Genomic DNA, 45948 nt, shown 5'->3' with positions numbered 1-45948 from the left:
GCCGCCAGGAGCGGCGACCGCATGTGAGGTGGATGAGGCCCGGCGACCGGGCCGCGTCACGTGATCGGGCTCAGACCTTGGACCGAAACTGCGAAGGAGGAAAAATCACACTTGACCATGTAATCCCCATGTGAAGCATATTTGAACCGCACATTCTGCAGGACCTTCGCCTTCACCTCGATATGAAGTTGCTCGGTAACGGCCTCGCCCATGCGATGCATCTGGTGACGGCAGCAAGGACAAGCCTTCTGATCGTCGGGAAGGTCATACTCGACGCGCTCGCGCGGCAGGTTTTCCGGCAAGGCCTTGCGGCCGCGCTTCTTTCCCGTCGCCCCTTCGCTGGCCGGCAAGCCCGTGTCCGGCAGGACAACGACGCCGCCATCTTCGTTGTCGGCGGCGTCCTCATCCGCGGCCTGTTCGGCTTCATGGAAGAGGCGGTCAATGTGCTTTTCACTGCGCGGCGCAAAACGATGCAGTCGTGCAAGCGCCAGCTCTTCCTCGAGTTTGACGACGCGTTCGGTGAGTTGACGGTTCTGCGCCTGCAGCGCAGCAATACGCGCCATCAACGCTTCAACAGTCGGTTCGCCGGGTCGATTCATCAGATTCTTGAATCGAAAGCATGCCGCCGCGTCAACCGCTCAATTCGAGAGCCCTCAACCCGCAACCTGATATTGCCGCACCGGATGGCGGACCATCGCATCGATGTCGATGCCATCGAGGATCCATATGTGGACGGCCCCTCCTTGCAAGAACTCTTTTGATGATTTTGATCGGATCGCTTGCGTTCATATGTCCGGCCTGTTGGTGCGCTCCCACATGAACGCTGGCCAAGATGGGTTCCGCGACGTGGGTTCCAAACAGTGCATCGACCACGTTGGGCCATTGGATCCTACGGAGTGCCCCGCGTCTCGGATCGATCGATCACACCATCTGCTCGTTTCCTGCAAGTTCACGCATCAGTTCAGCACGGTAGCGTCTGTATCCTGCTCACCGTTACCGACTGATTTCGTTATGCCGCGCAGGCCAGAGCCGGTCGCGCAGCATTGCCCTTATAGGCTTCGCCGGTCACCATCATTTTCCAGGCGGTCCTGGCGATCTTGTTGGCCAGTGCGACAGCCGCGAGTTTTGGCGGCTTGCGCTTGAGCAACTCGATGAGCCAGAGCGAAGCGTTCCTGCCTCTTCCCGCTCTCACCTGTCGAAGCAACGAGGTTGCACCCACGACCAATGTTTTGCGCAATGCCTCATCGCCGGCCCTCGTAATGATACCGAGCCTGACTTTGCCAGCAGTCGAATGATCCTTGGGCGTCAGGCCCATCCACGCGGCAAACTGCCTTCCGGATGTGAACTGTTCCGGTGCGGGCGCTTTCATCACCAGCAAGACCGCGCCGATCGGTCCGACAGCAGGGATCTTTGCAAGACGGCGACAACATTCATTGTTGGGATACCAGGCCATCAGCTTTGCCTCCACGTCTTTCAGGCGCTCACCCAACTGCGCAAATTCCTCAGCGAGGGACGCAAACAGCTCACGTGCCGCAGCTGGAATGCTTTCATCAATCATGATGCGTTCCAGAAGGAGCGGAATATGAGACATGCCTTTGGCCGCGGTCAGTCCGAACTCAGCTGCATAGCCACGAATCGTATTGGCAAGCTGCGTCTGTGCGACGACAGCGCGCTCGCGCATGCCCACTAACATCAGCGCGGCTTGCTGATCCGCACTCTTCACCGGAACGAACCGCATCGTCGGGCGGCTCATCGCCTCGCATAGCGCTTCGGCATCGGCCGCATCATTCTTGCCGCGCTTGACGTAGGGCTTCGCCAGTTGTGGCGCGATCAGTTTTACCTCATGTCCGAGCTCCCTCAGCAACCGCGCCCAGTGATGCGAAGCACCGCAGGCTTCGATCGCAATCACGGTCGGTGGGCATTTCGCAAAGAAATCCACCATCTCCTTGCGGCGCATCTTCTTGTGCAGGATCGGTTGCTCTGCGGCGTTGACGCCATGCAATTGAAAGACGTGCTTTGACGTATCCATGCCAATACGGATAATCTGATCCACGGGCGGCTCCTTCGTTTGAGACCGTTAACGACTCACTCTGGCACATTTCGATGCCCCGTTCGGGGCCGTCCACCCCAACAGTGCAATTGCTCGGTCGTAAGCGTGACCACCGCTGCCTCCCGGCGCGGCCACCGGAACTTGTCCTCGGTCAGCCGCTTCATTACCAGCACAAAGCCCGACCGATCGAAGAACAGGAGCTTCATCCGGTCGCGACGGCGATTGCAGAACGCAAAAACCGCCGGAGCAAACGGATCGAGCGCCATCGTCTCTTGGACCAGAACCGCAAGGCTGTTGATGCCGGCCCGGAAGTCGATCGGCTCGCGGTGCAGGTAGACTTTCAGGTCAGCGCCCAGTCTGAACATGACCCAGTGCTCCGATGGTCGCCGTCAATGCATCCACATCACCGCATTCCAGCGTCAACTTCACGCCGTTCGGCAGCGACGCGCTCACCTTGCGTCCTCGTTCAGTATCGAACGGCTGATCAGCCCGAACACGGTGCTCCCGAGTATTCCCGATGGAATGAGCCAGTCCTCGGCCGACGCCGCAAGCCACGCCCGGCCACAGGGGTCAGACAGAACCACCAGCTTTGGCGGCTGCGCAGAAAACGAATGGAAGCTCCGTTCCAGCTCGGTGGAGATGGCGCAGGAAAAAGGCGTGTCCTTTTCGATGCCGACCTAGTTGTCGACAGCACCGGCTTGAAGGTCTTCGGCGAGGGCGAGTGGCTGGAAAACAAGCACAAACCAAGGCCAAACGCAAAGATGGCGCAAACTGCACTGGTCTCAATCTTGTCAGTGGTGAGATTGTTTGTTCCGATCTGACCGTGGATGATGTCGGCGATCCGACAGCGTTACCAGGACTTCTGGACGGATCGGTGGCCCCGTCGAGAAGTTCATTGCCGACGGCGCCTATGATGGAACGCCCACCCGAGATCTTCTGGCGACACGCCTTGGTGAGATCGTGGAGGTCATTATCCCACCTCCCAAGACTGCCGTTGCCAGCCCTCAATCGGTGCTGGTTCCATCTGTCCGCGATCGCCATATTGCAGAAATCCAGACCAAAGGGCGGATGGAATGGCAGAAATCACCGGCTACAACAAGCGCAGTCGAGTAGAAACACAGACGGGTCGATGGAAGACCGTCATCGGGCCGAAACTCAAAGCGAGGAACTTCGACAATCAGAAGACTGAAGCAAAGATTGGCGTCCGTGTTCTTAACCGGATGACAGAACTTGGCCGGCCCAAGTTCGAGCGCGTTGCATGAAAAATGCAGTGGATAGGGTTGCCTCGTCCAAAGTCTGATCCATGCAACAGTGCTCCGTGACCCAGCCAAAAGTCCCGTTGTTTCAGGCTGCTGGCGAAGATGGCGTGGGCCACCTTATCGATCTCCTCGCGCAGCTGGCATCTGCGGCTTCTTTGACGCCGGATGTTCCATCGGCATTTCCTGAAACCGCGATGAGAATATTCTCCCCCGCCCATTCTATGCTGCGATGGGTATCGATGAGATTGTCGAGCGAGACCTTGAACTGGGTGCAGCCATGCCGAAGCGCATCCTCGTCGTTGGTCTTGGTCGGATCAGAGCGGCGGCCGCGGCGGATAAGATCGAGGGCGTGCAGGCGAATTTGTCGCTGAACGCTCCAAAAACGAGTTGGGCGAGGAACCGGTTGAGCTCAGTGATGTGGTTCGGATCGTCGGGACATGCCAGGAGGTGGATATTGACGAAGTTACCTTTCACCGTTCCGGTGTTCAGCCGCAGCTCGATGTTCGGGAAAAGGAGGTCGCAGTCTGGCAGGCGGCCGCTCTGCTTATGCGCTCGAACGCGCTCGTAGGACCGGGTGACGCAATAGTCGGTCACGCCGATGGCGCGCAGTTTCGGCACAGCCGATTCCAGAACTGTCAGGTACTGTTCCCACCCGCCGGCCGGAAACCTGTCCTCGAGGACGGTACCCGGCGCATGAGTGTGCGGCTCCCACCTGTGCCATTCCGATCCTCGCGACACGTCCACCATTTGCCCCCCGTTCAGCCCAGTTGCTCTGTACTCTCGCTGCGAAGTCGCCGGAAGATTGAGTGTGGACGCCCGTGCTTCCGCCTTGCGCTTGTCGTAATGCATCCCTATCTTGGGGATGAATTATAAATATGGAGGTGCACATGTCCACTGCGGACGCACTGACACTGACTGAAGCTGGTTATGTGCTGAATCGCTCTCCGACGTCACTCAACAAGGCCGTCGACAAGGGCGTCATCCGCGCTCGACAGCGGCGCGTCGGCCGTGGCGTTCAGCGTCTGCTCGGCCGGGCGGAGATACGGTTTCTGCTCGTCGTCGATCGCCTTCAAAAGGATCTGACGCCTTCGGGTCGAAGGCGGCTCTATGAGGCGATCCGGCAGCTTTCGGTCGATGCGCATCGCATTACTCTTGGCGAGATCGAGCTTGATCTCGGCCGCGTCGATCAGGACCTGAAGAAGCGGCTTAATCGTCTTCAAGCGCTTCACCGGTCGGTGGAGTCGGGCGGCGAGCGATCGGATCCCCTCATCAAGGGCACCAGCATTCCGGTCCATATGGTTGCAGCGCTCGCGCGCGCGCAATCCATCGACGAGATCATCGAAGATTTTCCGTCGCTGGGCCGCGAACAGGTAGAGGCGGCAATTGAGTATGCGAAGGCTTATCCGAAGCGCGGCCGTCCCTATCCTGCGCGAAGCCTGAAGCGGGCCCTCGCAGATCTGGCCGGCCTCGGCGCGTTCGATGAGGACGTCGAGTCGGCCGAGGGCACGCCGCGCAGGATTCCGTGACCAGATATCTGCTCGACGAAAACGTGCTCCGCGAGTTCACCTCGCGCGGCAATACCAATGCGCGCAAGTGGCTCGCGACCGTCGACGACGCGGACCTCCGGTTGAGTGTCGCGACACTCTTCGAAAAGCGCCGCGGCGCCGAGATGTTGAAGCGGCGGGACCCCGAAAGGGCAGCGACGCTGCTCAGTGCGATTGCCGCTCTCGAAAAAGCCTACGCCGATCGGATTGTCCCCGTCGACGCTGCCGTCGTCGAAGAATGGACGCGCATGCTCGGCGGCAAGAACAAGGACCGCTGGGACTTGGCGCTGGCTGCCACCGCGCGAGTGCACGGGCTCATACTTGTCACCCGCAATATCAAGGATTTTGCGGGACGCGGCGTGCACTTGCTCAATCCCTTCGAAGATCCACCACTCCGATTCGATCCGTAGGCTATACGCGCACTTCCATTCACACGCCCCACGATCCCGCAGCGAACGAGCTTCTGGCGCGGGAATTGAACACACACGCGGCAATTAACCGGATTGTGCTGAGATTGGGCCTCGAGGCGGAGCTTCCGACCGACAAGTCGCTCACGATCGAGCGGAAATGTGACGTCCTTGGGCGGATCGTGCTCGCACTCCTCGCCAGCGACGAGATCGAGTTTCTTTCCGTTAAGCGGAACGAATGGACGCCCGGCGGTAAGATGCTCCACACGGAGGCTCCCATCCCGGCTTATCCGACGAGGATCACTGTACCTTCCGACTGCACATCGTGCTGGTCACGGCTCGGATGTTTCTCCGCCGCCTGCAACAAGGCCGCCTCAGTTGAGCACCGGCGTCGATCTCCGCCTTTTCGAGGTAAGGAACGACCGCCTGATCGGTCTTCTTGAACGGGATCGAACGGATCTGGCCCGACCATTCGATGTGAACGGGGCTAGACTTACTTTGAACCCTAGCAGATTCGTTCGGGGGATGCCTTACGTTTGGGACATCGAACATCTCGCTTGAGCGGCATGATGGGCGTCGAGGTTCACGACAAGCATCGACGACGCCCCCCAGAGCCCGCGGCGTGTTGGGGTCGTGATGCGCCTTGCTCGCCGCTCCAGATCGGCGGACGGAGCAGGGTCGGCGCGACTACGCCCTGCTGCTGTTCCTCAACACTGGTGCGAGAGCGTCAGAGGCGTTCGGCGTCAAGATGGCGGACCTGGACCTGAGCGCCCCAGCGTCAAAATCCATGGCAAGGGCGGCAAGCAGCGATACTGCCCATTGTGGACCGCCACAGTCGTCGAGTTACGGGCACTCGTCGCTGACGGGTCCCTTCTCGATCCGTCTTCCTCAATCGCTGCGGCCAACCCATCACTCGCTTCGGGATCCATACCGCCGTCGAGCGTTATGGCCTCAAGGTAGTCGCCAAAATGCCGTCCTTGGCCATAAAGCGCATAAGCCTCACTCCGTCCCCCACACCACGGCGACCCATCTCCTGCGCGCCGGCGGTGTAGGCGCTGCATGGACTTTTCTGGCCTTTGGCAGAACTACAAGTGTAAAGCGAAATCGGTAGAGCTTCTCGTCGTCGGATGTTAGGCTTAGAAACTCCCAGAGTGGAAAGGCTATTCAATGCCCACAGGATTTACAGATCTGCCGCCTGGCGTCATGGACGAAGTGGCAAGAGGCTTAACCACTGACGACCCGGCTGCGACCGCAAATAACCTTACGTCCTTTAAACTCATTAGCCGCTTAGTACGAGATGCGGTTCAGGGAGGTCCCGTTGGGGCATTTCATGAGCGGCTCAATCGGCTAGGCAGTTCAGCCCGAGCACTGTATAGCGCCGCAGACCCAAGAGGCGCCTGGCCGGAACCTGATCACCCCCGCTTTTTGCTTTGGACTGCAAGTCGTCGCCTCGACGCGGTTGGACCGATACTTAAATTCCAATCTGCATGGCAGAAATCTGCCACGGTCGATCACATCTTGGACCTGTCACGTACAGCTTTAGAGTCTGATCCGATCCATTCGATCGCGCGCTACATGGATGACTTGGACCACGTAGATAGACGGCGCCTTATTGATCAAACGATTGAATTGTTCAAACGGAACGAACCAGCCTGGTATCCAAACTCTTTCGAGCACCAGGTCGCAGCCATGACCCTTATATCGATGCATCATCACCTGGATGCCGCCCATAAGGTGCGAATTTATGATGCAATGATAGATCGCCCAGAATTGGCTAACCTTTTAGCAGGATATGCTGAGCATATACGGCCCTTCCGGAGTGACGCCACATTGAGGAGTACAGAGGCGCCCCAAAGCTCAGATCTGGACGGAGGCATTGGCGCGATTGAGCGATCATCCCGTGAACTGCTCGCAAACAGGACAGTCGACGAGCCTGAGCGGCTGAAGGCGATATGCGGAACCGGGAAGTCCATTAATCAAGCCTACAATCACGCGCGCGCAGAATTAATGGGTAGAAGCAGAGAACGCGGAAACCTCGGTCGGTGAACTCATCCAAGAGTTGGTTGTTTGTGCCGTCTCTGTTTGGAATTGATGAGGTCAAGCTTCTCCTGCATCATTTCCGGATCATGTCGCCCGCGGGTCCCGTCGAGTGCCGCATGATGTCATAAGGAGAGCGAGGCGCTTCAATTACTGACCTTGCGAGAGTCTGTCCCCGGGTCTAGCCCCGCATTATCATTCTCCATAATCCGTCTTCCATGGGTTGGGGCGCGGCCCAATAGTTCACGTTTGCTTTAAGCCTGCATAGACTCAGGGCGAGCCCGCCACATATGTCGCTTTGCACTTAACCAGGGTCTTCCTCACTTTGTGTGGTTCATCTGGTGTTAGTGGCGCTGTCGCTATGGACGGGCATGCGAACGAAAACGAAATGGTCGCCCGGCCCAGGGGTCAGGGTTCTGGGTGTCGCGCTCACTGTTGATGACGGGTGGGTTGTTTCCGCTGCCGGATCGGCATTTGCCCCGATTGTGGTCGGCGAAGCCGAAGTCGGCATGGCAGGTCCAACCGTCACCTCCAAGATCTAGCAGTCCAGGGTAACTGATGCGACGCCCCCACCTTGCGCCCTTCTCAATTGCTGGATGATGGATTCCAAGCGCTCAACGGCGCGATGAAGCGGGCCGGGGCTTGTCATGCCAGACGGTGTGATAGTGCCGACGCAGGCCGGCGACACACATGGGGATGGCGGTGTGCGACAGCGCAAGGACAGGGATTTCCGGCGCGCGCCTCGGCAGGCCGGGTAGCGGCTGACCTTGCGGGGACGGACCTGGCCACGGCAGACCGGGCAATGGCAGGCCCATGCCGTTCTTGCAGTGGCTCATAATGGGCCGCAGTAGGCGGCTGAGGCTGTTGCCGGGATCAAGTGCGTCGCGCCAACCCGCCGGGTTGAGATTGACCGCCGCCATGAAGCCCTCGCACCAGTCCGTGACGTCGCCATTGGCCTTGCGGCGATAGCGCGGCGAGAAGCGTCCCTCCCGCAGATCGGTGCCAAGGACGTTGAAGCGGTCGGCCGCAGCCTTAATGGCCGCAAACTCGGGCGTGCCGCCGGTCTCGAAGGCGCTGTGCGGTACCGCCAGCAAGGCGGTGATCCAGCGGAACGGATCGGCGCCCGTGGGACCGGCGGCGATGGCGGTGACGAAGCCATCGAACATGGACGCGTTTGTGGCCAGCGGCTTCTTCGCGCGGCGGGCCTGCAGCCAGGCGTCGAGTTCCGCCTCCTCCATGGCCCGCTCGGGTGGCGGTGTCTTGCCGGCTCGTCTCATGCGGCGGTGGCCTGCTTCTGCGCGGCGCGGGCCGCTTTCCAGTTCCATGGCAGGAACTGGTCGAGGTCGTTCGCCTTCACCGCACCGCTGACCATGCGTTCCAGCACATCGTCGAGCCAGGTGAACGGGTCGACTTCGTTCAGCCGACAGGTGTTGAGCAGCGACGCCAGGACCGCCCAGCTCTCCGCCCCGCCGTCATCGCCGGCGAAGAGACTGTTGCGCCGACCAAGAGCAATCTCGGGGTCATTCTGCCCATGTTGGGCAGGAGGTCGAGGTCCATTACCGTTGGCACCCGTATTTCGGACGTCGGCTTCGCTGCGAGAACAGCGAAGAGCGCGCCAACGGCCGGATCATTCATCTCGTCGTCCGCCCGGGCATGTCATTACCGCTCCGGCCTGGATGATCGATCGCGTGGCTTGCGCGGCGATGGACCTGGGCCCCCCGCGCGTATCGCTTGCCGCGCTGCTTGAGCTGCACAAGCTCTTGATCGAACGCCGTTTCCGGCGAGGCTCTCCGGATGATTTCACCATCGCGGAGGCGCAACATGAGAAACCCTGCCACCCCCGAGACGATCTCTCGTGGTCGTTCGCCAACTCAGCTTGCCGCTCGACTCGGAGAAGCTGAACGGGCTGAGTTCAGCGCAACGGACCATGGTGATCGCCCGGCTCGCCAACGTACTGATGGCCGCCGCCGGCGTGGCAACGGAGGAGGAGAGCTGCGATGACGAGCGGTAATCTGATTCCGACTGCCGTCCTCAAGCGCAAGGCCGTCGTCTATGTGCGTCAATCCACTCAGGCGCAGGTCCAGCTCAACCTTGAGAGCCAGCGTCGGCAGTATGAGCTTGTCGACGTCGCGCGGCGTTGGGGATTCCGCAAAGTAGAGGTGATCGACGAGGATCTGGGACGAACCGCAAGCGGGGCTGTGGAGCGTCCCGGTTTCGAGCGCCTGGTCGACGATCTGTGCACCGGCCATGTGGGCGCCGTGCTTTGCCTGGAGGCGTCCCGCCTGTCGCGCAACGGGCCGGATTGGCATCGGCTGCTCGAGTTGTGCGGCGAATTCGATGCACGGGTGATCGGTCTGGACGGAGTCTACGATCCGGGGCTGCCGAACGATCGCCTGCTGCTCGGCATGAAGGGCAGCATCAGCGAGTTCGAGCTCGGCGTGCTGCGTGCCCGCATGTACGAGGCCGCCCGCGCCAAGGCGCAGCGCGGCGAACTGCGCATCTCCGTGCCCTTCGGCTATGTCTGGCACCGCGATTACGGTCTCGGGTTCGATCCCGACATGCGCCTGCAGGAGACTATTCGCCTGATCTTCGCGCGTTCCGCGAACTCGGCAGTGCGCGGCAAGTGTTGATCTCGATGATCGACGACGGCGTGCATTTTCCCAGACCCTCGGACGGCAAGAAGATGGTGTCCTTCGACTGGGTGCCTATCCGTTATCGCAACGTGATCTCGATCCTGAAGAACCCTTTCTACGCCGGCGCCTATGTCTATGGTAAGAGCGAGAAGCGCACTGAGATCGTCGATGGCCGCGTTCGCAAGAGCTATGGCCATTATAAGCCGGCCAGCGAGTGGGCGGTGGTGCTCAACGACCATCACGAAGGCTATATCGGATGGAGCGAGTACGAACGGAACCAGGAACTGCTCGCGGCCAACGCTTATGGCAAAGCCGGCGGCGTCAAGTCGGGCCGCGGCGGTCGCGCGCTGCTCCCGGGTCTCATCTCCTGTGGTCGATGCGGGCGAAGACTGGTTGTCATGTATGCCGGACGCGGCCAAGGTTATCCGGTATATCGCTGCGAGCGCGGCAACCTCATGATGGCCCAGGCGCGATGCATGTCGTTCAACGGCTTTCGCACCGACGCGGCGGTGACCCGCGAAGCGCTGGAGGCGGTTGCGCCGATGGCGATCGAAGCGGCGTTGGAGGCTGAACGCATGCAGCTGGAGAGCGAAGCCAAGCGGCGGCAGATGATCGAGATGGACCTGCAGCAGGCGCGCTATGAGGCATCGCTCGCCGAGCGCCGCTATGCCGCTTGCGACCCGGAGAACCGGCTTATTGCGGCCCAGCTCGAGAGGAGTTGGGAAGCCACGCTCAGGCGCGTGGAGACCTGCGAGGCCCGGCTGAGCGGAGTCCAGCGTGTGGACCCTGTCGACGCGGTTCCGGACTTCACGGGCCTCGCCCAGGATCTCGAGGCGGCTTGGAATGCGCCGGGTGTCGACATGCGCTGTCGTCAGCAACTGCTGGGCGCACTCATCAAGGACATCGTGGCGGACGTCGATGACGATGCGCGCGACGTGATCTTGACCATCCACTGGCATGGAGGCCAGCACTCGCAGGTACGGGTTCGCAAGCCCAAATCCGGAGAGCATGGCCAGCGTACGCCTGAAGAAGCCCTGGCGATCATGCGATCCATGGCAACGCGGTGGTCGGATGCCGAAATCGCGGCCACGCTTAACCGCATGGGCATGCAGACCGAAGACCTGGACTGCTCGGCGCGTCCAATCGCTGCGCACGGTGCACAAGATCAGCGGCTATTCGCTCGTCCGACAAGAATGGCGAGTGGCTCACTATGTCGAATGCGGCCGCGAAGCTCGGCGTGTCGCACGTCAAAATCCGCCGGTTCATCAGGGATGGCCTCTTACCCGCCGAGCAGGTCATGCGCGGCGCGCCCTACCAGATCCGCGCCAGCGACCTTGAAGATGAACGGATCAAAGCCGATTTGGCGCGTAAAACTCCGTGTCGCATCAACCACGACAATCAGGAATCGCTGTTTTCCGCCATTTGAAGAGGGGGTGCATAATGAATCAGTCTTCGCTATGGTGCGCATGGATCTTTCGACCGTGTTGGTGTCCGTCTCCAGACGCCCATCCGCAAGGAACAGCGTCAGGCCCGCCCAGTGGCCCAGCACATAGCGGATCGCCTCGGCGGTCTTGGATTTCGTCGACAGGCCGGACAGCTCCTCTTGCAGGACGGTCTTCAGGGCGGCCATCACAGGCGCGCTGCGGGCCTGGCGAACAGCCCGGCGTTCGGCGGCGCTCGTGCCGCGGATCTCCGCCTCGATGGCGTAGATCCTGCTGAAGCGTTCGATGATATCGGCGGTGAAGGCCGATCCGGTCTTCTTGTGCAGGTCGATGAACTTGCGCCGCGCATGGGCCAGGCAGAAGGCGAGCGTGATCGGACCTGGCTTGCGCCCCTTCGAGGTCAGGCCGTTGTAGCCGGCATAGCCGTCGACCTGCACTAGGCCCTGGAAGGCGGCCAGCTGCCCGCGGATCTCCTTGTGCGCGCGTCCTTCGGCATAGACATAGACGACCGCCGGCGGCGCCGGCCCGTTCCAGGGACGGTCGTCGGTCGCATGGGCCCAGAACTGGCCGATGTGGACGGTCTTCTTGTCCTCCCGGCGCACCGGCATGCGGGTCTCGTCGCAGAAGATCCGGGGAAAGCCGTGCATCACAGTTGGCGGGCTTGCGCGGGCGCTGCCCACCGGCCTGGGACGGGTCGTCGTCATTGGCGGCGGGCGGCGGTGCGGCATCGGCAAGGTCATCGAGCGCCAGGTCCATCTGGCTGCCGAGGAGAACGCATTGTTGGCCTGCTTGGCCACAGCACTGGCGGCCGTCCTGGCGAGCGCTTGATGGAACGGCTCGGCATGCCGGTCAGCGACGACACCATCCTGCGGCAGTTGAAGCGGGATGCCACGGTCGCTCACCGCGATACCGAGATCCGGGTGGTTGGCATCGATGACTGGAGTTGGCGGCGGGCGACAAGCTATGGGACCGTCGTGGTCGATCTCGAGCGCCGCTCGGTTGTTGATATTCTCGATAATCGGAGTGTCGATAGTGCAGCCAGGTGGCTGCGGAGTCATCCTTCCGTCGAGGTCGTCAGCCGGGACCGCTGTGGCCTCTATGCGCAGGCTGTTCGCGAGGGTGCACCGCAGGCACGACAGGTCGCCGATCGGTTTCACCTGGTCCCAGAATCTTCGCTCGGCGATCGAAGAACAGATGAGCCTTTCCGGCCGTGTCACCGGCAGGGCGATCCTATCGGAGGACGCAATCGTTGACGCTGCGACACACCGCCGTCGCGCCCGCCTCGCGCATAGGCAATCTCGCCCAGCAGCGCGGCTACACCGGCAGCTTCGCAAATCTGGAGCGTCTGCTGGGAGCTTGGCGGCGGTCAGAAAAGGAGCACGCCGATGATGTGCTTACGGCACTTTCAAAAGCCGCGGGCCGGTATGGTGATCTGCGGAAGGGGTCCAAATCTGATGGGGTTGTCTAATCGCGGTTGTCTAATCGCGGTGGGGACGTCAAGTATCTTCGCGCTTGGAGATGCGTTGGCCGGGTACACGTTGTCTTCGCGGTCAACATCGGTCGCCGCATGATGGAGCTTCGCGGGGACGAGCCTTCAATGTGGACGACGCACTTTGCTGAGTCAGCGGTGCAACCCCATCAGCGGAATGGCTCGGCTCACGTCCCGGCAGGGACGCCTCAGGCGTTCAGATTCTGAACGCTATCCGGATTTACTTTGTGGCTCCTGCATTCGGATTAAAGAGCTCGCCGGTTTTAAGCATCGTATGCATTATCACCGCCAGTTTGCGCGCCACAGCCACGGCGGCTCGTTTGAAGCCGATCCTCTCCCGGAGCTGGAGACCCCATGTCCGCAGGGCGCTCTCGGTTGAGCTACGCGTCAGAATAACCGACGCCTTCGTAGAGAAGCCCTCGCAAATGGCGGTCGCCGCGTCGGGATATATGGCCGTCATAATCGACTTCTCCGGATTGGTAGCGGCGCGTCGTTAGGCCTATCCAGGCGCCAACAGATCGGGACGTCTTGAAGTTGCCCGGATCTTCAATGGCAGTGGCGAATGAGGTTGCGGTGATGGCGCCGATGCCAGGGATCGACATGAGCATGCGGCATGCCTGGCTCTGACGTGCATCTGCGACGAGCTGGCGCCCAAGGTCGGCGGCACGGATGCGAATGCCGCGCCAGGCCTCCAACATCGGCAGCACGATGAGAGCAAGTTCCTCGTGATCGCTAAGAAGGCGCCGAACGTTCTTCTCGAACGTGGTTCCCTTACCTGCAGGAACGAGCAGCCCGAACGTTTTCATGATTCCACGAATCTGGTTGGAAAGTTCGGTGGTGATCCGGACCAGCCGGGTGCGTGCCGCCACAAGCGTGCGGGTCAGCATGCTGTCAAATCCTTTCACCCGCACCTCACGGAAGAATCCCACCTCTGCAAGATGCCCCAAACCGTCGGCGTCGTTCGCGTCGGTCTTATTCGCCGCCATATCGAGCGCAGCTTTGGCATAGCGAGCATCGATGCAGATCGCTGGCACCCTTTCCGCGCGTAGCGCGTGATAGAACCAGACGGAAAGGGGTCCAGTCTCGAACACCACGCGTTTGGCGGCTGGCGCCCGCTTGCGGATAAGCTCGGCAATGATCTTTGGATCAGAGGCGCACTTCCCGCGCCAGACGCGCTTGCCTTCACGTCGGATCGACACCGCTGTCTCTTTCATCGACACGTCGAGACCGATATATTCTTCCATGGCTGTTCTCCATCAGATGCTTGGGCCCGGCGTCAGGTCGTGAGCCCGTATCTCCATCTTATCGGGGAACAGCCACCTTCCAAGGATATGATTGGTTTCAGCGCGACTCGCTCCCGCGATTACCCCATGTGGCCGCACCAGTTACTGCCGATCGTGCCGCCGCGTTCGTGTTCGGCGTGCTTCAGGAACGCGGCAACCTCGTTGGCGGTCAGATCAGCCAGCGTGACCGCCGCCACCGTCGGCAGGCGGCGGCGGCAGGATATATCCTGATGTAAATGTCATGCCAGGCTCGCGCTTCGGAAGTTGCCATTTTCTGTCTCGCACGACATATGACGTCGCTTTCAGTCTACGTCAGAGAGGTCATTTTCTGCCGGCCGCAGAGAGTTATTGACCGCGGATACAATAGTGCTTTCAAAAAAATATGTACTAGTATTTTACGATATCTAGGGTGATAAAATTTGTTCGTTTATACAGTATAGCATATCGCCATTTGCGTTTATAATCATACCGACGTGGATAAGAAGTTATCTGTTCGTCCGTAGAAGTACCAAAGAAAATATAAAAGTATATAGACGCAAGTGTGCCCGGACGTTATTGGAATCACTGAACAGCACAACAACATAACGCCCATGGTGGCGAAAGCATAACTAACAAAACCAGAACAACAACAATGGCAACGCTTATAAGGCAATGGAAACTAGAACAACTGGTCAACAAATGCGCAACATTACAAGATCCATAGAAAATAGACGTGAAACGTGTCGGGCATTATTGAATTGAGTGAACAGTACAACAACATGTACGCCATAGGCGCAAAAGCATAACGAAAAGAAGAAAAACAACAATGGAAAAAGCTAACAAACCATTGGAAATAAAACGCTCACTGAACAAAACCCAAATACGCGCCAGGCCGGTCTGTGGCGGCTTTGATCACGGCCTTGGTAACACGGGCCCCCATGCGACCACCGGAAAATCAAGGGCGTTGCTGAGGGTCTGGTGGTTTGTGGTGTTAGCAGCGCACCAATCCTGCGGGACAGCTAGGAACCAGTTCCACGGGCCTATCGGACCGTTGACCGGAATCTTCGCCGCACAATGCCATCGAATTCCATTGAGGCCAAGAAAATTTTCGTTATGAACACAGATAACAGCATCCGCGTCGGACATGTAGAGGTACGAGAGCTTAAAATTATTGACATCAGCAATATCGTTTGCGGCTGCGTACGCCAACCTTTGGGCCCGAGGTGCGCCTCCAGCTGGCACTATCATGAACCATGAATGCGGCTGGAACGTTCCACACAGGCATCGTGAGAGGGAGGGGGAGAACGCTTGTGGTGTTCGGCGAGAGTAAAGATGGAGGCAGAGGAGGTTTGATTGTCCGTGGTGAAATGTGAGGACGAGATGAGGCTCATATAGAGAGGGGTGCTCTTCCTTATTGGACCGCAATTTTTACAACTCCGAGTGGCACATTTGTTGCCCTTTCGGCGCAATAAAAGATATCTTTTGGATGTGTCCCTGAGGTCGCGTAGAGTCGCTGCTTCCGTGCAGGCTTTGCTCTCGCTGCAGTTCAAAGGGCACAACTTTAGCGTTCTGCAAAGGGCGGCCGGATTGCTAAGTCAACAACCCGTCACATCAAACGTTGGCTTGGCTTGGCTTGGCTTGGCAGGATATATCGCTTTGTAGCCTTTCTTTGTTGTGCATTTATGCACTCGTTTGTTGGTGCATTGATGCACTCGTGACGTAAGCGGCGGGCTGATACCAAGGGTCATGGGGCCGGACCGACGTGCGCCCACTCTCGCCTACCGATTGATGGGATTGTCGAGACCGGTAATAAAATGACTCAACGCAAAAAGGGAAGAAGATAGTGTGCAAACGTGCCTAGGCTTTATTGAATTTCAAAGAACAGTACAACGACGTGACGTCGGCGCAAAAGAATGACTAACGAAAACAAGAACAATAGCAAACCCGTAACAAACGAAAGGAAAATAAAAAACTGACTGAACACAACATCACAAATACGCGCCAGGCCGATCTGTGGCGGACGCGGTCACATCAGTGTCGCGAGTATCGCGCGCCCCCATACTACCACCTCGATCTGGCCAGTCAGGTCTGCGGTGCTGTCAACGGCGATGAACCAGTCCCCTGATTCGCCCGACGCAGCATGCGGACACTCGCTCACTTCTTTAAAGTGTCCCTGCAACTGGCGATCCCTCACAGAATGTTCTGCATCAGACTCGTTCATATAGAAGTATTTGAGATGAATTTCAGTTACCCCCTTATATCTACCGTAGTTATTCTTGGCGGTTTGGAGTGCATTATACAGGGTAATAGGATCAGTATATACGAGTTTGGTATCGTTAGCATTCCACGTAGCCATCGGAGGAGAGGTGCTTTGTAATGGAAGAAAGAATGTTTTGTTCAGCGTAAATGAGGATGCGAGCAGAGGAGAGTTGATGTTCCGTGGTAAAATGTGAGGACGAAATGAGGCTTATATAGAGAATGGTGCTCTTCCTTATTGGACCGCAATTTTTTCCAATTTCCAAGCGACACATTTGTTGCCGTTTCGGCGAAACAAAAGGTATCTTTTGGATGTGTCCCTAGGGTCGCGTAGAGTCGCGCCTCCTGTGCAGCCGCTGGCTCTCGCCACAGTTCAAAGGGCACAACTTTAGCGTTTTGCAAAGGGCTGCCGGATTGCTAAGTCAACAACGCGTCACATCGAACTCTGGCTTGGCTTGGCTTGGCTTGGCTTGGCCGGATTGCTAAGTCAACAACGCGTCACATCGAACTCTGGCTTGGCTTGGCTTGGCTTGGCTTGGCAGGATATATGGTTTTGTAGTCTTTCTTTGTTTGTGCATTTGTACGGTCGTGACGTAAGCCGAAAGTTGAAGACTATAATTCAGTCCAGACGTCGGGCTCTGCATACATTGCATGGCGCACCGCTCCAAACATTCATAGTTGTGGCCAATCTTACTTCCTGTGGAAGTTGCAGCGCGTCTACCCCGTTGGGTCACCGTCGCGCTTTGCGGCGCGGCGATCTTACTCGGTGGTCGCGCGGCAGTACACCCTCGTCGCTTGGCACTTAACCGGGTTCTTCCTCACTTTGTGTGGCGCGGAGGGAGCATGCGTGCCCTCAGCAGTAACGCCGCCATGCAAATCTGGAACAAAATCGCGTGTCTCGCCGCAGCGTGACAGCCGTCCCGGCCAGCTATCGCTGCATCAATCCGCTGATAACTTTACAGTGCCCTTCGGAGATCCCATGCTTGGGAGCCAGGTCCAGCATGTCCGATCTATCCACATTACAAATGCAACCCGTTTCGACGTTGACGCTTCAAAATTTTGGATCTTCATTAAAGGACGCGCTCCAATCGGCGCATCCGATATTGAACGGAGGTCCATTTGCCGCTCGGAAAACTTACATCATCTCACTCGGGGCTCAGTCAAACTGGAAACAGCGTTCGCCTATCTCGTGAACTGAGTGCGCTTCTGGGCATTATGCAGACGACTATGCACCGATGGATGATCCGATTCTGTTTCTGGAATCTCGTGAACGTCGGCTATAGCATTGCTAAGAGCTGTTAAGTCCCGAGATGAAAAACAAACGAAAAAATTGCAGCTGAGTATCCAGGTTTATTGAAGGATCGCTTACATGGCCGATGATGATATGTCCGACGTCGAGAATCCGGAGGTTTCTGCTGACGAAGTCGATGGTTCCGCGAGACGATTGTCAGCGCTTCGACTCAACGCAAATTGACGCTCCGACGCCGCCACGTATCAAGAACAACTACATAGTGTCGTTGGAGTTGAAAGGTTCATTCACGTCACTTGCTCAAACTCTGCAGAGGGCTGACTAACAAAGGAAGATAAGGATAAAGCGCAGGATCTCCCAGCGAGCGTAACGGAAAGGCTTCTGTCGCGTCGGGGGGCGAGTCCGGCAGCACCAGCGAGCCGCAGCGGCCGCGAAGCAGTAGAGCTGGCCTCGACACGCGAACTGTGGCGAGCCTAGGTAGATGTTGATGTTGATCCTACCCTATCACAGGATTTCGAGTCACTTCTTCGGTCAAAGGAGCAGCCATGGCTACTGTGAAAGTCGATATCAATAACTTCCAGTCGGAAGTTCTGGAATCCGCGGCACCCGTCGTCGTCGATTTCTGGGCCGAATGGTGCGATCCCTGCAAGATGATTGCTCCGAGCCTCGAGGAAATCTCCGTCGAGATGGAAGGCAAGATCAAGGTCGCCAAGCTCAACATCGATGAAAACCTGGAACTCGCCGCCCGATTGGGCGTGCGCTCCATTCCGACGCTCGCGATCTTCAAGGGCGGCGAAGTGGCCGATTTCTCGGTCGGCGCCAAACCGAAGACAGCTCTTTTGAACTGGATTTCGAGCCTGATCGATATCGCTCAATCTGTACCCCAATGAAAAGACCGTAGATTCGCCCCGTAAAGCGGTAGGGCTCACAGTGATTTATGGGCGTTTTGTACAGGGCTCAGCCCTTTGAGCTTCAGCCTGATGTCGGAGCGATCGAGTGGCGAAGAAGCTTTTCCTTGCGGCGTTGTCGAGGCAGTTGCCGTTGCTGAATGCTGCGGCTTTCAAGCATGCCGTTGCAGGCTCGCGTGACCGCACTCAAACCAATGATGCCCTGTTGTTGACAGGCTTTAGGCGACGCGTTTTGCTGGATCGGAGAGGGAATATGGGCAGCACCGGAGAGCTGGTCGGACAAGCAGGGCGTCCTGATAGCGAAGGAGGCCCGCACCGCGTCTCCGACGCAATGTCGGACCAGCAGAAGACGCTCGAAGCGACGCTCGCCATCGCCGGCGCGGTGGTTGCCCGCGACGGCAATCTCGACGGATTTTCGGATCCAGAGTTGGCCGATTTGGTTAACAGCTTCAGCAGATGGCCGGACCAGCAGAAGACGCGTGAAGCGACGGTTGCCATCGCCGGCGCAGTGGTTGCCCGCGCCGGCAATCTCGACGGATTCTCGGATCAAGAATTGGCCAATCTGGTGAACGGTTTCGGCAAGTGGCCGGAAGAAGAAAAAGCACGCAAGGCGATCGTTGCCATCGCCGGCGAGCTCGGTTCCAAGGGCCGTCGCTTCAGTACTTTCAGCACGCCTGCGCTAGTCAGGATCGCCAACGGTCTGTCGCGGGGTATCGAGGGGGGAGAGATCGCCGGCGAGGTCGCCGAACCCGCCTTGCTGAAGGACCGGCTGCATCAGCTGGCGCACTACCTCCAATATGCCGAGGATCGGCTGCAGCAGGCCGATGTCCATGCTATCGCGAGTATATTCAAGGCGTTGGGCAAGGCGCAGTTGTTGGACGATCTCGGTGCGCTGGCACAGCCGGGGCTGGACAGGCTCGAGGTGTTACGTGCCGCTCCCGGGTTTGAGCTCGACAACAACCTCGAGACGATGGGCAATCTTTGCGCCTCCCTGCTGCCACTAGCTCGCAGCCCGAAGTCGGCGTTGCGCTGGCACCGCAGGTCGGCGCTGAACCTGCTCAACGCCATCCAGCCGGTGGTGGAACACAAGATCGATGCCCATCTCAAACCAGGCCAGGCCGAGCGCACCAGCGGCGCCAATGCAAGCCGCTGCCCGGCGCTTTCGATCTATCAGGTGCTCAAGACCCGGGCGGTGCTGGAGACGCTCTACCGGCGGTCCTATGTCGAGGGCGACGAGCTCGCCTTGCGGGCCAGGCAGGAAGAGCTGCACGGCAAAACCAGGCAAATCCTGGACAGTGCCCGTGCCCTCATCTACGCCGACCTTTCCTCCATGAGCTGGAGCGTGATCGCCGAGATCGAGGCGAAGGAGCCGCTGGAAGCGCTTGACACCTTCATGTCGCAGAACGCATCGATGATCCAGGCCCAGCATGCAGCCGCCAGCTTCGATGTCCATCGGGTCCTTCAGGCCATGGACCACGAGCCGAGACCGCCGCAAGGCGATGCCGGACTGATGCGGCTGCCGGTGGTCGACATGCAAGGCCGGCCGCTGGCCAGCGAAGCCGAGTTGCGCTATTCCATTTTCCACCGCTTGACCTCGGGCGCGGTGAAGGTGGTGGCGGTGCAGCTAAAGGGAACTCCGACTGGCGCCATGCTGACACGCACGTTCACCGTGGAGGGCGTGCCCTACCGCATGGACCTGTTCGGCGGCAGCAAACTGAAGCCGCCGCAAAAGAGCCTGAACCAGCTTGCCTCTCACCTGCCCTTCGCGGTCGCAGAGGCTCCAAGCGGCAAGCTTTTGGCGATCCCCTATGCCGAGACGGCTCCGGGTACGGCCTTTGAGCAGCTGTCGCGGGCCTGGGCGCCGTTCAAGGAAGCCTATTACTATACCCAGCGCCGCGGATTTGCCGCGCCGCCGGGCATCCCCGACGTTGGCCCGCATGATTATGCGCTGGAAGGGGGCTTCAAGCTGTCCCTTCTGCCCGACCGCCCCGCAGGCGCAGTGCATCCCTTCCGGTTCGAGGGGCGAGACGGCGAGATCGCCTTGCGGCCGCATGACGGCTGCGGCTTCATCAGGGCCTCACTGGCCGAGCGCATGCCGGCCATTGCCCGGGCTCGCCACGACGCTCCCGAGCGGATGCCTGCCTATGCCGATAAAAGGCTATCGGCGGTACCGCCCTCGGCGCTGCAACATTATCCGCGTAGCGTCGAGGTGGCACAGGAGACCCGCGAGAAGGCTCTGGCTTGGCTCGAAACCCATCCAAGCCTCACCGCCGAGGAGCTGTTCCGGACGGTCACGGGCGGGCATATCGAGGGTTCGAGCGCTATCGCCGTGCCGTCCAGCGACGAATGCCTGCATGTGCCGACGGGCAAGAGCAAGACCTTGACCCATGACGCTGGCGTGCTTGTCGGACGCTCCCCCTATGACAAGCCCAACCTGCGCCCGTTCGCCGCCGACCGGGTCAGGTCGGCGCGCGATGGCGATCGGACCGCGGCGTTCCTTGATCGGTGCGTGGCCTTCCAATACAGCTTCAACGTCGCGCACAGGTCGGGGGCTGGGCTTGCCGCCGACGATCCGACCTTCTTTGCCAAAGGCATCTTGATCGTTGTGCCCGACGAAATGTGGCCGGCGGACTTCGCCGAGCGCGGGGTGGTGATGTCTGCCGAGGACGTAAAGTGCCATTCGCGCTGGCTGGAGGAAAAGGACCGGGTCAAGGCCGACACCGCGCTCGAGTGCGTCGGCATCCTGCAGGCGACGGAGGTGTTCGCGCCCGGCTCTTTGGTTGCGGTTCCGAGCGCCGAACAAAAAATGCTCGACGGCGATTTTGACGGCGACTCCGTCGTCATCATCGGCGACCAGCCTCGCCTTTACGAGCATGTGCGCCAGTTCGACGCGCAGCTGCAGGCGCGCGGCATCGCCTCGATGAAGCCGCCGAAGTCGCACACGCCGGCCATTGAGAAAGGCGGCTACCAGTTCAGCCGGTCCAAGCAGATCCTGTCGGCCACCGGCCTGGTGCTGGAGACCTACAGCTGCCTGCAGCGCAACGTGCTGGCGCAGCCGCTGGAGGCGCAACGCTGGTTTGCCGAGCGTGCCATCTTCGGCACCTACGAGGGCATTCATCAAGAGCTCAAGGCCGACATCCGCGCACTGTTGCAGGAAGATCGGCCGGATGGCCAGACCCTCCATGAGCTCATCGCCAGGGCGAGGGAAGACAGCAAGGCTGCCAGGCATCCGGTGGCCTGCGAACTGGCCGCGTTGCTAGTGGCCGAGCTCCAGGACTGGAACCTGCAGCTCAAAAGCGAGCCGGATCATGAGCAGTCGGACGTCAAGCAGCAGTTAGCGCGATACGTGGGCTCAACCGGCGCGAAGCCTGCCGTCAGCGCCGACGCCGGCGCGCTCTTCCCGAAACTCAGCGAATCCTATCCGGCAACCGCTGACGCCAGGAAGCGCATCGACTTCCTGCTCAACCACTACAAGCCGCGCATTGATCCGCGGCCCGACGGCTACAACCCCGACGATCTGCATGAAAGCGCCATCAATCTGTTGAGCGTCGGCATCAAGGTCGGCACGGACGCCTACAAGTCCGATACCGGTGCGCGGGTGTTCATGCAAAAAACCGCCGAATTGGAGCGGCTCTTGGAGCAGAGGCCGGGCTTCAAGTCGGCGCCCTATGTCAAGGCGCAGGCGGCAAAGCTCCACCAGGGCCGGTTCGACGTCGATGGCAGCCTGGCGGATCTGAAGGACAACCCCACGCTAGCGGCCTCGGTCATGGAGGCCTCGATCAGACTCGCCGTCGAAAAGCGCATCCTGCCCAGCGCCTTAGCAATCTCGGCCGACCACGACCCCGCCAGCAGGATAACGCTGAGCAGCGAACAGGCCCTGGAGCGCGCCAGGCTCGAAGCCGCCCCCGCCGAAGCGCAAGAAAGCGCGATTACCGAAACTGTGCATGCGGTTGCCGAGCTTTTGCGGCAGGACGGCATCGAGGTGAAGGTGCCGCATCTTGACCAACGGTCGCGCGGGCAGGTCTGGATAGCCGACGAGTTGACCGGCCAGAGCGTGAGCGCGGCGCCGGAGGCCCAACTGGTCACCGATGCCGTGCGCCATGTCTTCGAAATCCCGGACGAGGCTTTTACGCGCGCCTTCAGGAAGGCGGCACTGGCCTTCGAGGAGCGGGACTGCAGCGAGGTCGAGACCACCAACTGGTTCATCATGGACAAGCCGCGGTTACGCGGCGTTCACACGGCGTTCAGAACCGCGCAGAACTATCGCTTCGAGGTCGAGTTCCATACGCCGGCCAGTTACCGGGCCGAGCTCGCGCAGCGCGCGCAGAGCGAATGCGAGCTGGTCCCCATTCCCCGTGGCGCCTTTGAGATATTACACTGGGGCTCGTCAGGAGAAAGCAGGTCGAGGGCGGCAGGGACCTTCAGGTCGCCCACCGTCGCAAGACAACAGATTGCGGTCGCTCGCTCGCCGCAAGCCGGCGAGATCCTCGCGGCCCTCGGTACGCGGCCGGTCGTGCTCGTCGGCATGCCGGCGAGCGGCAAGTCGACCATCGGCGCCCAGCTTGCCAAGGAGTTGGGGGTGGAGTTTGTCGACATCGATAAGCGTATCGTCGCCGAGCACGGCAATCTGATGGAGATGTTCGCCGACCCTGGCCGCGGCGAGGCGCACTTCAGGGACCTGGAGACCAAAGAGCTCGCGAAGCAGCTGGAGAGAGGGCCCATAGTCATCGCAACCGGCGGCGGCTGCTTTGGCAAGGAGTCCAATCAAGCCCTGATCCTTAATAAGGCGAGGTCGATCTGGCTCGACACCGAGCTGAAAGAACTCCGCAGGCGCCTCAAGATGGACACCAGCCGGCCGCTGCTGCAAGTAGCCGACATCGAGCAGAAGGTTGACCAGCTGTACGAAGAGCGCAGTCCGTTCTACCAAAAGGCCGATATCAGGTTGCCCCTCGTCCCGCCCTTTCAAAAAGACAAGAAGGACGCCCGCATTTGCGTGAAGGAACTCTACGCTTTCCTGTGCAGCGACAGAGAAGCCCCTCTGCCCGCTGCCGATATATCACATGTCTCCGGTGCTTCCGGCACCGCCATCAGCATGTCCCCAACAGCGCAGCGCATGCACGATGATCATCACAACGGCTACGATTGCGGGGCCGGCGTCGTGGAAACCATCCAGGCACCCGCGGCACCATTGAGTGAAGGGGAACGACCGCCGACCCTCGACACCCTCACCGCCGACCCGCAGCCTTTGCTGGCCGGCAATAACGCACGAGCGGATTTAGCATCTTGCACGAGAAGCAGAGAACGCTCAAGTCGAGGAGGATAAGCCCCTCACCAAACCTGCGAAAGAACCCTTGATTGTTGCCGCCTAAAGCTGCGGCCAGTCTCCCTCGTGCGTATCAGGCGCTCGACCATCGTATCCATATCCTCGCCAGCCTCGACGATATCAATCCAGTCCGGCGCAATATCTTCCGGCAGGGCACCGTAAAGTTAACCGACGGCTGATGAAGATGTGCGAACATGGGCCATGTCAGAAGTTGCTCGTGATCCGCTTTATCGTCGCCACCGCTTTCCCGCCGAGATCATTGCGCACGCGGTATGGCTCTACTTTCGCTTTCCGCTCAGCCTGCGCATGGTTGAGGACATGTTGGCGGCCCGCGGCATCATCGTCACGCATCAGACCATTCGAAGCTGGGCGGAGAAATTCGGGCGGCATTTCGCCCGGGAGATCAAGCGACGGTCAGCCGGCTGCCTGGGCGACAAATGGCATCTCGACGAATGTGTGGTGGCCATCAATGGCAAGAAGCAGTGGCTCTGGCGTGCCGTCGATCAGGACGGCTTCGTCCTCGAAGTGCTGGTGCAAAGCCGCCGAAATGCCAAGGCGGCAAAGCGTCTGATGCGCAAGTTGCTGAAGGCTCAAGGGCGGACACCACGGGTCATGATCACCGACAAGCTCCGGTCCTATGATGCCGCCAGGCGCGACCTCATGCCCGGTGTCGAACACCGGTCGCACACAGGCCTGAATAATCGAGCGGAAAATTCGCACCAGCCGACCCGACGACGCGAAAGGACCATGAAACGCTTCAAGTCGGCACGCCAGCTTCAGCGGTTCGTTTCCATCCATGATCCGATTGCCAACCTGTTCCACTCTCCCCGCAATGCGCTGTCATCGGCTCAACATCGAGACCTGCGTAACGCCGCCATGCAAATCTGGAACAAAATCGCGTGTCTCGCCGCAGCGTGACAGCCGTCCCGGCCAGCTATCGCTGCATCAATCCGCTGATAACTTTACAGTGCCGGTTGATACATACGGGTGATGATCTCATGCATCGGACATGATGGCTCCGGCATAGATTTTCGACGGCATGTGTGATGATACTTCCTTGGTCAACCCCCGACGTCGAATGCCTACTTTTGGAGCGGGACACCTCCGACGAGCTTGCATCGCGTGATCGAGCAACCGGGCGATTGGAGCGCGAAACGAATGGGACGCGTCGCGACGTCCCATCGGGCACCTGCAAATCACCAACGGTCTTACGGGCGACGCCGCGCGACGTCGAAGCCTCAAAATGCGTTCGCCTCCAAGGCCATGAGCGAGGCTGCGCCTTCCGACCGGATGGCTGTCCTGGTGCCGATATCCACTATTCTGTAAGATGGTCCATTAACAGGTCTGGAAGCTATCTAAAAATCGATTTATGGGGCGTATTGTCGTATGTCGCAGGCTGGTGTATATGTTCATCAACAGAGCACAAAGTGGGTTAGCGACCCATTAATGGAACAATGCAATGGTCAAACCGACTGCGCGGTCCTTTTCGCGCTACAGCACCCAAGCTGCCAAGCTTCTCGGCCAGTCGATCCGGCTTGCACGCATCGAGCGAAAGCTAACCATTGCGGAACTCGCGGAGCGAACCGGGCTGTCGCGCGGCTTGGTCCAGCGCATCGAGCGCGGCGATATGGGCTGCGCAATCGGTGCAGTTTTCGAGGCGGCGGCCATCCTTGGCATTCGGCTGTTCGATGCGGGCGAGGTGACGATGACGCTAAGGGTCAATTCGAATGAACAGGTCCTGACCCTGCTGCCGCAATCCGTGCGCACACCAAAGAAGGCCCTCAAAGATGACTTCTGACACGCCTCTGGACGAGGTCTATGTCTGGATTTGGCTGCCAGGCGAAATCTCACCTGTTGTGGCAGGGTTGCTCGGGCGTGCCGGCAACACGTTGGTGTTCAATTATGGCCGCAGCTATCTCCAGCGGGACGATGCGATCCCTATCTACCAGCCGGAGCTTCCTCTTGAAGCTGGAATTCTGCCGCTGACCGCCGGACTGTCCATGCCTAACAGTCTGCGCGATGCGGCGCCCGATGCGTGGGGACGGCGCGTCATCGTCAACCGCAAATTCGGCCAGAAGGGCGCTGCCCTGGACGTCGGCCAGCTTGATGAGCTCACCTATCTCATGAGTCCGGTTCCGACCGGGTGGGCGCCCTCGACTTTCAGCGCTCCGCCACGGTCTATGAGCCAAGGCAGGGGAAAGCCGCCTCGCTCGACGAGCTTCTCACGGCCGCCGAACGGGTCGAGTCCGGTGTCCCCATCACGGCGGAACTCGATCAGGCCCTGTTTCACGGCAGTTCCCTTGGGGGCGCCAGACCAAAGGCGATGATCGCGGAATGCGGGGCGAAATACATCGCCAAGTTCTCGTCGCGCACCGACGTCCTCAACGTTGTCAAGGCCGAGTTCGTAGCCATGCGTCTGGCCGACCTAGTCGGGCTCACCGTTGCCCCGGTGCGCCTCGTCGCAGCCGCAGGTAAGGATGTACTGCTGATCCAGCGCTTCGATCGGGTGCATGGCAAGGCGGGGTGGCTTCGAAAGGGTATGGTCTCGGCCCTCACCCTGTTGGCCCTCGACGAACTCATGGCGCGCTATGCTAGTTACCAGGACCTAGCCGAAATCATCCGCCATCGCTTCGAAGCGCCGAGGGCGACATTGCATGAGCTGTTCGGACGCCTGGTCTTCAACATACTGTGCGGCAACACCGACGACCACGCCAGGAACCATGCTGCATTCTGGGACGGATCGACGCTAACGCTGACACCTGCCTACGACATCTGTCCGCAGGGCAGGGCCGGCAACCAAGCAGGGCAGGCCATGCTCATTGCTGGCGATAACCGGCAGAGCCGGTTCGCGGTCTGCATCGCCGCAGCTGCACAATTTCAACTCCATGAGGAAGAGGCCATCACCATCATCGAAAAACAGGTCGATACAGTTCTCAAACAATGGAGCGTCATTTGTGACGAGGCCCAACTGAGCGCCGTCGAACGCAATGTGATGTGGCGCCGGCAGTTTTTGAACCCGTTTGCATTCGAGGGCGCACCCAAACGTCTGTCAGGAATGATCGAGTAGGACAAGGGCGCTTTCGAGGGGAAAACTTCCCCCAAGAATTGCTCTGCCGCAGCCTGCGTCGTCACGACGCGTCATCAGCAGCAAGGGACGGGAGGCGGCAGGGTCATCATTCTTGACCGCCTGTGAAGCAACGGACGCCAGGGCAGCGACGTTCCTCCGCACGCGCCGGAGTTGACATTGTCAGGAAAAAATTTTACGACAGCTGACATTGTGGAGATTCGAATGAGCGACGGTCCGCACAAAAGCCTGCCATTGCGTCCCAAATACAGGCGCGTCGCCGAGTGGGCGTACAAGTCGGCATTCGCTATTCCAGAGGTCTGCGAAGCGGCCGAATCTGCACTCGTTCAAGACGCACACATAGAGCTGCGTAGTGTGATCAAGCAGCTGGTCGAGCTCGTTGAGGGGAGCGATCTTTTTAGCAGGCAACCGGATGAGTTGCAGCGACAGTTGTACGAACTACGTGACGACCCGGCGGTACATCCGTTGGCCGCAAACGCGATTGAATGCATTCAAATGGCAGTCCAACAAGGCTTGCAAGGACGCGATGCGGTCCAGAGCGGGATTGCCACGGCATTGAGCGAGCGTCTGGACGCGAATGGGCGGACGACGGAGGAGCATTATCTAGCCGAGCGCGGGCCGGGTGCAGGTCGCACCATCCGCAATCGCATGGGTGAAGTAAGCGCTGGAATGCACGAGAACGGCTCGTTCACCCGCATTGCTCGTTCGCTCCTCGGTGACGGTACTGTCGCCATCACGAGAACTCCCGCGGTGCGAGGCGGGCTTGATGAGGGAGTTTCCCTATGAAGGTTCTGCAAGGAGAATGCCCTGCTCTCAAAGTTCATGTCATTGAGGCCGGCGGAAAAGCACAGGAAGGCTGGCAACCCGTCGAGATTGGCAAATCCATCATTTTCAACATGAAGGATCTAGATGATTACCGCACGAAGAATTGGGACAGCCGAATCTTCGACACGCTCGTTCTGATCGCCGCGGTGGAATATTGCGACAAGGCCTGCAAACGCTCGGCATGGGGATGGATGCGGAAGTTCCAGTTGGCTATGCCCGTCAATGATCTGGATCGCTGGCAAGATCCCAAAGTCGTAGCGGCGCTCATGTCTGCCCTCAAATTTCTAACTGGCGATGCGTGGAACATATCGTTCTATCAGCGCCAACTCGCTCCCGAGGAAGACGTCGGTAGACAGAGTCGTTTGGAATTTGGTGATACCACACGCATAGTCACGCCGTTCAGCGATGGTCTGGACTCACGGGCAGTGAGCGCATTGCTTTCGGCGGGGGGACGTTCGGATCGATTGATCCGCATTCGGGTGGGGTCAAAAAAGGGCGATCGCCCCCGTCGCGGCAGCCAGAGGCTCCCCTTCCTCAACATTCCCTTCAAGATCAAAGCCGGGCCGGACGGATTCAAAGAGTCCTCCGCTCGGAGCCGCGGCTTTAAGTTTGCCTTTATGAGCGCGACCGCCGCGTATCTGATCGGGACCCATGACATCGTGATGCCGGAAAGTGGTCAGGGGGCGCTCGGTCCATCGTTGGTACAAACCAGCCACGGCTATGAGGACTACAGAAACCACCCTCGTTTTTTGACCAAAATGGAGCGGTTGTTCGCCGCGCTTTTCGAGTACCAAGTCGTGTACCGGCTTCCGCGCTTGTGGAAAACGAAAGGTGAGACGCTTCGCGAATTCGCAGCCCTTCCCATCGAGCCGAAAGAGTGGATCGAGACCCGTTCGTGCTGGCAGCAGAACCGGAATTCCTCCGTAGATCATAAATGGCGCCACTGCGGCATCTGCGCCGCTTGTATGCTCCGCAGACTCAGCTTTCACGCGGCCGGTGTCGACGAGCCGAAAGAGAACTACATCTGGGAAGAGTTGTCTGTTCCTGCGTTTGCTCAAGGAGCTGCCAAAGGGTTCGACAAGATAACGGGGGCGATGGAGCAGTATGCCGTCGCCGGATCTCTGCACCTTGATCATTTGGCCGATTTGAGCTCTTCGCCTGCCCATCGGAAACGCATGAGCCGGCACGCTTGGCAATTGTCCGAAGAACTGGACATGTCGCATGCGGATGCGGAAGGCGAGCTCTTCGGTCTTCTTGAACGGCATAGGATTGAATGGATGGCATTTACGAAAGATCTGGGTCCTAGATCATTTGTTGCTCGGTGGTTGGCTTGACTGCGATGAACGGAGCCGATGATCAGCTCTCAGCTGGGGAAGTAGGCGAGAGAATTCGTATCGCACGTGAAAATGCAGGCAAGACCCAGGCAGACGCTGCCCAGGCTATCGGTGTGGCACGCACCACCTTGGTCGCGATGGAAAAAGGGGCGCGGCGCGCAAAGATTGGCGAGTTGCAAAAGCTGGCACGCTTTCTGGACACCAGCACCAACGCGTTGCTCCGTAAAGAAGCGATCCACGTCGAGCTTACACCAAAATTTAGGAGACTAACCGAAAACGAAGGACAGCCCGTTGCGGCAGCAGCAGACCTGATGGCGCAACTCGTAAGGGCCGAGGTCGAACTCGAGGCTCTCCTCGGTGTCGAACATGTGCGCAATCTGCCGCCTGAAAGACGCATTCTTGCTGGCGACGTTCGTCAGCAGGCAGAACAACACGCCTTGGAACTTCGTCATTGGCTCGGTCTTGGGCTTGCGCCGATCGCGGATATCGTCACTCTGCTCGAACTGCAAATGGGTGTTCGTGTCTATGCGAGGCGTTTAGCGGCGAGAATTTCAGGCTTGTTCGCCTATGATGAAAAGGTAGGTGCCTGCATTCTCCTAAATGCGAACCATCCAATCGATCGCCGCACGCAAACGGCCGCGCATGAGCTTGGTCACTTAGTGGCCACTCGCGGAGACGCAGAAGTCTATGAGATCGATGAACTGGAGAGCTCGCGCGAGGAAAAATATGCCAATACATTCGCAAGAAGTTTCCTGACGCCGGCGCAGGCGGTTCGGCAGAAATTCGCCGAAGTGACGGCAGGTGCTACGAGCCTAACTCGCCGTCATGTGATCGTTCTTGCACATTACTTCCATGTTTCGCGCGAAGCCCTTGTCCGACGCCTCGAAGAGCTGCAACTCACGAAAAAAGGCACCTGGGATTGGTTTGTCCAGAACGGAAACATTACGGATGAGCAAGCGCAACAAGTGCTAGGCGATGTGGCTATAAATGACCATCTGAAGGACGATGCAGGCAGGTCTGTTTCGCTGAGAACAGGTCTGATGGCATATGAGGCGGCAAAGCGGGGCCTCCTCAGTGAGGGTCAAATTGCACGTCTCCTTCGTCTCGATCGGGTCCAGGTGCGCGATCTGCTGGGCGATATAGATGGCGAGGAAAGTGGGGCCAATGCGGCAACCTCGATTCTCCGGTGATCTTCCGTCTCACCTAATTGCTGATGCGAGCGTCATTATTAATCTCAATGCCACCGGCATTGCGAGCGACATAATTCGCTCACTGAACATGACGCTGCGTGCGAGTACAGTCGTAAGGGATGAGCTTATCCATGATCGGATTAGCGGTCGAAATGATGCCGAGCTCGCTCAAGAGTTAGTGCTGGATGGTCTGCTGCAGTTTGCTGAGTTTGACGATGAGAGTGAGGGGGTATTTGAAAGCCTGGTCAGCGGCAGCGCAGCAGTTACTCTGGATGATGGAGAGGCGGCGACGCTGGCTCTCGCGGTGTCTTCTCGAGGGTTAGCAATTATTGATGAACGTAAGGCAGTTCGTATCGCCCGTGATCGCTTTCCTGCGCTCCAGTTGCTCACTACGGCGGACCTGTTGCAATCCGATCGCATCCTTCTCGCGCTGGGAAATGAACGTCTCGCACAAGCCGTCTTACGCAGCTTGAAGGACGCGCGGATGGCAATTGCGGAGTGCCACCATGATTGGATTGTAGACTTACTTGGCGCTCAGATTGGAGAGTGTCGCAGTTTGCCGGCCGCACTGCGTCAAGCATCGGCCCGATCAGTCGATTAGTGTCGCCAGCAGTTTTCATGATCCCAGCACACCGAGAGATGTCGAAACAATTAGTTGGCTTGGACTGTTTTGTAGTCTCTCCATCCCGCCAGCTCTGGCTCCGGGGGAGAAGGGGAGCGTGACCGTTTGAGCGCAAAGTGACGATCAACAGCCTTGCTCCTTTCGGCCTTTGCAGCATTCAAGGTGGAATCGTCTGCTTTCAACTCCGTCAGTTTCCGGATCACCAGATCCCACGTTCCGTGTAGCCTTGGCTCGGCTTTCAAGCACTCATCGAAGAGTTGCTGCGCGATTACTGAACGCACCTTCTCAAGGCTTTCCGCGGAGATGTCGTCGTTGTCCCGCTGAATATTCTCAACGATTTCTGCGATGTCTGGAAAGTCTCTAAACCGCCGAAAAACCTCAAAATCTGCGCCGAGAGATTCCACGACCCTATTGGTCAATTCGGTTCGGCCGAAGGTGTCGACGATGTCGGGGAGATCCTCGAATGCCTCAGCAACCTCAATAACTCTGTCAGCCCAAATTTGAAGATTGCGCTCCAGTCCTCGTTCTAAAAGTGCTGACCAAATCTCTTTCACATAGCTGTTGGTCGCGACCGTGAAATTCAACAACAGATTGAACACGCGATCGAGCGCCGTTTCGGGAACCGCTTGGATCGCGGCCAAAAGTTCGGCCCCGGGATCTCTCATAAGCTCGGCCAGGGCGACCTCGAAAAGTGGGTTCGCCGGGTCGGACGAAAGATCGTTGACAGCCTTGATCCAAAACTTTGTGTCATGGTGATGTGTCCCGTACCACCACAGCGGCTGCGGCCATCCGATGAAGGTGTAGAACGCGGCATCAAATTGTTGCTCCGAGAGCAATATATGTGCCTGGGTGGTAGTGAGGTCCAGGCTATCCCGACCGAATAGCGCGTGCAGAAGTGGCTGAGGAGGATGGCTTGAAGTAAGGACAATCGCACGAAGCCAATACTGGTCTGGCCGAGGTTCGAGAAGTTTTTCCAGAACGGATTTCCGCTCGGCGTCGGCCAGTTTGTCCCAATATTTGATGAGCCACGAGATGAAGACCATCAGCGCCCCGGTGTCGTCAACGCGCAGGAGCTGCTTGATGATAGGCCGGCGGGACTCAACCGACAGAGCCTCTATCAACGAGTCCACGATCGCGAGATCGAACTCACTGAGGTGCGAGGTTTTAAGTCTGTTGACGATCGTTTCCGACCAGCGTCCCAGAAGGGGCAGAAGTTGCTCCCTGCATCCAGAGCGGATCGCTTCCTCCACCACATTTGCAAAACGTCCGTCGATGAACGAGACACTGGCAGGTAGGGATTGAAGAATGTGCGGCATCAACGATGTAAGCAGCTCATAGGGCGGGTTCTTGCCAAAGTGCTCCTCACGATCGAGCAGGACTAGCCTGACGAACAAGACACTGGCGATCGCAGGTGATTTCGCCTGATAAGCGAGAAGGTGGATCAGAGCTGTCCGACGCCCCTCGGTCATTGACGACCAATTTCGTCCCAGTTGCTTGAGGAGAGCAACCGCAATCGATGGCGCCATGTCATCCTTTAGCTTGGCGATCACGACCTCATCATCTTCACGCAAAGTCCGAAACCAGATCCCCACCGCTTCAGCGCGGACCACGGCCTGATCTGCTGCGAGAAACCGCATCAAGGTTTTGAGGCCCATTTCAGAGGGATGCCTTCGGAGCGTGGTGAGGAGACGTTTGGATAGCACCAGATCCAGATCAAGCGTCGCTCCATTTTCCAAGGCGTCGAGGTATGGGAGAATGGTCGACATGGGTTCAGGGTCCGACCAGGAGTACGCCTTGTGAATGAACCCTATGCCGTGGCTGACATCAACGTTGTCGAGATTGACTACCGAGCTTTCAGCCCAGTGCGGGATTTCGTCCGAAAGCTCAGGCGGCAGCTCATCTGCGAAGCTGATGACAAACGAGAGGCTCTCGTCACGGGTAGCGGGAAAAATGGAACGCAAGCCGGCGCGTGCCACTTCGAAGGCTTCCGAAGCGCCGGTCTTGTCGTTCACAGGCAGTAGCGTCCGCATCCAAAACAGGTTTCGCGCCGTCGCAAGCGACACGCGATCAGAAAGACAGGCGATGCTACGAGTGGTTTGCGCCTTCACCTGTTCACGCATGTGACGCGTGTCTCCTTTGAGAAGGGCTTGTGCACCGGCACGGAGGTATGGGTGAGAAAAGAAGCTCAAACTGCCGATCTCATCTATGACACGCCGACGCTGCAAAGCATCGAAAGCTCCTAACTGATCGTCTGTAAATGAAGGCTCCTGGACGTATTGCGGGAGGGGAGGAGCGTCTTTGGAAAAACTCCAGACCCCCAATTTGGGCACCAGACCGGGCTCTTCATCCCCCCCATTGATGATGAACGCCAGGTCCGTATCTGAGGCGCCTGTGGAATTTGTTGTTGCAAGAGCGACAGCCCGCAGCAGGCTCTCGTAGGCCGGACCTTTCTCTGCGAGTTGAACGACGAAATCGAACGCGTCGCTGCGTGCTTGGCGAACAATGTCGGCATCGGAAGCGTTGGCCGGCAACTGCGAGTGAGTCTGTGCAAGGTATACGATCGCGCCTACGTCTCGCAGCTCTTCCCCACTACTGATAAGGGTGTCGATGCGTTGCCTTAGCTCCTCCGGCACGTTTTGTAGCGCTGAAACTGTAGACCAGACGGCACGTGCGAGATCGCGATTGAGCGCTCCAACAACCTTCCATCCGTGAGTGCCAAGAGAACACAGGTCCAGGCTCGTTTGATGTGTGGTTTGCAGCAGAACGGGCTCAGACTGCGCAACGATCAGGCGTCGATTCTTCGGCACGCGCCCGATAAGGCCGCGTAGGCTAGCCAGCGACGCGCTTGCAGCAGCCAGCGGTTCGCGTGACCCCAAGGGATCGTCGAGTACATAAAGCCGCTCGCCACCGGCGGCTTCAGTTAGGAAGCGCTCTGCCTCATCGACATGTTGACCCACCCGTACTTCAAAACCGGCCACCTGAAACGCGCCTGCAATTTCTCGTGCGATCCAAGTTTTGCCTGTTCGAGGTTGGCCGGTGAGGAGGAGGACCAACTGCAAATTCAACACATCGGTGAGATTGCCTTCGCTGCCCCGAAGAAGATAACCCGGTGCCGCGACGTTATCAGGAGCCAGCCGCCGAATGCGGTCCATGATCGGTGCAATGACATCAGACTGGGTTCGCTTTGCCCGCGAGACGATATCGGTAAGATGGGCAACAGCCCCGCGGAGGGATGTTGAATCAATCCTTTGCGCACGCAAAGCGGCCTGCAGCCGGACTTCCACCGAAGCGTCGGTTTCCTGCTCGATTACACACACTCTGGAGAGAACCGAAGCAATCTTCGCGTCCGAAAGACCTTGGAGCGAGGTGATCGTCGCCCGTCTTCCTTTGGCTAGGTTTGAGACCTTGGCTCCGGGGGAGATCAGGTGCGTCGCAAGGAATTTTCCGAAGAAGAGCCGAGCAATCTGTTCTGACACCGCTCGGATTGGAAATGTGTCGTCGTCACCTGCACTCAGAAAAGGCAGAAGCTGATCGTCGCATCGCGCCGAAAGGACAAAAACCGCTTTCCGGTTAGGATCGTTCAATAGCCGTTCGAAGAGGCAGTTTTTCCCACTTCTTTCAGGAAAGTGGGAGAGATATGTTGCAAGATCCTCGAGGGTAGCGATGCCTCCCGCACCCTTGATCTGTATCTCGGCTGTGAGCCGAACGTCACGTGGATCGAGCCAGGTTAATGTGCCGTCTTCGCCGGATTTTGGTTCAACTACCAGCGCAGCGTCCTTCTCTGCGCGAAACCGATGCGCAATTTCTACACACACGAGATCCTGGAAAGCGAACTTCTCGGGCGCAATAATTGCAATTGTCATTGGCCTCTGCGCTTCCTCTACACGTACCCGCAAACGCGTAACTAATCTGGTATGGTGCCGACGTAAACGCCCTCCCGGAACGCCTAATGCCTTTTGATGGCCTTTGCGGCCCATTCTTTACCAAGTTATCGAACTTGACGAGATTTCACATCGAAAGGTGTCCATATTGGTGTCCCCCAGTTGGAACCAGCTCATAGCATCGGGCTGAAGGTGTTCCGCCTGCTCAGTCAGGAGCCGACGGCTTTCCTCGAAACGGCCCAGAAAATTAAGCGCTGTGCCTAGGCAGTAGCCATAACGACCCCCCGTGAGGTCATAGGCCTTGCGATAGCAGCGCTCGGCTTCCTCCCAATCTTCTTCATCTTGCGCCCAATGGCCGAGCCGATCCCAAGGCAGCGCGGCATCCTCGGCATCGACATGTGCGATGTGCTGATCAAAAACCTCTCGAAATGCGGCGTGATGTCCGATGTCCTGGCCTTCTGAGCGTAGGAAGAAGCAAGTCAACAATCGCTCGGCATGCGCACGCCCTATCTCGGGATGGGCCGCGAGGTAGCGATCCCAAAATGCCAGCGCCTGACGCGCATTCTCGACGGACATGCGACCGAATGCGGCGACCTGGCGGGCACACCAAGGCCATATCCAAGGCGCTGTATCTGCCTCGCTCAACAGGCCATTGATCTCGCGGAAAGCGGCTCTGCCATCGCCAAGCATGAACAGGATATTCGCTCGCCATCCCGAAATGGTCGATGTCCGGCCCAATTGCCGCTCGGTAAAGACGACGCAGTCGAAACACTCGAGGGCTTCCTCGTAACGACCATTGCGATGATGATAGTGGGCGAGAGCGTTGTGGGCCTCGGGCAAGTTTGGACTCAATCGCAGCGCTTCACGATACTGGTCGGCCGCGATGTCCTCCATCGCGAGCCGCTCCAGGCTTGTTCCGAGATTTTTGTGGCACTGCGCGGCCATCTCTGGCACCCCGGCGAAATCGGGATCATCGAGCGCAGCCATGTACAGGTTCTTGGCTTCTTCGTCGCGACCGAGGGCCGAAAGTGCATTTCCGATCGTGTAGTGAAGGCTGCCGATCTGGTGTCTGCCGGTGTCGAGCCTCGACCGGAAATGCACCAAGGCCGCCTCGATCCGCTCCATGTCGGGGATTTGATATCCCATACCGAGATTGATTTCAGCCATATAGCAGAAGCCCATGGCGTCATGGTCGGCGCCCAGCACAGCAAGGAATTGCTCGAAGTTAGCGCTGAGGACGGCATCCGCGCCGCTATCGTAGAGCTGCTCGACCAGTTGCCGTGCGACGACTGGATCTTCCGAGACATGGAGCTCCGGCTGGGCAGCTCGCAGCATTCTATGCACGGTCTCGAGCGCGGCAGTCGAGTGCGCTATCCTCCGGTTCCGCGAAATGCGCGCGCCGGCGCGCGCCAAATCCGCCAACCGGCCGAGGAGGTCGAGGGTCAGATCCTCGATGAACGTGACCGTTATCGTTTGCTGTTTGGTCCAGTTCATGCCGCGATGTTCGTAATGTCGCAGCACGGCGTCGACGAAGGCGACGCGCAGCGACTTCGTCGGGGGATGATACGCCACATAGAAGCTGGAGGGCTGCGCGATAAGATAGTTGAGGTTGGTCCGATCGACCGAGATGCTGAGCGATCCGTCCGCATTGAGCGCGCGCTCGGTTCCCTTGAGCTGGACATGCAGCCGGACATTGGTGGGATGGCCGTCCGCGATCACCTCGATCTGGCAATCGGTGCCGTAGTCCTTTCGATCCGAACCCTGGAATACGAAGTCCCTGCTCTGCGCAATCACCGCCAAAAACGCTACCTCGGCCTCATTTTCCAGAGCGTGGTTGCTATCGCGCTTGGGCAAATCATCGAACGGGCTCATCGCATCTCTTTTCAGCATTCCACCGATCACGCATTCGGTGGTTCGGCTATTCCGCCGGTGGCTTGGCTTCGTGTCCAATCAGTCAGACGTAGCGCCTTGGCCCACCTTAGGACGGCTCTGTCAGTTACCTGCAGAACCGTCGCACTGGGTTTGATCAAACCCTTCGTGCGGCCTTGGTCATCCGCCTTTCACGGTGAAATGGCTCACGAACTTCGCCGCCGTCAGACCAAAATGGTCTAGTTGCTTGGCGGTGGTAGCTGCGTCGGTGAAGCCGCGGTTCTCCCCGATGGCAACCGCGTAAGATCTCAGTCGATCGGACAGAGAGTCCAGTTTGTCCTCTGTGATGATTCTCGTCTCAGGATGAAGAGTGGCAGCGTGTTCCGGCTTGGTCTTCATATGCACCATGATCGGTGTTGCCGAGCAGGACTTGTCGTACTGCTTACCGAACCAAATGATCGACCCGTTAAGCTGATTGCAATCATGCTTGGTAATTGCCTTCGCTTTTACGGCGCCGCTCTTGCACTCGATGACAAAGTAGTTGAGGCTCCCGACAGACCAAAGATTATCCGGCCCCTTGCCGAAGTCATCCTCTGGCATCTGCGAACCAAAGCCAAGAAAGGCACCGAGATCCCGCATAGCGCGTTCGAAGCGCTTGCTGTTCTCCTCGCCCCAGTCGAGTGCCTCAACTAGCGCATTTGTCCAGAGGATTAGTTCGTTCTTCTCAAGGAACTTCTCCATAAATTTGCTGGCCGCGACTGACTGGCTATTTTTAGGCGTCTCGAGCTTACTGTACGTGATTCCTTGAATCGGACGAACGAGCGTGCGGTTCAGCTCTACGGCAGCGAGCTGCAGTTCCTGCGCCTCGACCGCATTCGTGTGGTGCACGTATTCCGCGAGCTGCTGCTTTACGTACCCTTTCGCGCGCTTCTCACCGGTCGCATGGACTGCGTCCTGTGCCAGCTTCTGCGCACGATCGAAGCGGCCGAGCCTTGCAGCGTCGAACGCGTCGCGCAGCAGGACCGTGGCATCGTCGATGTGCGCGGCGTCCGGATCTTCGGCATTGGCGATCGCGTCCTTGCTGGCGGAGACCCACTCCTCATCCTGGTCGAGGCATAAATCCATGACGTCTCGGAGTTCGGCCAGCGGCTTGTCTTTGAGCTGCTCGGTCACATCACGGCCGAGTTGAAGCTGCGCGCGCGTCGCGGGCGAAAATAGCGAACGCGCAGCGGGATTGTGCACGCGTTGGGTCAGACGCGATCCTATGAGGAGGACGACACAATGATCCTCGCTGGAACGCACGCCTCGTCCCATTCCCTGTTCGATCCGCTGGATTTGGCGGATCAACGCGCGACGGGTTTCGTTGAGCGCAATGTTCTCACTACGGGCTATTAGACCTTGCACCTCTGGCAGCCCATCTATGATCAGGAGCTCGCACGCCTCGCCAGGGAGATCGACGCCGTCGTACTTATTAACGAAGACCGTTAGGCCCACGTGGCCTGACCGCAGTTTTTCCGTGCCATTTTCGATATTCTCAGCCGTCAGGATTTGGTCCGCGACGTCGTCCCAATATTTCGATCGCTCCTTAGAAGGCACGATGACGCTGACATTTATTTTTTCCGCCTTCTGGGCGGCAAGTTTCTTTATCTCGTCCACCGTGATCTTCGGGTTGATTTCCTGGGGTGCGAGGATCATGCGATCGCCGATGTCGCCGCCGCTCTTCGGGCGGATGGGGTGACGTATGTCTTCCGGAATGGCTTGGAAGTGGCTGACAAGGATTCCGTCGTCGGCTAGCGTGGCGGTCATGTAAATGCGCCGTTCCGCCTCGGTAAACGCCGGGATGTTGTCGATCGGCAAAAAGCGCGGTGCGATCTCAACAGAACCACCACCAAATGCCGCCTGGCACAGCGGCAGGACATCTCGGATCAGCGGCCAAGGCCACTTGAGATCTTCATCGTGCCGGTGGGGATGGAGGATCGCAGCGACCTTCTTCTGCTTGTCCTTCCAAGCCCAGAAGGGGACGTTCATTATCGCCGTCGGGTCTTCGGCCTTTACGTCGAGGAGCAAAGAAGACGACTGCTGTTCAAGGTCGTCCTCAAACAACGCAAACAGTTCGTCATAGGCTTCGTGGCCTGACGTCAGTCTGATCTTAAACTGGTCCGCGACCGTCGCGAGACAGGCGTGAGCGTCGTCTATGACGACCGTGCCGATCCGAATCTTTGCACCCTCATTGCCAACGCCGAATTTGGATTTGCCGTTCACCAGCTTCCACACATTGATGACAAGTATCGAGTCGCCCGCGAGGAAGGCTGCATCCGAGAGGTCTTCGGTCACCGAGACCCCTAAGGCCTTAGCCTCAGCCATAACTTGGCTGACCAGGAAGTTGTCCGGGACCACGTAGACCCCCGGGCCCTTGCCTTCATTAAGGCTGCTTTGGAGACAAAGAAGCCCCACAACGGTTTTACCTGAACCAGTGTTCATTTTGAGTGTGACGCTCGCCTGATCCCTGCTGGCGAACCAACCGTCCAGGACGTCCCCCTGTTCATCCGAAGGGCGCTTGAAGCGAGGATCGCGCTTAAGTGTCGTGAAGATCCGGCGCGGGTCGATTTGCTTCTTGGAAGCATTTCCGGCCTTCAGTTTTCCAAAGTCTAGTGCCACGAACATTCCTTCTTATATTTCCGGCAAATCACGACCCAGCGGCCGCAAAGTATTAATTGGTATGCGGCGCCCGTCAACGAATTGGAGACAAAATTCCACTTTGGATTGACCGCCTCCTGCGAAGCAGCCTACAACACGTTCAGCTCGGCTAGATCGGTCTCGGTCTTGGTCAGGATCAACTTGAAACAGGCGTCGCAACATCGCCTGCCTGTCGAGTAGGCCGTCCCCAATTTAGGAATTTCGATACAGTGGATTCCTGCCACCAAGTCGTCGCCGCAACGGTAGCACTTCGAGAGCCGGGTGACCGGCACCCGCTTCGGACGGCCGTTCGTTCCGCCGATCAACGATGGCGTTGGACCTCTAGGACTGGACTTTGTCATACTCCGCCTTCGCCTTTCGAACGCGCCGCGCCAAGGTTTGGAGCAGATCGTCGAGGTTATCGATAACCGCTCTAAACTCTTCCGTTGTCGCAGATTGACGATCCTTTCCAAGCCGCTTTTCGATCTCCTTATTTACCATCATTAACGCGCACACATAGTTATTCTTACCGGTCAGGCGCAGCGTTCGATACTTATAGACCATCTCGGTGCCGGCCTGCGTCAGGCCGACATGATTGAGGAGGATGTTCGCCAGTCGCTTGGCCTGCTCCTGCAACCGGCGACGCCCCTCTTCCCATTCACGCTGAGGCTGAACGGCAAAAGGCTCCACGGCTGCGCCCTTCCGCATCGGGGCTTGCTGAGCAATCCGGACCATCTCCTCGGCTTTGCTCGGGTCGAGGCCAAGAAGCTTCAATCGCTCACGAATATCGTCTACGATCTGCGCGTCTTCCACCGAGGTGAAGTCCTCCTCCCACAAGCTCTCGACGATCTCGTTGTGGACCACGACCTTGTCGCCGGCACGCAGTCTGGCCGTACCATCCAAAACAGACTGCGGAATTTCCGGCTCGTCACCGCCGATAACCCTGTCCCAGAAAGCTTGGTCGTCGTTTTCGAACTGCTTGAATTCCTTCAGCCGCTCATCGAGGTTCATACCTAGGTGGGTTACAATATGACCGACGTTTGTCGGGATGTCCCGGATCGTTCTGCACGACCACGCGCATGATCCGGCCGACAAACTGGATGTAGGGCGCGAGCGACCGGAAGGGGCGAAAGATGGCCGCCACACTCAGCTTGGGATGGTCAAATCCCTCGCCCAACATCTGGACCTGGATGATGCAGTCCAGTGACCCATTTCGCAGGTTGGCGAGAATGGCCTGCTGTTCGTCGTCGCTTTGCTTGCTATGGATTACGTCCGCGCTGAAGCCGCGTTCTTGATAGAGCGACCGAATTTCTCGAGCATGGTTGATCGAGCAGGCGACAGCGATTAACTGATGTTGGGTCCCGCTCTGACGGAGTTCCTCTAGCTTTTGAAGGCTGCTGTTGACGATGTGCTGGTTGCACAGCCGCGCCAGCGCCACACCCCGGCTGAACCAATCCTCCTCTTTGAGTTTCATGACTTCTTCGAGAGTGTAGATCTTGCCCCGGGCGTCTGAGAACCCCAACTCGATCGTGGACGGCGGCCGCGCCGCGCCGCACTCTGCTTGAACGTCATCCAGACCGGAGAGACAAAGCCCCTCGCGACCGCCTCCGACCACAAAAGCAGTGTATAGTACCGTTTCGAGGCTCGCAAGATCATCGTGCGCATCTTCGAAGAGGCGGGCCTGCTGGACAAGGTCGAGCCGCATAAGCACACGGTTCCCCATGGCGACCGCGGCGGCGTGCCGATCGAGCCCAGGCTGACGGAACAGTGGTTCGTCGTACCGCGCAACTGGGAGAGCACCTATTTCAACTGGCTGGAAAACATAGAGCCGTGGTGCATTTCCCGCCAGCTTTGGTGGGGTCACCAGATCCCGGCATGGTACGGACCGGATGGCCACGTCTTCGTCGAGAAGACCGAGGAAGAGGCGCTGCAGGCGGCGATCGAATATTATCTGGCGCTGGAAGGGCCGTGGAAGGCCTGGGTCGAGGACAAGCTCGAGAATTTCCAGCCCGGCGAAATCCTGACCCGTGACGAAGACGTGCTCGACACCTGGTTCTCGTCGGCGTTGTGGCCGTTCTCGACGCTCGGCTGGCCGGATCAAACTCCGGAACTTGCACGCTACTATCCGACCAACGTGCTTGTCACCGGCTTCGATATCATTCCCTTCTGGGTCGTTCGCATGATGCAGATGGGTCTGCACTTCATGAAGGACGAGAATGGCAAATCTATCGAGCCTTTCGACACGGTCTATATCCATGCGCTGGTGCGCGACAAGAACGGGCAGAAGATGTCGAAGTCGAAAGGCAACGTCATCGACCCGCTCGATCTCATCGACGAATACGGCGCCGATGCGCTGCGCTTCACGCTGACGGTGATGCGGCGCAGGGACGCGACGTCAAGCTCGACCCGGCGCGTATCGCCGGCTATCGCAATTTCGGCACCAAGCTGTGGAACGCGACGCGCTTCGCCGAGATGAACGAGGTCGCGCGCAACGACGATTTCTGGCTGAACGACGCCAAGCTCGCGGTCAACCGCTGGATCCTCACAGAACTGACGCGGGCCGCGCGCGACATCACCGACGGCATCACCTCATACCGCTTCAACGAAGCGGCGGGCGCTGCCTACCGCTTCATCTGGAACCTGTTCTGCGACTGGTATCTGGAACTGCTGAAGCCGGTGTTCATGGGCACCGACGAGGCCGCCAAGGCCGAGAGCCGCGCCTGCGTCGCCTTCGTGCTCGACGAAATCTACAAGCTCCTGCATCCGATAATGCCGTTCATGACCGAGGAGCTGTGGGAACAGACGGCGGGCGAGGGCAAGGAGCGCGGCTCGCTGCTTTGCCATGCCGCATGGCCGTCGCCGGACTTCGAGGACGCGGATGCAGCCGCCGACATCAACTGGCTGGTCGACCTCGTCTCCGGCATCCGCTCGGTGCGTTCGGAGATGAACGTGCCGCCGGCGGCGATCGCGCCGCTGGTCGTGGTTGGCGCCAACGATGTGACGCGTGAGCGGCTGGTTCGCGAGGATTCGGCGATCAAGCGGCTGGCGCGGGTCGGCGACATCTCGCTCGCCGATACAGCCCCGAAGGGCTCGGCGCAGATCGTGCTCAACGAGGCGACGATCTGCCTGCCGCTTGGCAGCCTGATCGACCTATCTGCCGAAAAGGCGCGTCTCGAGAAGGCGATTGCAAAAACCGAGCAGGAGACCGCTCGTATTTGCGGCAAGCTTTCGAACGAAAAGTTCGTTGCCAACGCAAATCCGGATGTGGTCGCCGCCGAACGTGAGCGTCTCGGCGAACTGGAGGGACAAAATGCCAGCCTCAAGCTTGCGCTGGCCCGGATCAGCGAAGCGGCCTGAGGAAGACGCTAAATTCAAAAGTTGGCACGCGGCGATAGTCGCGTGCTGTTGCAGTCCCAGGCTCCGCCAGCACAGGAACAGCGGTTTTCCTTCGTTTGTCATGGACAGTTCGACACGGCAGCTTCAATCCTGGAGCAGTCGATGTGTCCTCTGCAGTCGTGTTTTATAAACAACTCGCGGCGGCTCGGCTGTCGATGCTCTTCAAGGCGGGCCGATCGATCGCACTCGAAGCCTGTTGTTCTTCTCCGCCACTGACCGTCGAATCTTGGTGGCTCGTCCGCCTCCGCCCCGCACCATTTGAGCGCGACAGGTAAGCGATCGCTGATGTCCCAGATATGTGCAGGCCGGGCTTCAATGACGGGGATGGCGAAAAACTGAGTGCTCGGGCTTGCGGGCCGAGCTTGTCGGCCGCTCGATGGAAAGTGTCATCTGAGGCGGGGACTCTGCCGCGTGCAGCTGGAAGACTTGTTCGTCCAGTTCCTTGTCTACTTCCGTGAGACGATGATTGAGGCGAAGGTAGTCTGTCCAGGTCGGCGTGCGGAACGTTTCTGTCCATTGCATAGGCTTCTGAAGGTTGCGCTGGAGCGTCCAGTTCCGCGCACCGACACGGCTGTGTACATGACGCCGCTGCCGCATGAGGTCGAGGAAGGCCTCGAGATTTCTCTCGGCGATCAGGTATTCGACCTTGACCACGATCGGGCCGCTTCTCGGCTTCAGATTGAGAGCGACAGCTGGGGCGTCGAATTCGCCCAAAGGATCGGGTTCGGATTCGCGGCGCTCGCGAAGAGGAAACAGAACGCCGGCTGCGGCGACGAGCAACAGGGCTGCAGCGGAGCCCTCCAGCGCCCAGGTCAGCGAATGGTTCTGGGAAACCGTGCCCCACACCCAGCTGCCGAGCGCGATGCCACCATCTATCAAAGCATAGTAGATCGAGATCGTGCGCCCTACGACCCAGCGCGGGCTCGCCAGCTGCACGCTCACACCGACCCCGGACCAGGCGGTGACCCAGCCGGCGCCGCCCAAGGCGAGTGCAATTGCCGCCACCGCAATCGACGATGTCATTGCCAAGGAGAGAGAACACGCCGCGCAGGCGACGCAGGAGAGCCTCATCAGCCTTTCTTGCGACAAGCTCCGTCTGAACAGGCTGTTGGAGAGGCCGGCGAAGACGGCACCGGTGCCGAAGCCGGCCATGAGCGCGCCATAGGCGAGCGGGCCTCCTCCCAACTGGTCGCGGACAACCACCGGCAGCAGCGCGAGTATGGCGATGCTCGCCAGGCCAAAGAGGGTTCCGCGCGCGATCGCCGCCTTGATTTCCGATGACATCGCGGTGAAGCGCAGCCCATCATAGATCGCCGTCCTCATCGGCTCACGCGGCAGAGGCGAAGAACGAACCTTCCACTTGCAGCGCCATATGGTGGCCAGAGGGACCAGGTAGGTGAGCGTGGTCACGGCGAAAGCCGTCATAAGCCCAAACGAGGCAACCACGATGCCGCCGAGTGCCGGGCCCACGGTCCGGACGGTGTTGAAGCCAACAGAAAGCAGGGTGACGGCAGCGGGAACATCGCGTCGGTCCACGATATCGCCGACAGACGCTTGCCAGGCGGGATCGTTGAGAGCGCCACCAGATGCGATCAAAAAGCAGAAGCCGAGGATCATCCACGGATTGACAAAGCCCAGCGCCACGGAAGCGGTCAGCATCGCGGAGGCAATCACCATAAGACAGCGACCGGCGAACATGACCCGGCGCCGGCTAAGATTGTCGGCGAGAACTCCGGCGAACACGGACAAAATGAAAGCGGGCAGGTTCGATGAAGCCTGCACCAGCGCAACCATCAGATCGGAAGTCGAGATCGTCGCCATCAGCCAGCTGATGGCGACAGTCTGCATCAACCAGCCGAGAGAAGAGACCTGGGTGGCGAGCCAGATCGAACGAAAGGTCGGCTGCAAAAGTGGCCCAAAGGTCGTTGGTGCAGCCAAATCTTCGTTTGATCCAGCCACCCTACTCATTTTGCGAACCTTTGCTTTCCGTTATTGCCGTTTCCCATGTAATCTAGGCTGAACCGTGGCGGCTGGAAGAATAGATGGAACCCATTTGCCTCCGACAAATGTGGCCACAGTTGCTCCTGACCAGTGGTCGGGGCGGCCGAGACGCAGACGTGGGCCAGCTCACTCACCTTCGACGACATCACCTGGGTGAAGCCCGGATTCATGCTTGTCGTTTGACGCGCCATGCTTCATCAACGGGCACTTTGCTGAGCGATGCCTTTTCGCGAAACGCTACCCTGTTTTTTCGCTGAAAGCTCGCTCACCAACGGCGTTCGATGCGTTGAGTGTGGCTTGGGAGAGTGAGGACGCTTGCAGATCTTTGACAGGATCGATTCCCTGATAGACGCAGGCGATTGTCGGGCCGCGATCCAAGAGGCGCGCGCCTTGCTACTTCAATTCGAACAAAGGTCCGATGCGCTCACACATGCGATCGACGACTTTCTGCTCGATCTCATGACACTGGCTTTCATTGTTGAATGTTATGGACGCGGCTTTGAACTTCTGGCGCGAACGCTTGCCCGTAGAAGACTGGCAAAGGTCAGGCTTTTGTCGGAAGGGGTCAATTCTGCCAGGGAGAAATGACACCCAAAGCTTGCTGGCTGAACCGGCGATCGCGCCGCGTTCCACACAGTGACGAAGGCAATCAACGACGTTCGGCCGCCAAAAAAATAGGGCCATCGGTAAACCGAGGCCCTTTAGGTGTGAAGGTCAAAACCTTCAGAGGGGAACAGCTGATACGATGGAATGGGAGGAAACCATCGCGTGCATCAGCTGTAGGCTTAATGGCTAAAAGTTGTGCAATGCGCAAACACGTTTTGTGCAATGCAGCTATGCAAGAACGGAGAGGGTCCCTCTCCACCCCCAAAATTTGGTTTGAATGTTTGTGCTGCTCGCAGGTGCTGATGAGGGAGATCCTGACGCTCGTGCACCTCCGGCAGGAGCAGAGACGATCATCGCTCGATCGGCGGTTTCGATCTCGAATGTGAGGGTCAGCGCTTCGGCGGGGAGCTACCGTTACAGCACCATGCCGATGCGGACCGGCGTGGGATTACGATATCGAGCTCCCCACGACCGTGACGCCGCTTGGGCCGTCCCGCCCTCGAGCCCGCCCTCGACGATCTAGCCCGTCTTATTCATGACGGATCTGGGTTTGTTTGCCGCTGAGCGGCGGACAGGTGGCGGCTCGGCGTCTTTTTCACCGCGG

At 58.8% G+C, this 45948-nt stretch carries 30 protein-coding genes and 8 pseudogenes; 20 read left to right on the top strand and 18 right to left on the bottom strand.

The features are described from left to right. Positions 1-134: 134 nt before the first annotated feature. The 5 genes and pseudogenes from NKG99_RS28960 to NKG99_RS28940 form a co-directional block, all read right to left on the bottom strand. A pseudogene (locus tag NKG99_RS28960) lies at positions 135-599 on the bottom strand (transposase domain-containing protein); the annotation flags it as partial. 410 nt (positions 600-1009) lie between these two features. Further along, a complete protein-coding gene (locus NKG99_RS28955) occupies positions 1010-2053 on the bottom strand; it encodes an IS110 family RNA-guided transposase (protein WP_352872544.1) in 1044 nt (347 codons plus the stop codon). Positions 2054-2085: 32 nt separating this feature from the next. Next, positions 2086-2415 (bottom strand): IS66 family insertion sequence element accessory protein TnpB, encoded by a 330-nt coding sequence (gene tnpB, locus NKG99_RS28950; protein ID WP_352872543.1) that lies wholly within the window; start codon positions 2413-2415, stop codon positions 2086-2088. Then, a pseudogene (locus NKG99_RS28945) lies at positions 2396-2506 on the bottom strand (IS66-like element accessory protein TnpA); the annotation flags it as partial. The gene tnpB and the pseudogene NKG99_RS28945, both read right to left, overlap by 20 nt. After that, positions 2500-2634: a cysteine protease StiP domain-containing protein gene (locus NKG99_RS28940; protein ID WP_352872542.1), complete on the bottom strand. Its 135-nt coding sequence runs from the start codon at positions 2632-2634 to the stop codon at positions 2500-2502. The pseudogene NKG99_RS28945 and the gene NKG99_RS28940, both read right to left, overlap by 7 nt. 27 nt (positions 2635-2661) lie before the next feature. Between NKG99_RS28940 and NKG99_RS28935 the strand changes: the two genes are divergently transcribed. Continuing rightward, positions 2662-2871, top strand: coding sequence for a hypothetical protein (locus NKG99_RS28935; RefSeq protein ID WP_352872541.1), 210 nt, complete (start codon positions 2662-2664; stop codon positions 2869-2871). 252 nt (positions 2872-3123) lie between these two features. Beyond that, on the top strand, positions 3124-3312 hold the full coding sequence (locus tag NKG99_RS28930) for a hypothetical protein (RefSeq protein ID WP_352872540.1): 189 nt from the start codon (positions 3124-3126) through the stop codon (positions 3310-3312). Between the two features lie 216 nt (positions 3313-3528). Here NKG99_RS28930 and NKG99_RS28925 read toward each other — a convergent pair whose 3' ends face one another. Further along, a complete protein-coding gene (locus NKG99_RS28925; protein ID WP_352872539.1) occupies positions 3529-4158 on the bottom strand; it encodes a hypothetical protein in 630 nt (209 codons plus the stop codon). A gap of 26 nt (positions 4159-4184) precedes the next feature. On the opposite strand from NKG99_RS28925, the gene NKG99_RS28920 reads away from it, so the two are divergent. The 3 genes and pseudogenes from NKG99_RS28920 to NKG99_RS36035 form a co-directional block, all read left to right on the top strand. Continuing rightward, complete coding sequence (locus NKG99_RS28920) at positions 4185-4835, top strand: DUF433 domain-containing protein (protein ID WP_352872537.1); 651 nt, start codon at positions 4185-4187, stop codon at positions 4833-4835. Further along, the gene (locus NKG99_RS28915; protein ID WP_352872536.1) at positions 4832-5263 is read left to right on the top strand and encodes a type II toxin-antitoxin system VapC family toxin; all 432 of its coding nucleotides are present in this window, start codon (positions 4832-4834) and stop codon (positions 5261-5263) included. Before NKG99_RS28920 ends, NKG99_RS28915 begins: the two co-directional genes overlap by 4 nt. 2405 nt (positions 5264-7668) lie before the next feature. Further along, positions 7669-7850, top strand: a pseudogene (locus tag NKG99_RS36035) (ISL3 family transposase); the annotation flags it as partial. Between the two features lie 61 nt (positions 7851-7911). Here the strand turns inward: NKG99_RS36035 and NKG99_RS28910 are convergent. Together NKG99_RS28910 and NKG99_RS28905 are read right to left on the bottom strand one after the other, a co-directional pair. Next, positions 7912-8574, bottom strand: coding sequence for a YecA/YgfB family protein (locus NKG99_RS28910; protein ID WP_352872534.1), 663 nt, complete (start codon positions 8572-8574; stop codon positions 7912-7914). Then, positions 8571-8810: pseudogene (locus tag NKG99_RS28905) on the bottom strand (transposase domain-containing protein); the annotation flags it as partial. The pseudogene NKG99_RS28905 and the gene NKG99_RS28910, both read right to left, overlap by 4 nt. Positions 8811-9152: 342 nt before the next feature. Between NKG99_RS28905 and NKG99_RS28900 the strand changes: the two are divergent. Together NKG99_RS28900 and NKG99_RS28895 are read left to right on the top strand one after the other, a co-directional pair. Continuing rightward, a complete protein-coding gene (locus NKG99_RS28900) occupies positions 9153-9308 on the top strand; it encodes a hypothetical protein (protein ID WP_352872533.1) in 156 nt (51 codons plus the stop codon). Further along, a pseudogene (locus NKG99_RS28895) lies at positions 9295-11302 on the top strand (recombinase family protein); the annotation flags it as partial. The gene NKG99_RS28900 and the pseudogene NKG99_RS28895, both read left to right, overlap by 14 nt. Here the strand turns inward: NKG99_RS28895 and NKG99_RS28890 are convergent. Next, the gene (locus NKG99_RS28890) at positions 11210-11980 is read right to left on the bottom strand and encodes an IS66 family transposase (protein WP_352872547.1); all 771 of its coding nucleotides are present in this window, start codon (positions 11978-11980) and stop codon (positions 11210-11212) included. The pseudogene NKG99_RS28895 and the gene NKG99_RS28890 sit on opposite strands and share 93 nt — an antisense overlap. A 168-nt stretch (positions 11981-12148) precedes the next feature. Here NKG99_RS28890 and NKG99_RS28885 point away from each other — a divergent pair. Continuing rightward, positions 12149-12786, top strand: a pseudogene (locus NKG99_RS28885) (ISL3 family transposase); the annotation flags it as partial. Positions 12787-13081: 295 nt separating this feature from the next. Here the strand turns inward: NKG99_RS28885 and NKG99_RS28880 are convergent. Further along, positions 13082-14105 (bottom strand): annotated as a pseudogene (locus tag NKG99_RS28880) (IS110 family RNA-guided transposase). Positions 14106-14233: 128 nt separating this feature from the next. Here NKG99_RS28880 and NKG99_RS28875 point away from each other — a divergent pair. Further along, positions 14234-14380 (top strand): hypothetical protein, encoded by a 147-nt coding sequence (locus NKG99_RS28875; RefSeq protein WP_352872532.1) that lies wholly within the window; start codon positions 14234-14236, stop codon positions 14378-14380. Positions 14381-18173: 3793 nt separating this feature from the next. After that, positions 18174-18518 (top strand): thioredoxin, encoded by a 345-nt coding sequence (gene trxA / locus NKG99_RS28870; protein WP_352872531.1) that lies wholly within the window; start codon positions 18174-18176, stop codon positions 18516-18518. An 82-nt stretch (positions 18519-18600) separates the two neighbouring features. Here trxA and NKG99_RS36030 read toward each other — a convergent pair whose 3' ends face one another. Further along, entirely contained in the window at positions 18601-18819 is a 219-nt protein-coding gene (locus tag NKG99_RS36030; RefSeq protein ID WP_352907701.1) for a hypothetical protein, read from the bottom strand. On the opposite strand from NKG99_RS36030, the gene NKG99_RS28855 reads away from it, so the two are divergent. The 8 genes from NKG99_RS28855 to NKG99_RS28820 all read left to right on the top strand — a co-directional run bounded on the left by NKG99_RS28855 (position 18790) and on the right by NKG99_RS28820 (position 30894). Next, positions 18790-23859, top strand: a complete 5070-nt coding sequence (locus NKG99_RS28855) for a shikimate kinase (protein ID WP_352907702.1) — start codon at positions 18790-18792, stop codon at positions 23857-23859. The genes NKG99_RS36030 and NKG99_RS28855 overlap by 30 nt on opposite strands. A gap of 201 nt (positions 23860-24060) precedes the next feature. Further along, entirely contained in the window at positions 24061-24777 is a 717-nt protein-coding gene (locus NKG99_RS28850) for an IS6 family transposase (protein WP_352872527.1), read from the top strand. Between the two features lie 541 nt (positions 24778-25318). After that, complete coding sequence (locus NKG99_RS28845; protein WP_352608044.1) at positions 25319-25657, top strand: helix-turn-helix transcriptional regulator; 339 nt, start codon at positions 25319-25321, stop codon at positions 25655-25657. A 345-nt stretch (positions 25658-26002) separates the two neighbouring features. Then, positions 26003-26926 carry a type II toxin-antitoxin system HipA family toxin gene (locus tag NKG99_RS28840; protein ID WP_502913097.1) on the top strand — a complete coding sequence of 308 codons (924 nt, stop codon included), beginning with the start codon at positions 26003-26005 and terminating at the stop codon, positions 26924-26926. A 222-nt stretch (positions 26927-27148) separates the two neighbouring features. Continuing rightward, the gene (locus NKG99_RS28835) at positions 27149-27730 is read left to right on the top strand and encodes a hypothetical protein (protein WP_352608040.1); all 582 of its coding nucleotides are present in this window, start codon (positions 27149-27151) and stop codon (positions 27728-27730) included. After that, positions 27727-29103 (top strand): 7-cyano-7-deazaguanine synthase, encoded by a 1377-nt coding sequence (locus NKG99_RS28830; RefSeq protein ID WP_352608038.1) that lies wholly within the window; start codon positions 27727-27729, stop codon positions 29101-29103. Before NKG99_RS28835 ends, NKG99_RS28830 begins: the two co-directional genes overlap by 4 nt. A gap of 5 nt (positions 29104-29108) precedes the next feature. Then, positions 29109-30293, top strand: coding sequence for an ImmA/IrrE family metallo-endopeptidase (locus NKG99_RS28825; protein WP_352872545.1), 1185 nt, complete (start codon positions 29109-29111; stop codon positions 30291-30293). After that, positions 30268-30894 (top strand): PIN domain-containing protein, encoded by a 627-nt coding sequence (locus NKG99_RS28820; RefSeq protein ID WP_352872526.1) that lies wholly within the window; start codon positions 30268-30270, stop codon positions 30892-30894. The genes NKG99_RS28825 and NKG99_RS28820 overlap by 26 nt, the downstream gene beginning before the upstream one ends. Before the next feature lie 50 nt (positions 30895-30944). Here the strand turns inward: NKG99_RS28820 and NKG99_RS28815 are convergent, their stop codons facing one another. The 6 genes from NKG99_RS28815 to NKG99_RS36025 form a co-directional block, all read right to left on the bottom strand. Continuing rightward, the gene (locus NKG99_RS28815; protein WP_352872525.1) at positions 30945-34778 is read right to left on the bottom strand and encodes an nSTAND3 domain-containing NTPase; all 3834 of its coding nucleotides are present in this window, start codon (positions 34776-34778) and stop codon (positions 30945-30947) included. Between the two features lie 117 nt (positions 34779-34895). Continuing rightward, a complete protein-coding gene (locus NKG99_RS28810; protein ID WP_352872524.1) occupies positions 34896-36668 on the bottom strand; it encodes a DUF4365 domain-containing protein in 1773 nt (590 codons plus the stop codon). 177 nt (positions 36669-36845) lie between these two features. Further along, positions 36846-39323: a helicase C-terminal domain-containing protein gene (locus tag NKG99_RS28805; RefSeq protein WP_352872522.1), complete on the bottom strand. Its 2478-nt coding sequence runs from the start codon at positions 39321-39323 to the stop codon at positions 36846-36848. A 360-nt stretch (positions 39324-39683) separates the two neighbouring features. Further along, entirely contained in the window at positions 39684-40352 is a 669-nt protein-coding gene (locus NKG99_RS28800) for a hypothetical protein (protein WP_352872521.1), read from the bottom strand. After that, positions 40339-40815 carry a DEAD/DEAH box helicase gene (locus tag NKG99_RS28795; RefSeq protein ID WP_352872520.1) on the bottom strand — a complete coding sequence of 159 codons (477 nt, stop codon included), beginning with the start codon at positions 40813-40815 and terminating at the stop codon, positions 40339-40341. Before NKG99_RS28795 ends, NKG99_RS28800 begins: the two co-directional genes overlap by 14 nt. Next, on the bottom strand, positions 40812-40997 hold the full coding sequence (locus NKG99_RS36025; protein ID WP_502913096.1) for an ArdC-like ssDNA-binding domain-containing protein: 186 nt from the start codon (positions 40995-40997) through the stop codon (positions 40812-40814). The genes NKG99_RS28795 and NKG99_RS36025 overlap by 4 nt, the downstream gene beginning before the upstream one ends. Here NKG99_RS36025 and NKG99_RS28785 point away from each other — a divergent pair. Next, positions 40975-42698, top strand: a pseudogene (locus tag NKG99_RS28785) (class I tRNA ligase family protein); the annotation flags it as partial. The gene NKG99_RS36025 and the pseudogene NKG99_RS28785 sit on opposite strands and share 23 nt — an antisense overlap. A gap of 351 nt (positions 42699-43049) precedes the next feature. On the opposite strand, the gene NKG99_RS28780 reads toward NKG99_RS28785, so the two are convergent. After that, on the bottom strand, positions 43050-44705 hold the full coding sequence (locus NKG99_RS28780; protein WP_352872519.1) for an MFS transporter: 1656 nt from the start codon (positions 44703-44705) through the stop codon (positions 43050-43052). 348 nt (positions 44706-45053) lie between these two features. Between NKG99_RS28780 and NKG99_RS28775 the strand changes: the two genes are divergently transcribed. Next, positions 45054-45326 (top strand): hypothetical protein, encoded by a 273-nt coding sequence (locus NKG99_RS28775; RefSeq protein ID WP_352872518.1) that lies wholly within the window; start codon positions 45054-45056, stop codon positions 45324-45326. The last annotated feature ends 622 nt before the right edge of the window (positions 45327-45948 follow it).

The sequence above is a fragment of the Mesorhizobium sp. M1409 genome (assembly GCF_040317535.1).
Lineage (GTDB): Bacteria > Pseudomonadota > Alphaproteobacteria > Rhizobiales > Rhizobiaceae > Mesorhizobium.
This window is presented reverse-complemented; position numbering and strand designations above follow the sequence as displayed.

Bases quoted from the DNA above. Each gene is read 5' to 3' on its own strand.
- NKG99_RS28935 (WP_352872541.1), top strand. From the start codon at position 2,662: ATGGAAGCTCCGTTCCAGCTCGGTGGAGATGGCGCAGGAAAAAGGCGT.
- NKG99_RS28835 (WP_352608040.1), top strand. From the start codon at position 27,149: ATGAGCGACGGTCCGCACAAAAGCCTGCCATTGCGTCCCAAATACAGG.
- NKG99_RS28830 (WP_352608038.1), top strand. From the start codon at position 27,727: ATGAAGGTTCTGCAAGGAGAATGCCCTGCTCTCAAAGTTCATGTCATT.
- NKG99_RS28780 (WP_352872519.1), bottom strand. From the start codon at position 44,705: ATGAGTAGGGTGGCTGGATCAAACGAAGATTTGGCTGCACCAACGACC.
- NKG99_RS28845 (WP_352608044.1), top strand. From the start codon at position 25,319: ATGGTCAAACCGACTGCGCGGTCCTTTTCGCGCTACAGCACCCAAGCT.
- NKG99_RS28850 (WP_352872527.1), top strand. From the start codon at position 24,061: ATGTCAGAAGTTGCTCGTGATCCGCTTTATCGTCGCCACCGCTTTCCC.
- NKG99_RS36025 (WP_502913096.1), bottom strand. From the start codon at position 40,997: ATGATCTTGCGAGCCTCGAAACGGTACTATACACTGCTTTTGTGGTCG.
- NKG99_RS28930 (WP_352872540.1), top strand. From the start codon at position 3,124: ATGGCAGAAATCACCGGCTACAACAAGCGCAGTCGAGTAGAAACACAG.
- NKG99_RS28855 (WP_352907702.1), top strand. From the start codon at position 18,790: ATGGGCAGCACCGGAGAGCTGGTCGGACAAGCAGGGCGTCCTGATAGC.
- NKG99_RS28820 (WP_352872526.1), top strand. From the start codon at position 30,268: ATGCGGCAACCTCGATTCTCCGGTGATCTTCCGTCTCACCTAATTGCT.
- NKG99_RS28825 (WP_352872545.1), top strand. From the start codon at position 29,109: ATGAACGGAGCCGATGATCAGCTCTCAGCTGGGGAAGTAGGCGAGAGA.
- trxA (WP_352872531.1), top strand. From the start codon at position 18,174: ATGGCTACTGTGAAAGTCGATATCAATAACTTCCAGTCGGAAGTTCTG.
- NKG99_RS28810 (WP_352872524.1), bottom strand. From the start codon at position 36,668: ATGAGCCCGTTCGATGATTTGCCCAAGCGCGATAGCAACCACGCTCTG.
- tnpB (WP_352872543.1), bottom strand. From the start codon at position 2,415: ATGTTCAGACTGGGCGCTGACCTGAAAGTCTACCTGCACCGCGAGCCG.
- NKG99_RS28815 (WP_352872525.1), bottom strand. From the start codon at position 34,778: ATGACAATTGCAATTATTGCGCCCGAGAAGTTCGCTTTCCAGGATCTC.
- NKG99_RS28795 (WP_352872520.1), bottom strand. From the start codon at position 40,815: ATGAAACTCAAAGAGGAGGATTGGTTCAGCCGGGGTGTGGCGCTGGCG.
- NKG99_RS28920 (WP_352872537.1), top strand. From the start codon at position 4,185: ATGGAGGTGCACATGTCCACTGCGGACGCACTGACACTGACTGAAGCT.
- NKG99_RS28925 (WP_352872539.1), bottom strand. From the start codon at position 4,158: ATGCATTACGACAAGCGCAAGGCGGAAGCACGGGCGTCCACACTCAAT.
- NKG99_RS28890 (WP_352872547.1), bottom strand. From the start codon at position 11,980: ATGCCGGTGCGCCGGGAGGACAAGAAGACCGTCCACATCGGCCAGTTC.
- NKG99_RS28800 (WP_352872521.1), bottom strand. From the start codon at position 40,352: ATGAACCTCGATGAGCGGCTGAAGGAATTCAAGCAGTTCGAAAACGAC.
- NKG99_RS28910 (WP_352872534.1), bottom strand. From the start codon at position 8,574: ATGAGACGAGCCGGCAAGACACCGCCACCCGAGCGGGCCATGGAGGAG.